This is a genomic window from Helicobacter pylori SA37A, assembly GCF_000476015.1.
In the GTDB taxonomy this organism is placed as follows: domain Bacteria; phylum Campylobacterota; class Campylobacteria; order Campylobacterales; family Helicobacteraceae; genus Helicobacter; species Helicobacter pylori_DB.
In genome coordinates this window covers 1-57,671 of record NZ_CBOO010000005.1, presented here as the reverse complement: position 1 = coordinate 57,671, position 57,671 = coordinate 1, and the positions used below count along the sequence as shown (strand labels likewise).

Genomic DNA, 57,671 nt, shown 5'->3' with positions numbered 1-57,671 from the left:
GCATTTGCGTTTTTTAGGCTCTCAAAATTGGCCCTTTATTTTAGCGAGCAGCAGCGTGCTAGGGTTTTATTCGGTTTTAATGACTTATTTTGGCGTGAATTACTACCTTTCTGGCCTGCACAGCTATGCCGCAGGCGATCCCTTGCCTATCCCTACTTTCTTATACTTTTTGGTAGCGATACCTTTTATTCTTGTGATCTTGGCTTATTTCAAACGCCATTTGAGTTTGCCTAAATTAGTTTAAAGGATAATCATGTTCCAGCCCCTATTAGACGCTTATGTAGAAAGCGCTTCCATTGAAAAAATGGCCTCTAAATCTCCCCCCCCCCTAAAAATCGCTGTGGCGAATTGGTGGGGAGATGAAGAGGTTGAAGAATTTAAAAAGAATATTCTTTATTTTATCTTAAGCCAGCATTACACAATCACTTTACACCGAAACCCTGATAAACCTGCGGACATCGTCTTTGGTAACCCCCTTGGATCGGCCAGAAAAATCCTATCCTATCAAAACGCTAAAAGGGTGTTTTACACTGGTGAAAACGAAGTCCCTAATTTCAACCTCTTTGATTACGCCATAGGCTTTGATGAATTGGATTTTAATGATCGTTATTTGAGAATGCCTTTATATTATGCCAGTTTGCATTACAAAGCCGAGAGCGTGAATGACACCACCGCGCCCTACAAACTCAAATCTGACAGCCTTTATGCTTTAAAAAAACCCTCCCATCATTTTAAAGAAAACCACCCCCATTTATGCGCAGTAGTGAATGATGAGAGCGATCCTTTGAAAAGAGGGTTTGCGAGCTTTGTCGCAAGCAACCCTAACGCCCCTATAAGGAACGCTTTCTATGACGCTTTAAATTCTATTGAACCAGTTACTGGGGGAGGGAGCGTGAGAAACACTTTAGGCTATAACGTCAAAAACAAGAGCGAGTTTTTAAGCCAATACAAATTCAATCTGTGTTTTGAAAACACTCAAGGCTATGGCTATGTAACCGAAAAAATCATTGACGCTTACTTTAGCCACACCATTCCTATTTATTGGGGGAGTCCTAGCGTGGCGAAAGACTTTAACCCTAAGAGTTTTGTGAACGTTTGTGATTTTAAAAACTTTGATGAAGCGATTGATTACGTGAGATACTTGCACACGCACCCAAACGCCTATTTAGACATGCTCTATGAAAACCCTTTAAACACCCTTGATGGGAAAGCTTACTTTTACCAAGATTTGAGTTTTAAAAAAATCCTAGATTTTTTTAAAACGATTTTAGAAAACGACACGATCTATCACAATAACCCTTTCATTTTCTATCGTGATTTGAATGAGCCGTTAATATCCATTGATGATTTGAGGGTTAATTATGATGATTTGAGGGTTAATTATGATGATTTGAGGGTTAATTATGATGATTTGAGGGTTAATTATGATGATTTGAGGGTTAATTATGATGATTTGAGGGTTAATTATGATGATTTGAGGGTTAATTATGATGATTTGAGGGTTAATTATGATGATTTGAGAGCCGATTACGATCGCCTTTTACAAAACGCTTCGCCTTTATTGGAACTCTCTCAAAACACCACTTTTAAAATCTATCGCAAAGCTTACCAAAAATCCTTACCTTTGTTGCGCGCCATAAGGAGATGGGTTAAAAAATTGGGTTTGTAAAATTGGGGGTAAATCAAACCCCTTGCGCTATCATCGCAGACGCTACTTTTCTAAAACCAGCGATATTAGCCCCTAAAACAAAATTAGTAGGATCTTTAAACTCTTTAGCGGTTTGAGAGACATTTTTATAAATCTCTTTCATAATGTGGTGTAATTTCGCATCCACCACTTCAAAACTCCAAGGGTGCATGCTCGCGTTTTGCGCCATTTCCAAACCGCTCACGCTCACCCCCCCAGCATTAGCCGCCTTGCCTATACCATAAGAAATCTTAGCCTGCAAAAACAATTCAACCGCTTCATTGCTTGAGGGCATGTTCGCCCCTTCAGCCACGCATTTACACCCATTAGAAAGGAGGGTTTTAGCGTCTAAAGCACTCAATTCATTCTCAGTCGCGCTAGGAAAAGCCGCAAAACAAGGCACATGCCACACTGCATTCCCCCCTTTGGGGTAATTTTCTGTGGGGGTGTATTTCGCGCTCTTCTTTTCTAAAGCGTATTCTTTGATCCTCCCACGACGCGCTTCTTTAATCTCTTTCAAAAGCTCTAAATCAATGCCGTCTTTATCATAAATCATGCCATTAGAATCGCTCGCCGTTACCGGTTTGGCTCCTATTTGAAGTAATTTTTCAATGGTATAAATAGCGACATTACCGCTCCCAGAAACGCTGCAAACCTTACCCTCTAAAGAGCTGTTCCTTTCTTGCAACATTTCTTCAGCAAAATACACGCACCCATAGCCGGTAGCTTCTTTTCTGCACAAGCTCCCCCCATAAGTGAGTCCTTTACCGGTCAATACGCCCTCAAAACGATTGACTAATTTTTTGTATTGCCCAAACAGATAGCCAATCTCTCTTTCGCCCACTCCAATATCCCCGGCTGGCACATCAGTCGTGGCTCCAATGTGGCGGTATAATTCATTCATGAACGCCTGGCAAAAACGCATGATCTCATGCTCGCTCTTCCCTTTAGGGTCAAAATCGCTCCCCCCCTTAGCGCCCCCCATAGCCAAAGTGGTGAGCGAATTTTTCAACACTTGCTCAAAGCCTAAAAACTTGATCACGCTTTCATTCACGCTAGGGTGGAATCTCAAGCCCCCCTTATAAGGGCCAATAGCTGAATTGAATTCAACCCTACACCCTCGATTGACTTGGATTTGATGGTTATCATCTAGCCAACACACCCTAAAAAAAATCTCCCTTTCAGGCTCAATCAAACGCTCTAAAACCGCATGCTTTTCATAGCTTTTATCGCTGTCTAAAAGGGGTTTTAACGAAGTGATAGCCTCATAGACGGCTTGATGGAACTCTTTTTGATAGGGGTATTTTTTCTGTAAAGATTGGAGAATTTTTTCAACATACATGAGCGGCATCCTTTATTGTTTTAAGTGTTTTTATTGTAACACTAAAAGGGTAATTAAGTTTTAACCTTATTTTAAAAAACTTTTTAAAACGCCCACAAACCCTCTATCAAAGCCGCTCAAATCTTTGTAAAACTCTGCATCATAGCCGCAAAATTCCAAGCATTCTTTCAAGCTTTTTAACTGGTCATACCCCATTTCACAAACCAAAAAAGGGATTTTTAATCCAGCGGCTAAAAAAACGATTTCTTTTAAGATTTCATCGCCTTTAACCCCCCCAAAAAGGGCTTCGTGCGGTTCTTTGAGGACGGATTTTTCCAAAGGATAACCTTTAGCGATATAGGGCGGGTTAGAGACAAGCATTTCTATCGTTGGCATGCGATCCCAAAGGCGTGTTTGTTTTAAAAAAACACGCTCTTTTAAATTAAAGCGTTCAATATTTTTTAACGCCACTTCTAAAGCTTTGGGTGAAATATCGCTCGCATAAATAGAGAGATTAGGGTTTTCTAAAGCCAAACTAATGGACACGCATCCGCTCCCTATGCCGATTTCGCCTATCTCTTTTAAATGGTATTGAGAAATAACATCAAGGGCTTTTTGGACTAAAATCTCCGTTTCAGGCCGTGGGATTAAAACATGCTCATTCACGAAAAAAGAGCACCCATAAAAATCACAGCTTTCTAATAAATACTCTATGGGGCAGTCATTCAAGCGCTTTTCTACTAATTCAAAAAAACACGCCTCTTCTTCGTGGGTTAATTCCAAATGCTCATGCGTGTGCAAAAAAACCCTTTCTTTTTGCAAGACAAAGCCTAATAAAATTTCAGACTCCAAGCCCCCCCTAAAGCCTTTTTGCGATAATTCTTTTTTGGCTTTATTTAGGGCTTGTGAAAGGGTCATTCAATTTCATAATCCAAAGCTTTCAAGCGTTCTAATAGCGGCGGGTGCGTGAAATGCAAGAAAACATAAAAAGGGTGCGAATAGGGGAACGCTTTATTTTCACTCACAATAGACACTAACGCTTTGGCTAAAGTCTCTTTAGAGCTTAAACTCGCCCCAAACTTGTCCGCATTGTATTCGTTCTTTCGGCTAAAAAACCCGATCAAAGGCATGGCGTAAAAGGAAAACACCGGCAAAAACAAGAGTAAAATCGCAATCAAACTCGCTGGCGTTTGCGAGACATTGAAGCCTTCAAAAACCAATGGTGGCAAATGAGCGATCAGAGCAAAAACAAGAGCGAGCAAGCCTCCCATAATCCCTAAACTTTTCAACAAATCCTTATTTTTAAAATGCCCTAATTCATGCCCTAAAATAGCTAAAAGCCCTTCTGTCCCAACTTTAGAGATCAGAGTGTCAAACAACACCACCCGCTTGTTTTTACCCAAGCCCCCAAAATACGCATTCAAACGCCCATCTCTCTTGCTAGCGTCCATCACAAAAATGCCTTGAGATTTAAAACCCACTTTATCCATCATGCCCTCAATTTGACTCTCTAAATCCCGGTTATTTAAGGGGGTGAATTGGTTGAAAAGCTGAGCGATTTTAGGGTAAAAAAGATTGGCTAATATCATAAAAACAAACACGACAAAAAACGAGCTAATCTCCCAATGCTCCACATGTTCAATGATCATAATAAGAGTGTAAATCAACAACAACCCCACGCTTAAAGTGAGCGATAACCCTTTGAAAAAATCCTTGAAAAACAACGACAAGCTCACCTTAGAAAAGCCAAACTCCTTATCCAAATGCATGGTGGTGTAGTAGCTAATGGGTAAAGCTAAAACGCTTTGAATCGCTAAAAACAACAAGGCAAACACCAAGTAGCCTAGCGTTTCAGGAAGGTTTAAATAATGCGTCAAATCTTCTAAATGCGTCAAACCAAAAAAGACCCACCCAGCAAAGATTATCCCATCTAAAATTTGAGAAATAATGGATAATTGCATTTTCCTAATGGCATAATGACCCGCTTCTTCATAATCCTTTTGTGGGAGTAAAACAGGCTTCTCGCAGAGTTTTTGACGGATAAATTTCAATTGCAAAATATCGCCTACAATGTAAGGAGTCGTAAAAAAGAGCAAATAAAAAATACAGATTATCATATCTATCCATATATCAAGCATATTCTAAACTCCTTTTTTTGAATGAATTTACCAATAAAAGTGTAGGAATTATAACAATTTTTCAAAAATTTACCATAAAATTAAATAAATATGGTAGAAAAAAGGGTTGCGTTTGAGCGTTTTTAATCCAATCATAAAAAGCTGTGTTATCCAACCCGCTACCAACAAAAAGGTTCGTCATGCCCCATTCTTTAAAAAAGCGTTTTTTAATCGTTTATACCCTTTCTACCTTGCTTTTAGTGGGGGTTTTGTTAGCGTTGTTTTTCTTTTATGCGAAAAATAACCTTTTAGAAAACACCCAAATACGCATGCAATACACCGCTGATGCAATCGCTAAAAGCCTTTTAGAACTCAATAATGCCTCTTCTTTAGAGCCTTTAAAAACCTTAGAAGAACGATTCAAAAACACCCCCTTTGTCTTATTAGATGAAGACAACAAAGTCAAGTTTTCTAATATCGGGGCGTTTGTGGCCTCTTTTAAAAATGACGCCTTAATTAAAACCCCTTATTTTGCGCTTAAAAAACAGGGCTTTTACCTCACAGACAGCACCCCAACTAACCGCTTAGGGGTTTCTAAAATCATTATCGCAGAAGAAGAAATTCAAAAAAATTTTATCCCCCTTTATAAAATGATAGGCTATGCGTTTTTGGGCGTGAGTTTGTTTGTCGCGCTAATAGCTAGGTGGCTTTATCAAATCCAATAAAACTATAGATTTATTTTCAAATAAGGATAGTTAAAACGACTACTTCTCTACCAACGCAGGCTTATTTTTAAAGCTTTTAGCCGCATTTTCAAGCTGTTTTAGGGCCTCTTCTTTCGTTTTGTAAGGGCCAATCAAATAATGCGTGAGGGAGTCTTTTTTCTTTATTTGGTAGGGGAAAGTTTTGAGCGTTTGCAAAAAATCCTTACTGGGCATGTTCAAAAAAGCCCCAATTTGCAAGTAATACCCTTTAGGGACACTCGCATCTTTTAAGTTAGGTTTTACTAAGCTTTTTTTATTCTCGTTTTTAGGCGACTCTTTTTTTAAGGGCTGGGATTGATTAATAGCGGTCTCTTGCTTATGGGCTTTTTTGATTTTTCTTTTCACCTTTTTGCTTTCTATATAAAAATCATATAGATCATGGATTCTTTGCTTCACATAAGCTTCATAGCAATTCTTATAAATCGGGCTACTTTCAATAGAAGCTTTGGGGCTTATTAGCATAACCAACGCCACGCATTCTTCATGGGCGACTTTGAGCCATTCTTCTTCGCTTTGCTCTAGGATTTCTTTGATTTTAGGGAACTCATACTGCGTGCCTTTCCCCATATTTTCTAACATTTCTATAAGTTCTTCATGGACTTGATTGAGCCTTAATTGGATAGGGGGTAAATTTTTGGGTGTATTTTGAACGCTTTTAAGATCCGCTTTTTTATCCTCTAAACCAACAGCACTTCTTAAAAAGAGGAAAACCAACAACAGAGTTATTTTGAATATACTTTTTTGCATTTATCATTCCCTGTCAAGCTCTCTATCTTGTTATTTTATGGTAATCAAAAATACCAAATACCGCCATAAGAATTGCTTAAAAATAGGATTTAGCTGCTTGATTTTATGGTAAAAGTCATTACCTTAAGGGGATAGGGGTATTTTGCGATAATCAAATAGCTTTGATATAATAACTTTTAAAAACCATGAAAGGCTTATTATGCAATCTCTAAGTTTGTTAAACCAGTTGGGCGCTAAAATTGATGAGTTGATTGAAAAAATCCAAAAACAAGAAGAAGAATTAAACGCTTTACGCCAAGCAAACACCACGCTAAATGCGCAAAACGAAGAAAAAGACATTCAAATCGCTATTTTATACGATGAATTGAGCGCTAAAGATAAGGGCATTCAAGGTCTTTATGACAAAATCTCTGATTTATTGTCATAAACCATTAAAAACATGTCTTTAGAAAACGATAGCTTAGAAATCACTTATTTAGGCAAACGCTATAAAATCTCTCTCAATAACACCTTTAGCGATGAGATGAAACGCACCCTAAAGGAGCGTTTCCATAACCAAGAATTAAACGCTTTAGAGCTTTTAAAGGATTATTTGCATGAAAGTTGCCAGAACGAGTATTTGTGCAATGAACTCCAAAAGCTTTTAGAAAAAATCTCATCATGTTCTACTACTTAATCGCTCCTTTAAAAAATAAAACCCCCCCTTTAACTTACTTTTCTAAAGAGCGACACCTTAAAGGAGCGTTAGTCAATATCCCTTTAAGGAATAAAACGCTTTTGGGCGTCGTTCTTGAAGAAGTTTCAAAACCCTCTTTTGAATGCCTAGAGCTAGAAAAAACCCCTTATTTTTTACTCCCCTTTCAAATAGAACTCGCTATTTTTATCGCTCAATATTACTCGGCCAATCTTTCTTCAGTCTTAAGCCTTTTCACCCCTTTTAAAGAATGCGATTTAGTGGGGTTAGAAAAAATTGAGCCTGTTCTTAATATATTAAGCCAAACGCAAACCAATGCTTTAAAAGAATTGCAAAAACATCCAGCAAGCTTGCTTTTTGGCGATACGGGTAGCGGGAAAACCGAAATTTATATGCATGCAATCGCTCAAATTTTAGAGCAAAAAAAAAGCGCTCTGTTGTTAGTGCCAGAAATCGCCCTCACCCCTCAAATGCAGCAACGCCTTAAAAGGGTCTTTAAAGAAAATTTAGGCTTGTGGCATAGCAAACTCTCTCAAAATCAAAAAAAACAATTTTTAGAAAAGCTTTATTCGCAAGAAATCAAATTAGTGGTAGGCACACGAAGCGCGTTGTTTTTGCCCCTTAAGGAGTTGGGTTTAATCATTGTAGATGAAGAGCATGACTTTTCTTATAAGTCTCATCAAAGCCCTATGTATAACGCTAGGGATTTATGCTTGTATTTATCCCATAAATTCCCTATTCAAGTGGTTTTAGGCTCTGCTACGCCAAGTTTGAATAGTTATAAACGCTTTAAAGATAAGGCTTTAGTGCGCTTAAAGGGGCGCTACACCCCCACGCAAAAAAACATTATTTTTGAAAAAACCGAGCGTTTTATCACGCCCAAACTCCTAGAAGCGCTGCAACAAGTGATAGACAAAAACGAGCAAGCCATTATTTTTGTGCCTACAAGGGCTAATTTCAAAACCTTGCTGTGCCAAAATTGCTATAAAAGCGTTCAATGCCCCTTTTGCAGCGTGAATATGAGTTTGCATTTAAAAACCAACAAACTCATGTGCCATTATTGCCATTTTTCAAGCCCTATCCCTAAAATTTGCAGTGCATGCCAAAGCGAAGTTTTAGTGGGTAAAAGGATAGGCACCATGCAAGTGTTGAACGAATTAGAAGGCCTTTTGAAAGGCGCTAAAATAGCGATTTTGGATAAAGATCACACCAGCACGCAAAAAAAACTCCACAATATTTTAAACGATTTCAACGCTCAAAAAACCAATATCTTAATCGGCACTCAAATGATAAGCAAAGGGCATGATTACGCTAAAGTGAGTTTAGCGGTTGTTTTAGGCATAGACAATATCATTAAATCTAATAGTTACAGGGCTTTAGAAGAAGGCGTGTCACTGCTTTATCAAATCGCTGGGAGGAGCGCTAGGCAAATTTCTGGCCAAGTGTTCATTCAAAGCACCGAAACGGATCTATTAAAAAATTTCTTAGAAGATTATGAAGATTTTTTACAATACGAATTGCAAGAAAGGTGCGAGCTTTATCCGCCTTTTTCAAGGCTGTGTTTGTTGGAGTTTAAGCATAAAAACGAAGAAAAAGCCCAACAATTGAGCCTAAAAGCCTCCCAAACCCTTTCTTTGTGTTTAGAAAAGGGCGTAACGCTCTCCAATTTCAAAGCCCCCATTGAAAAAATCGCCTCTTCTTACCGCTACCTTATTTTGTTGCGTTCCAAAAACCCTTTAAGCCTAATCAAAAGCGTGCATGCGTTTTTAAAAACCGCCCCTAGTATCCCTTGCAGCGTGAATATGGATCCTGTGGATATTTTTTAAAAACTCATGTTTTTATATATTATTTCAAAAAACTCATGTTTTTCTGGCAACTAACAGCGTGAAATTCACCCATTTAAACAGCGCTTCCACATGCTTAAACCCCACGCTTTCTAAAAGAGCGACATTTTCTTTTAAACTATAAGGCACAAGCACATTTTCTAACGCTTCCCTTTTGAAAGCGATTTCATTGTGGCTATAGCCCTGATTTTGTTTATAAAGGTAGTATAGCTCTATCATTTGCTTGTCTAATATCCGATCTTCGCTCATGATCTTTTCGCCCACCAATAAAACCCCATTCAACGCAAGGCTGTTATAAATCTTTTTGAGCAACACCTCTCTTTGCATGGGGCGGACAAATTGCAACACAAAAAGCAATGAAAACGCGCTCGCTTCTTTAAACTCAACCTCTAAAAAATCCATGCATTCAAAACGGACATTGTTAAAATCTTTTAATTTTTCTTGCGCTTTTTTGAGCATGGGCATGGAATTGTCAATCCCTACAAGCTCAATATCCTGTTGGATTTGTTGGTTAAGCGCAATAAAAAAGTTTCCGGTAGAACAGCCCAAATCATAAATCAAGGGCTTAGATAAGGGCTTAGGATAGATATTTTCTTTTAAATTTTGAGCGATAAAATACGCCCCTAGATTCAACATTTCATGATAATAGGGGATGGAACGCTCCAGCATGTCATCAAAAACATGGGCGACTTTCTCATCAAAACAAAAGCGTTTGTTTAGAGATTCATTAAACAGAGTGTCTTTCATTCAAAAAAGAAGCGTGGTTTAAAAATCTTTAAACCACAATAGCCGTAACGCTTAAGCTTTTTTATGCACCAACTCATTGATGTAGTAATCCACTGAGCCTAAGCCTTCTTTTTTCGCCCACTCATAGCATTGAGAAACAAAATGCCAATTAATATGCCCATAGAATTTTTCCAAATACACAGGGCGCGCGTTTTTATGATCAATGTAATAAGCATGCTCCCACACATCCACCACTAAAAGCGGCACTTTTTTATCCGTAACTGGGGTTTGAGCGTTGCTCGTTTGAATGATTTCAATTTTTTGAGTGTCTAAATTATACGCTGCCCAATTCCAACCAGAGCCAAACAAAGTGGTCGCGCTCTTAATGAAGTCTTCTTTAAATTTTTCCAACGATCCGAAATCTTTTTCTAAAGCCCCTTTTAACTCATCGCTTAAAGCGGTCGCTTTGGGGCTTAGGCAATCCCAATAAAAATCGTGGTTATAAATTTGAGCGGCGTTATTAAACACGCCTCCGCTAGACTTCGTCAAAATATCAAACAAAGAACTTTTCTCAAAATCCGTGCCTTTGATAAGGTTGTTCAAATTATTCACATAAGTTTGATGGTGTTTCCCATGGTGGAAATCAAACGCCACAGGGCTTAAAAAATCTCCCATGCTGTCTTTAGCAAAAGGCAACTCTCGTAATGTAAACATGTTTTCTCCTTGTGATCAGATAGCCGTATTGTAATCATTTTTTAATACTTTTTGGTAAATCTTTTCTTAAAAATGGATCGTTATGCAAATTTTGTAGATTTTAAGGGGTTTTTTAAAATGAAAACAACTTTTTAAACAAATTCTCTTTAAACTTGTTAAAAGTTAATCTTAATGGGCTACTATTCTAACGCAATATAGCAATTCAATTAGAAAGGATTTAACCATGCAAAAAGTTACTTTTAAAGAAGAAACATACCAATTAGAAGGGAAAGCCTTGAAAGTGGGCGATAAAGCCCCTGATGTGAAATTGGTCAATGGCGATTTGCAAGAAGTCAATTTGTTGAAGCAAGGCGTGCGTTTTCAGGTCGTTAGCGCGCTTCCTAGTTTAACCGGATCGGTTTGCTTGCTCCAAGCCAAACACTTTAATGAGCAAGCCGGTAAACTGCCCTCTGTGAGTTTTAGCGTTATTTCTATGGACTTACCTTTTTCTCAAGGACAAATTTGCGGCGCTGAAGGCATTAAGGACTTAAGAATCTTAAGCGATTTTAGGTATAAGGCTTTTGGGGAAAATTACGGCGTGCTGTTGGGCAAAGGCTCTTTTCAAGGCTTACTCGCTCGATCGGTGTTTGTTCTTGATGATAAGGGAGTGGTTATCTATAAAGAAATCGTTCAAAACATTTTAGAAGAGCCCAATTATGAAGCGCTTTTAAAAGTGTTGAAATAGGAAATCCTTAAAAGGAGGGGGCTACAATTTAGTGAATCTCAACGCAAAAAGCCCCACTTGTTAAAAAGCGTTGGTGATAAAGACTAAAAAATGAGAGGTTCTTTTTAAATCCGTTTAAAAAATTTTCACGCTATTTTTAAAAGAAAAGATTAAAAAAACTCTGTTTTGAATCAAACATTACCGCTTGATTAAAATCAAGCTTTTTAATGGGGTAGGTCTTTCTCAAAGCCCATAGGGGCTATGGATAAACTAAAATTTTTAAAAGTCTTTCTTTAAGATTTCTTCCACTCTTAAAATGGTTACGAGTCTGTCGTTTTGTTTCCCAATGCCATAGGTTAAATTGTTGTTATCGCTCAAAGTTTCTGGCACCGGGTCAATATCCGTTTGCTTGATGCGAATGGCTTCAGTTAAGCGATCAATGAAAAATCCAGCGATCTGATCGTTATGGCGCACCACCAAATAACGAGTGTCTTTGTTTTGTTTTTCAGCCTTCAAGCCAAATTTTAAACGCAAACTGATCAAAGGGAAGACATTACCCCTTAAATTGAACACGCCAAGCACATAGTTTGGGGTTTCAGGGACTCGCGTGTAACCAATGGGTTTGACGATTTCTAAAATATTCAAAATGGGAATGGCGTATTCTTCATCGCCAATAATAAAGCCAATGAATTGCAAAATTTCTTCATTGTCTTCTGGTTTAGAACCTGCATTAGCTTCTTTTTGTCTTTCAAATAAATCTTTTAATTGGTTGCTCACGATTGGTCTCCTTCTAATTTAATGCTGCGCTTCACTACGGTGGTTAAATACTCACCGCTATAAGGTTTGGTGATGTATTCAGTCATGCCGGATTCAACGCCGCGCATCCTATCGGTTTTGGTTACCCGACTGGTTACTGCGATCAAAGGCAGATTTTTGAATTTATTGTATTTACGCACTTCAGAAGCGAAAGTGTAGCCGTCCATCTTGGGCATTTCAATATCCACTAAAATAGCGTCCGGAATCTTATCGCCATTTTTAAGCATTTCTAAGCCTTCTAACCCGTTAGTGGCCTCTAAAAGCGTGATGCCTAATGGTTTTAAACATTTGCGGATAATCGCTCTGTCCGTGCTGCTGTCATCAATCGCTAAGACAATATAATCGCTAGGGGAATTTTTGCTCTTCGTGTTTTCGGATTCATTCATCAAGGTAGTGATATTGACCTTGATGCTTTTTGCCATATCCATCATCGCTCCCACATCTACAATGAGAGTGATTTTCCCATCGCCTCTCACCGTAGCGCCAGCAATGCCTCTAGTGTTTTTAAGATAGTAACCTAAAGATTTGATGACCACTTCTTCTTGACCGATTAAATAATCCACAATCACGCCAATTTTTTGATCAGCCAAGCCAATGATGACCACATACACATCTGAGTTGGATTCCAAAATAGCATCCACTTTAAAAATATCAGAAAGGCGCACCAAAGAAAGCACCTCATCCCTCAAACGCAACACGCTCTTGCCATCAACGGTGTAGATTTCATCTTGGCTGATGCGCACGGTTTCTAAAACTGAAGAAAGCGGTATAGCGTAATATTCTTCTTGAACGCCCACGAGTAAAGCTTGAATGATAGCCAGAGTGAGAGGGATTTTAAGCTTTTGAGTCGTGCCTACCCCCACTTCTGAATCAATTTCAATGATCCCATTGAGCTTTTCAATATTGGTTTTCACCACATCCATGCCCACGCCTCTGCCTGAAACATTGGAAACGACTTTTGCGGTAGAAAAGCCTGGTTTGAAAATGAGGTTAAACGCTTCCCTATCGCTCATGCCTTCAGCGTCTCTTTCGCTAATCACCCCTTTTTCAATCGCTTTTTCTTTAAGCATCACAGGGTCTAACCCTTTGCCATCATCAGAGATTTTAATCACAATGTGGTTACCCTCATTATACGCGCTCAATTGCACTTTACCGGTTTCAGGCTTGTTAAGCCTTCTTCTTTCTTCTAAAGGCTCAATCCCATGATCGCATGAGTTGCGGATAATATGGATGAGCGGATCGCCAATCTCTTCTACAATGGATTTATCAAGCTCGGTTTCTTCGCCCTCAATGATTAATTCAATGCTTTTGCCTAATTCCCGGCTCAAATCCCTTACCATGCGAGGGAATTTATTGAACACTTTGCCCACTGGTTGCATCCGGGTTTTCATCACCGCAAGTTGCAAGTCTGTCGTTACCGCCGAAATAGAAGAGACCACCTGGTTTAATTCCTCTAAAAACTTTTCCCCATCATAGCGTTCTTCCACATCGCCATAAATCCTGATCAAGCGATTCTTTCCTAACACAAGCTCACCGATTAAATTCATCAAGTGATCCAAGCGGCGCACATCCACCCTAACGGTTTGCTCCACGCCAATAGAGGGGGCTTTATTTTCTTCAGTATCGGCTTTAGCCTTAGCTTTAGTTTCTGTTTTAGGGGCTTTAGGAGTTTCTGTTTTAGGAGTTTCTGTTTTAGGAGTTTCTGTTTTGGGGGGTTCTTTTGTTGGGGTAACTTCTTGTTTGGCTTCTTGTTTTTTTTGGGCTCTTCGTTCTTTATCGGCCTCTTGGCGTTTGTTAAGCAGGCGTTCAATTTCCGCTTCCACTTCTTCAGCGCTCATGTTAGCGTAATCCAAATCCGGCTCATCGGCTAGCGGGTTATCGCTTGCGGGGTTTTCTGCAGTAGGGGTTTTATTTGCTTTAACTTCTTCTTTCGCTTTTTCTTTAATTTCTTCTTTTACTTCTTTTTCTGGGGCTTCTTTAGCCCCTGAAGTTTCTTTAGCACCCTCTAAATTTTGGCTCGTAATGGCTTGAAGCTGTTTGACTACTTCTTCAATCTCGTTTTCCTTGCCGTTATTGGTATCTGATCCGGTATCTCTAATCGTTACGAGCAAGGTTTTCATCAAATCAATGGAGCGCAACACGACATCCATAATATCAGGCGTAATCTTGATTTCGCCCTTTCTGGCGCGATTTAAGACATCTTCCATGTTGTGCGTGAGGTGCGTGAGGATATTAAGATTCAAAAATGAGCTAGAGCCTTTAATGGTGTGGGCCACTCTAAAAATGCGATTGAGCAAGTCCAAATCCTCAGGGTTATGCTCCAATTCCACTAAATCCTGATCCAATTGCTCGTTCATTTCAAAGGCTTCAATCAAGAAGTCTTCCATTATTTCTTGCAAATCATCCATTTAAAACCCTTTTTAGCGTTTGAGATAAGAGTATTTTACAATTTTATAAAAAGAATTATGCATTCTTGTCTAAAATCTTAGAAATTTCTTCGGTGAATTTTTCTGCGTCAAACTTGACTAAATACGCTACAGCCCCCATTTCTTTAGCCCTTTCAGCGCTGTAATTGTCGCAAATAGAAGAATTAAAAATCACAGGAATATAAGCAAACCTAGGGTCTTTTTGGAGCTTGAATAAGAAATGATAGCCATCCATTTTAGGCATTTCAACATCTGAAATAATGAATTTCAAATGTTTCCTCAAATCGTCCCCGTATTTTTTGAATAACATTTCTAATTTGTTCAACCCGTCTTCCCCATCCACAGCTTCCGTGATGCTAAAACCCAATTTGCTCAAATGGTTTTTTAAGGTTTTCCTCGCCGTTCTGCTATCGTCTAAAAACAACACTTCGCCTTCAAAACGCTCTTTAGGGGTATCTTTAGTGTTTTTAGCGTCTTCATTAAGTTTTAAATCGTCTAAAATGCTTTCTAAATCCAAAATAAGCAGGGTTTTGTCGTTTTCAATGCGGGTCGTGCCGGTGATATTTTCTTTATTGATGCTATTAGAGGCGCTAAAGGATGCAGGCTCCACATCTTTCCAGCTAATGCGCCTGATACGCCTAGCCGAATGGACTAAAAAGCCCAATTTAATGTTGTTAAATTCAGTGATAATGACGATTTTTTCGTTTTCCTTGCTTTTATCCGGGACAATCCCTATCCATTTAGCCAAATCAATAAGCGGAATGATCGTGGAGCGCAAATCAAACACGCCGATGATGTAATCCAAATTCGTGGGGTATTCAAAAAGGGTGGGCATGGGGATGATTTCTTGGACTTTAGCCACATTAATGCCATAAATCCCCTCATAAGGGACGCCCTCTTGCATGCCATAAATACGAAAATCCACGAGTTCTATCTCACTTAGTTTTAAATCGTTAGCTGTTTTTTCTGCCATGATTTAGGCGTCCTTATTTTGAGATGGTTCTAAAACGCTTGATGATACCTTAAAAAGGCTTTGTTCGTAATAAAAGGAGGGCAGTGGGCAATAAATCGGCGCATTCAAGGGGATTTTTGCGCCGCTTTTGAGGTGAAAATGCCCCTCTATAATGCCGTCAATGCTACCAATGTTAAGATTTTTAATGTAGTTTTGATAGGCTTTTAGGCGCTTTTCAATAAAGGCTTTTAATTCTTTTGGATCTAATTCCCAAAGGCGGATGGGTTTTTGATAGATGCGTTTTTTCAAAAAAGGGTATAAGGTTTTAAAACTTAATAAATTTAAAAAAGTTAAAAAAAATCTAGCCCAAGTGGAAGTGAGCTGCGTGATGTAAAATTCATACGCTTTAGTAATGAATAAATCCCCATGGGCTAGTAAAAAGCGTTTGTTATCGTATTGGAATAATACGGGCTGGTTTTGGCGCTCAAAAACCATCACTTTGGAATTGAATACAAAACGCATGGAAAAATCATGGTTACCTTCAAAATAAAAGACCTGTGAAATTTCGCTTAACGCATGGATTAAATCAATGATTTTTTGCTGATCTTTATCTAGGGGTAAATAGCCCACAAGAACATGGAAAATATCGCCCATGAAAAAGACTTGTGGGGGTTTGGCGCTTAAAAGTTCTTTAAGCGTATGGATTAAATGAGGGCTTTTGGGCAAAAAATGCGCATCAGAGATAAAAACAGCCCCATTTTTAAGCACATAAGTTTCTAGCATCTTACTCTTTGAACAAAAAAGAGCCAATCCTTAAAAGATTCGCCCCGCAAGCAATCGCTAATTCAAAATCACCACTCATGCCCATTGAAAGAACGCTCGCATTCTTTATTTGGTCAAAAAGCTTTTTGGTGGTGATAAAGGATTTTTCAATTTTCTTTTCATCATCAGTGTGCGCCCCTATACACATCAGCCCCTTAAGCTTGAGATGCTTGCAAGTTTCACTGATTTGAGAATAAGTTTCTAGTGCTTCTTCAGGCACCACCCCGCTTTTACTTTCCTCATACGCGCTATTAACCTGTAAAAGAGCGTTTAAATTGACGCCCAATATTTCGCAACGCTTTTCTATTTTTAGGGCGAGTTTTAAAGAGTCTAAAGAATGCAAAAGAGCGGGTTTTAAACTCAAAAGCGCATTGATTTTATTTTCTTGTAAAGAGCCTATCATGTGCCATTCAAGGGGCAAATGCTCTAAAGAATGCATTTTAGTTTTTAAATCTTGAACTTTATTTTCTCCAAAAGCCCTTTGAGAGCAGTTGTAGTAATGTTGGATAGCTTCTGGGGGAGCGTTTTTTGAAACAGCCACGATTTTGACAATATGGTGTCTTGAATAGGCGGTGCGGGCCTTTTCTATTTTGGTGATGAGGGTATCAATCCTTTGGCTATAATCTGTCATAACTCTTCTTTATAACATAACTCTTCTTTACAGCTCTTGTTGATGCGTGCTAAAAGAATGCGTGAGGTGGAATTTTTGGTTCAAAGTTTCAAAATCTTTTAAAAGCCCTTTCTTTTTCAAATTTTCTATGACTTCCATGGAGCAATTGGTTTCGGTGGGCCATTCTCTAAAATGTTTGTCCATAACGCCCTTATTGGTAGCGTCTATAAAAAAGCAATGTTTAGAGGTGAGGATATCGCGCTTGGCGTCAATATTATTAACGATGCGCCATAACAGCATGTAAGGGTTGTTTAAATCGTTGCTGGTATGCTCTACAAAGATGACGATGCGTAAATGCTCTTCAAAACCGAGCAAGTTTTTAGCCAATTCAATGACGCTTTTATCTTTCTTTTCCACGCTAATCACGCAAATGGGGTTACGAGTGTGCGGGTAATATTGCTTCAAAAGAACGATATTTTGCATTTTATCTTGTAAAAGTGCTAATAAGGCGCTATCGTTTAAAAGCGTGGGGTAGGGGGTATTGCTTTTAGAGGTCGCATCAATACCGAGTTTCCCCCCCATAGCGTATTCAGGGCTTGCATGATCTAGTGCGTCGCATACGCCTTGAGAGATGAGCGCATTTTCTTTAGAAAAATTTTCTAATATGTATTCAATGATAGCGTTGGTGTCCCTTAGATTAGGAGCGTCTTCATTGACAAAAATCGCATGCTTGACAAAGCTCATCTGCCCCACGCCCCAAAAAGCATGCATGACTTGCTTGGCATGAGCGTTATAGCGCGTGTGTATTTTGGCTAAAATCAAATTATGAAATACCCCATTTTCTGGCATGTAATAATCTATGAGATTGGGGGCGTTCATTTGAAGCAAGGGCAAGAACAAGCGTTCAGTCAAATACCCCATGTATTTGTCTTCTAAAGGGGGCTTACCCACCACAGTGGCTAAGTAAATGGAATCTTTTTTATAGCTAATGGTTTTGACTTCTAAAACAGGATAAGGCTCAATGGGGGTGTAATAGCCAGTGTGATCCCCAAAAGGCCCTTCAAGCTCTAATTTCTCGCAATCCACAAACCCTTCTATCACAATATCGCAATCGCTTGGCACGCTCAAAGGATTGCTCAAGCATGGCATCACTTGCGCTTTTTTTCCTCTCATAAACCCATAGAGCATGAGTTCATAAATCCCATAAGGTAAGGGGGCTGTCGCGCACCATGTATAGAGCAAATCCCCACCAATAGCGATACTGACAGGCATTTTGACTTTAGCCTTAGCGTATTCGTGGAAAAAGAGTTGGGAGTCTTTATGGATTTGCCAATGCAAGCCTAAATGGTTTTTATCATAAACTTGCAAGCGGTACATGCCTAAATTCTTTTTTTTATGATCCAAGCTTTGGGTATAGACTTGCCCCATAGTGATAAAAGCCCCGCCATCTTTTTCCCAAGTTTTTAAAACGGGTAGATCCCACAAATTGACTTCTTTGTCTTGCTTGATGATGAGATCTTTAGGGCGAGTGGTTTTTTTAGGGAAAATGTGTCTTAAATCCCATAAATCTTTTAAGACTTTCAAACCCTCAGTGAAATTTTTAGGAGCGTTAAAGTGCAAGAAAGCTTGCATGCGTTGTTGCAGACTTTCTATGGGGGTTTTTAACAAAAGATCCAAGCGTTTGAAAGAGCCAAAAGCGTTCATCAAAACAGGCATGCCAAAGGTTTTGATCTGGTCATGCTCTTTTCTTATGGGTTGCGTGAATAAAAGGGCTTTGCCTCCATTAGGCTTTTTCGCTTCTATATAGGCCAGATGAGCGATTTCTAAATCCACTTCAAGGGGGGTGTCAATGATTTCTAATTCATTATGTTTTTTTAAAAGCTTTAAAAAATCTCGCATCCAACTACCTTAAATAACCACATAATGAACGCTTAAGCATGCAGGAATGTTTTTAAGCTCTTCTAAAACTTCCAAAGAAACTTCTTCATCTACAATAATGAGCGCTAGGGCTTCTTTTTGCGTGTTACGCCCCAAACGAAAATCAGCGATATTAATGCCATGCCTAGCGAACGCATTCCCCACGCTCCCAATAACGCCTGGAATATCCGTATTCCTAAATAAAAGCATTTTACCCTTTGGCTCTATATCAATATGGAATCCATCAATCTCAGTGAGTTTTAAAATATCTTCTTCAAACACCGTGCCGCTCACGCTGATTGCGCCATTAGCCGCATTTAGAGTTAAAGAGAGCATGTTTTTATAGGGCGAAGCGCTTTCTTTAAGGCTAACCTTAATCTCAATGCCTCTTTCTTTAGCCACAAAGGGGGCGTTAATGTAATTGATTTTATCCCCTACAACGGGTTTTAACACCCCTACTAGTGTAAAAGCGACAATGGCGTCTTTAAATTGGTTGATCTCCCCACAAAGACTAAGCTCAATTTTTTGGCACACGCCCTTATGGATTTGACTGGAAAAATAACCCAGTTTTTGCGCTAAATTCAAGTAGGCTTTTGCGTTTGCATCAAAAGCTTGCATGGGTAAATTCAAAGCATGCGGATGGCTTGAACCCCTTAAAGATTCCATAACCCCTTGAGCGGCTTGTTTGGAAATTTCTTCTTGGGACTCTAAAGTGTTCGCGCCAATATGGGGGGTCGCATACACATTAGGTAAGTCTAAAAGCTTGTTATGAATGCCAGGCTCTTTAGAAAAGACATCAATGCCAAGCCAACGCACTTTTTTGGTTTCTAAAGCTTCATAAAGAGCGTCTTCATTATAAAGCCCGCCCCTAGCGCAATTGATCAAAATAACCCCTTTTTTCATGCGTTCAATCTCTTTAGCGCCTATCATGTTAATGGTTTCTTTATTTTTAGGGGTGTGGATAGTGATCATATCGCATTGCAAAATATCTTCAAAATTTTTTGTGTAAATGACCCCTAAATCAGTGGCTTTTGAAGAAGGGATATAAGGATCATAGGCTAGGACTTCCATTTCAAAAGCTTTTGCTCTAATGCCCACCCTAGAGCCAATGTTTCCAAAACCAATGATGCCTAGTTTTTTATTTTTCAATTCCGTGCCATACCAATCTTCTCTTTTCCATAGCCGTTGGTGTTTGATTTGATCGTTCGCGCAAGGGAACGAGCGCACTGCATTGATCAAATGCGCCATGGTCAATTCCACAGCGGCAATCGTGTTAGCGGTAGGGATATTCATCACTACAATCCCTTTTTGAGAGCAACTTTCTAAATCAATATTATCCACTCCCACGCCCGCTCTCACGATGGATTTTAAGTGGGTTAGGGGCTTTAAAAAATCGCTTGTGATAGGGGTCATGCTGCGAGTGATGAGTGCATCCATGGGAGTGAGTTTTTCTAAAAGCTCCTTTTTAGGGCATTTGGAATAATCATGCAAGACAATGTCTTTTTGAGCTTCTAAAATTTGAATGCCTTTAGCATGGATGGGGTCGCAAATGGCTACTTGATACATTTTTATCCTTTGAATTTAAAAAACAGCATGATAGCGTATTTTATAATAGTCTAAATCAGCTAAAAAGCGTTCTTTTTTGTTTTTGTCTAAATAGATGATGAGATTGGATTGGTTTTTGGTGTTATCGTAAGCGTAATCAATTTGTTCTTTTTTAAGGATTTCTTTTAAACACCACCATTGATAGTCCTTTAAATCCTTAATGATAAGCTTTGAATATTCCCTTTTTTTTTCTTCAAAAGGGATTTCAAAATGATGCTCTATAACAGGGTAATTGATAGATTCTTGAGCATCAAGATTTTGAGAAAGGGCGTTATTACGATCTTCTTCGTTATGGGAGGCTTTTTCATCGTTAGGGGTATTAGGATTATTGGGGCTTTCTTCTAGGTTGATTTCATGGCTTTTTGCATCTGTTTGAGAGAGGCTTTTATCTGCATGAGAAGTAGCGGGCATTTCTTTTTTAATACTTAAAAACAAATAAGCTAAAACGCCAAGAGCGACAGCTAAGAAAATAAAAGCAACAACACCCTTAAATCTCATGCCATTCTCATGCTTTTAAAATCACTCTTTAGAGTTTTTCTTTAAGAATATCCCCTAAAGTCATTTTATCATCGCTCGTGTTAAAAGCTTGCAATTCTTCTTTTTCTTTTTTGCGCTCTAACCTGTGCACAGAAGCACGCACCTTGTTGTTAGACTTTTCAATCGCAACCACCACGCATGTGATTTCTTGCCCTATTTTGATTTCATCTTTTTTCAAGGGGTTCAAATCTTCATTTTTGATCAGCACATCAATGCCATCAGCATTAATGAAAACGCCAAAATCCTTAATACTCACCACTTTGCCTTGAATCACGCTGTCTGTTTTATGCTTTTGAGCGAATTCTTCTGTAGGGGAAGTCACCAAGTGCTTCGCGCTCAAAGAAATCTTTTTGTCTTTTTTGTTGATTTTAAGGATTTTCACTTTGATCACATCGCCAATTTTATAGTGGTCTTTGCATTTTTTATCTTTATCCCAAAAAGCGTCGTGATTGTGGAGCAAGCCATCCACCCCACCCAGATTCAAAAACGCCCCAAAATCCGTTAAAGTCGCCACTTTGCCCTCTACAATATCCCCCACTTGGTGTTTGGATTCAAAAACATCAAAAGGCCTGTTAGTGAGTTGTTTTAAAGAAACCCTTAAGCGGCGGTTTTTAGGATCAATGTCAATGATCTTCACATCAATCTCTTGCCCCACGCTCAAGTAATGGCTAGGGTGGCTGACATTTTTATCCCAAGAGATTTCAGAAACATGCAAAAAGCCTTCAATATCATTACCAATATCCACAAACACCCCGTAATGTTCAATGTTGCTCACCACCACCTTAATGGCGTATCCGGGTTTTAGCTTGTCTTGGATCTCTTCCCATGGGTCTTCTATAGTCGCTTTTATGGAGAGCGAAAGGCGTCTTTTTTCTGCATCATAAGCGATGGCTTTGACATAGACTTCATCGCCCTCTTTGTAGTATTTTTCAGGGTTTACTGGTCCTTTATGGCTGATTTCAGAATAATGAACCAAGCCCTCAATCCCCTTAGCTTCTACAAAAATGCCAAAAGGGGTGATCTGGCGCACAACCCCTAACACCGGCTCTGTAGCTTCTAACAATTCTTTAGAAACCTCAAGCTGCCGTTTGTCATTGACTTCAAAGAATCGTTTGCGAGAAATATTGATAGAATGGTTTTCCTTATCCACACGAATGATGCACGCTTTAATGCGTTTGCCGATGTGGTTTGCGTCATTCTTTAAAGAAGAGTGCGAGCGGGAGAGGAAATACTCCACGCCTTGAGACTCCACGATATAGCCCCCTTTATTCTTGCCTACAATCTTGCCCTCAATAATGGCGTTTTCATAGTTTTCGCCCAATTCTTCAATTTTAGCTTGAATCTTTTGTTGGGAGATGGCCTTTTTGTAAGAAACGCTAGGGTGCTCGCCTTTTTCGGACACATGCACGACAATGGGGTCATTTTTTTGATACAGCAACTGCCCCTTTTCATCGGTGATCTCGCTTAAAGCCAAACGGCCTTCTGTCTTACCGCCCACGCTCACCATGGCATACCCATCATTCTCATTGATGGAAACGATTAACCCTTCTTTGATAGTGCCTTTTTCTAGGGTTTCTTCTTTTTCTAATTCTTTTTTAAAGAGTTTTGCGAAGTTTTCCTCCTCGTCATTAAAGTTCTGATCATCTGCTATCTTGCTCATTGACTGCCTTACTATAAAATAAATATAAAATCCTTAAGGGCATTGTATCCTTTTTTAGCTTACAAAATCGTTTAAAAATTAACAATAAGCGGTTTTTTTAAAGAAAATTTTCAAAATGTGTTAAATCGTGCTAATTTTTTGCTTGACATTTTCTATAATCCAATCCGGCGTGGAAGCCCCAGCGGTAATCCCGCACAATTTTTTATCCTTAAACCACGCTAACTCTAATTCGTTTTCATCTTCTACCAAGTAGCTGTCTTTGCAATGCTGTTTGGCGATGCTTAGGAGCTGTTTGGTGTTTGAAGAAGTTTTACCACCCACGACTATCATAATATCCACTTCCTTACTCAAATCCAAAGCGGCTTTTTGGTTGTAGGAAGTGGCGTTACAAATCGTGTTGAAAATACGCACTTCAGTGCATCTTTCCACTAAATAGGAAGCGATTTGCAAGAGTTTTGGGGTCTGTTTGGTGGTTTGAGAAACTAAAGCCACTTTCCGTTGGAGCTTTTTTTCTTGCAATTCTTCTAACGAATTGACGACTAAAGCCTGGTTAGTGGCATAGCTTATCACGCCCTTGACTTCAGGGTGGTTAATATCCCCAAAAAGCACGATTTGATACCCTTCTTTGCTCATGGATTCCACAATTTGCTGAGGTTTGATCACATACGGGCAAGTCGCATCAGTGATTTTGACCCCCTTATTTTTCAAGTATTCTAAATCCTGCTTAGGAATGCCATGGGTTCTTATGATCACGCTCTTATTTTTAGGGATTTTTTTAGGGTCTTCTTCAATTTTCACATTGAAGTTTTTTTCCAAACGATTGATTTCTTTAGCGTTATGAATGAGCGAGCCAAAAATCAAGCTGTTTTGATTTTTTTCAGCGATTTGTATCGCTCTTTTGACGCCAAAGCAAAAACCATAATCCTTAGCCATTTTAATTTCCATTAAAACTCCCTTTTTTGAATAGATTGAGTAAGCGTTTGAATTGCGGGAAAGAAATGTTTGCGCATTCTAAATTATCAATTTCTAAAGGCAACGCTAAAGTTAAAACAGCAAAACTCATCGCAATCCTGTGGTCATTAAAGCTTTTAATAAGGGGGGGTTTTTTTTGAAAAAAGCGCTGTTTTAATGGGCTTATATCTTCTAATCCCTCTATGTAAAACCCGTCTTCAAACTCTTCGCACTCAATCCCTAAAGCTTTGAAATTAGAAATAACCGCTTTAATCCTGTCGCTTTCTTTGGCTCGTAAATCTTTAGCGTTTTTAACCATGCTTTTGCCTTTTGCAAAAAGCATAGCGATACTTAAAGCAGGGATTTCATCAATAAGACTAGCGATATTTTGATTAATAGCGATCGCTTTTAAAGGGGCATGCTCTATATAAATATCGCCAATCATTTCTAAATCTTTGGATTGAATCGCATACTCTATGGAAGCGCCCATTTTTTTCAATACTTCAAAAGCTTCTATGCGAGTGGGGTTGAGCAAGACATTTTTTAAAAGAAGGCGGCTTTTTGGCGTAATCGCGCAAGCGAGAGCGAAAAAAAACGCGCTAGACGGATCATTGGCTATCTTAAAATCAAAAGCTTCTAGGGGTTTTTCTAGGGGTGAAATTTTTAAAACGCCGTCTTGATTTTGAATGTTAGCCCCCAAACTTTTAAGCATGATTTCTGTGTGGTTACGGCTAAGCTCGCTTTCTTTATAAGTGCTTGCGCCTTGAGCTTGTAAGGCGCTTAAAATAAAAGCACTTTTGACTTGAGCTGAAGCGATAGGGCTTTCATAATGGCAAGCTTTTAAAGGGCTCCCTACAATCACTAAGGGGGCGAAATGGTTATCCTCTCTCCCTAAAATCTTTGCCCCAAAAGCCTTCAAAGGCTCAATGATTCTTTTCATGGGGCGTGCGTTTAAGGAATTGTCCCCGCTTAAAACAAAAAGGCCTTTTTGAGCGCTTAAAAGCCCGCTGTATAAACGCATGCTGGTGCCAGAATTGTTGCAATTTAAAATCTTGTTAGGCTCTTTTATAGCCGTTGGGGGCGTGATTTTAAAAGAATTTTTAGCGGTATTTTCCACTTTAGCCCCTAAATTTTGAGCGATTTCTAAAGAGCTTAAACAATCTTCTCCCATTAAAAAATTCCGCACGAAACAAGGCTTTTGAGCGAGCAGGCTAAAAATAACGGCTCTGTGCGAGAGCGATTTATCGCTAGCGTTAATGTCAAGCTCTATCACATATTATCCTTTATATTATCCCTTAAGGCGGGCGTTAAATTCTTTTTCTAAAATTTCAAGCGCTTTTTGCACGGCTGAATTGACCTCTTCATCATTTAGGGTTTTTTCTAAAGAATGGATCACGCAACGCACGCTTAAGGCTATGGTGTTATCGCTTTCTTTAAAAATATCAAGAGGTAGAATCTCGCTTAAATTAGGGATTTGAGCGTCCTTTAGGGCTTTTTTAATCCCACTAAAAGCGGTATTTTCATCAATGATGAGAGTCAAATCCCTCACACTACTAGGGTAAATGCTAAAGGGTTTTAACAGCATGGCAGGGCGTTTGAGTTTAGAAGCGTCTATCTCAGCGTAATAGCTTTCAAACAAATCCAATTCCTGGATCACTTTAGGGTGGATTTTAGCGATCACGCCTATGATTTCATTGTTTTGAATGATTTTAGCGCTCTGGTAGGGGTGGTTAATGGGGGTTTGAGTGGTTAGTTTTTCTAGGCTGAAATCCCCTATAACTTTTGAAACGCATTCAGCGAAAGAGTAAAAATCCCACGCCTTGCCCTTAGCGTCAGGATAGCTTTCTTTTTTTTGTAAGCCGCTCGCTAAAAAGCCTAGTTTTTGGATTTCTTCTCTTTTAGAGTTATACACGCTCCCCTTTTCATAAAGGGCGATGCTTTTAAACCCTAAATTTTTATTCCTTAAACTAGCGTCTAAAAGCCCGCAAACAAGGCTCGTTCTTAGGGTGTTGAGATCCGTTGTGATAGGGTTTTGCAATTCTAGAGAATCTTCTAAAACTTCAAAGCCTAGTTTTTGCTGTTTTTCTTTAGAGTAAAACACATAATGAATAACTTCTTTAAAACCGCAAGCGAGGGCCTTGTGTTTAAGGTTTTCAAAAAAGCGGTGCGTGTCATAATGGGGGTTTGAATTTTTGCTACTGACACAATGAAGAGGCTTTGAAATCAAATGATCAATCCCTACAAAGCGCAAGATTTCTTCAGCAATATCTTGGATCGTTTTAATGTCATGCCTGAAATTTGGCGCAATAACCTCTAAAATTGGGGGGTTTGAGTTTGGCTCTTTTGTGCTGACTTTAAAGCCTAAATTTTTTAAAATGCTTTGAATTTTTTCTTTCTCTACAGCAAGCCCCAAAATTTCAGTAATGTCTTCAAGCTGGAATGTAAGGGTGCGATCTTTTAAAGAATGCTCAGTTTGTTTGCTTTCTAAAATCGTGGCTTTCAAATGAGTGCTTAAAAAATTCAAGCCGTCTGATAAATTAGGGTTACTCCCCCTAGCGCTTCTATAAATAAGGGCGTTGTCTTTTTGAAGCGTTTTATCTTTTAGGGCGTGTAATTTTAAAGACAGGCTTATCGGATCAGTATAACTCGCTTCTAAAAGCAAACACTCGCTCAAATCTTTTTGAACTTGATGCTTGATAGCGATAATGGAGCGTTTTTGATGGTTGATATAAACGCTTTCAAGGTTGTTTTTATCGTTTTTCACGCTCAAATCCATAGGGGTTTTATTCAGGCTATGAGCGTTCAATATTACCCCACTAAAATGCGTGCTAAATTCTATGAAATTGTTCAGATCGTTCTCACTCAAGGCGTTATTATGAGCGAGCGAAAGCTTGATATTTAAAGGGGTTTTTAAAGAATGATTGCAAACCAAATAATAAGCCAGATGCGATTCAATATTTTCACCCGCACTAAGCGTGATCAAACCGCTTTTTGGCGTAAAATTTAAAGCCTTGATAGGTTTTAGGGGCGTGTGATAAAAGGCGCTAATTTCTCTGGCAATACCTAAAACACTCAAGCAATCCCCACGATTGGGAGTCAATGAAATTTCTAAAACATGCGTGTTGAAAGGGGCGTATTCATTTAGTTCTTTCCCTAAAACCAACTCCCCAACGCTCTCATCTAACTCCAAGATGCCATCATTGATTTTAGGGAAGCCTAATTCGCTACTAGAGCAAATCATACCACAGCTTTCAACCCCCCTAAGCTCCGTTTTAGCGATGGTTGTTGATCCGATTAGTGCCCCGTTTAAAGCGACTGGCACGAATTGGTTTGGCGCGACATTTTTAGCCCCACACACGATTTGCAACACTTCCTTGCCCACATCCACTTGACACACGCTGAGTTTTTCAGCGTTTTTATGGGGGGCTTTTTCTAAAACCTTACCCACAACCACATTTTTAGGAGCGATACAAGGGATACAGCTTTCCACTTCTAAACCTAAGCGACTCAAATTTTCACAGAGTTTGGCTATATCTTTAGGCGTATTGACAAAAACATTCAAATCATTGACGCTCAGTTTCATTAAAAGCTCTCCAACACTCTCAAATCAGTTTCAAAGAAACTGCGCAAATCATTGATTTGACAAGTCAGCATGGCTAATCTTTCAATCCCCATGCCAAAAGCAAACCCGCTCATATTCTCATACCCTATGGCTTCAAACACCGCATTATTGACCATGCCACAGCCCAACACTTCTAGCCAGCCTGTGTGCGAGCAAACCCTACAGCCTTCCTGCTTGCAAAACACGCAACTAATATCCACTTCAGCGCTTGGCTCTGTGAAAGGGAAAAAGCTAGAGCGCCACCTTAATTTCACGCCGCCAAAGAAATAATGCAAAAAGTCTTCGATCACACCCTTTAAGTGCGTGAAACGGATATTCCCTTTTTGATCCACGACAAGCCCTTCAATTTGATGGAACATGGGCGTGTGGGTCAAGTCATAATCGCGCCTAAAGGTTTCGCCTAAACAAATCATCTTAATGGGTGGGGTTTGTTCTTGCATGGTGTGGATTTGCACGGGCGAAGTGTGGGTCCTTAAAAGCTTGTGATCTTTAAAATAGAAAGTGTCTTGCATGTCTCTTGCAGGATGGTAAGGGGGCAAGTTTAAAGCGCTGAAATTATGGAAATCATCTTCCACTAAAGAGCCGACTTCAAGCTTGTATCCTAATGGGGTAAAAAATTCAATGATTTTATTTTTAGTATAATTCAAAGGGTGAGAAGAACTTGTTTTGATAGCGTTAAACAAACTCACATCAATTTTTTCTTTTTTCAAGCGTTCTTCTAATTCAAGCTCTATAATAGCCTTTTTTTTCCATTCAAAGGCTTTTTCAAACGCTTGCTTATAATGGTGGATTTCTTTAGCAAAGGCGTTTTTTTCTTCGCCGTTTAGATTTTTGAGCTGGTTGAATTTATCCGCAAAAACCCCCTTTTTACCCAAAGCATTCAAGCGCGCTTCTTCTAATTCTTTGCTGTTAGTAACCTTTTCTAAGCGTTCTATTAAGGTGTGCAATAACGATCCTTATATTTTATTTTTAAAAAGCTATAATACAACTTTAATAAAAGAAAAACCTTAAAAGGGAGCAAAAAAGCATGAATGTGTTTGAAAAAATAATCCAAGGCGAAATCCCTTGTTCTAAGATTTTAGAAAACGATCGTTTTTTATCCTTTTATGACATTAACCCTAAAGCTAAAGTGCATGCGTTAGTGATCCCCAAACAAAGCATTCAGGATTTTAATGGCATCACCCCAGAGCTTATGGCACAAATGACAAGTTTTATTTTTGAAGTGGTGGAAAAATTAGGCATCAAAGAGAAGGGTTACAAGCTTTTAACCAATGTGGGTAAAAACGCCGGGCAAGAGGTGATGCATTTGCATTTTCATATTTTAAGCGGAGATAAACATTAAAAGCGTTGGTGGTATTTCGTGCAAGCGTTTTTAAATAGGAGTTTTGCCCCCTTACTCAACCCTAACGAGAGCCCTTTAGAGCAGGTTAAATCCAGCATTATTTTAAAAAAAGGGGTGTCTTATTTTGACTGGGGGGCTTCAGGTTTAGCGAGCGTTTTAGTGGAAAAGCGCGTGAAATCCTTACTGCCTTATTACGCGAACGCTCATTCTGTCGCTTCTAAACATGCGATTTTAATGGGCATGCTTTTAAAAGAGTGCCAAGAAAAGTTGAAGCGTTCTTTAAATTTGAGCGCTAATCATTGCGTCTTGAGCACAGGGTATGGGGCGAGTTCAGCGATTAAGAAATTTCAAGAAATTTTAGGGGTGTGTATCCCTTCAAAAACGAAGAAAAATTTAGAGCCGTATTTGAAAGATATGGCTTTAAAGCGTGTGATTGTAGGGCCTTATGAGCATCATTCTAATGAGATTAGCTGGCGTGAAGGCTTGTGTGAAGTGGTGCGTATCCCTTTAAATGAACATGGTTTATTGGATTTAGAAATTTTAGAGCAAACTTTAAAAAAATCCCCTAACAGCCTGGTTTCTATGAGTGCGGCTTCTAATGTAACCGGACTGCTTACGCCCTTAAAAGAAGTTTCATCATTGTGCAAGAAATATAAGGCCGCTTTGGCTTTGGATTTAGCGAATTTTAGCGCGCATGCTAACCCTAAGGATTGCGAATACCAAACCGGTTTTTATGCGCCTCATAAGCTTTTAGGGGGTATTGGAGGGTGCGGTCTTCTAGGCATTTCTAAAGATCTGATTGACACGCAAATCCCTCCGAGTTTTAGCGCAGGGGGTGTGATTAAATACGCTAACCGCACACGGCATGAATTTATTGATGAATTGCCTTTAAGAGAAGAGTTTGGCACGCCAGGATTGTTGCAATTTTACAGGAGCGCTCTAGCGTATCAATTGAGAGATGAATGCGGTTTGGATTTTATCCATAAGAAAGAAAACAACCTTTTAAGAGTGCTTATGCATGGCTTAAAAGACTTGCCCGCTATTAATATTTATGGGAATTTAACAGCGCATCGGGTGGGGGTAGTGGCTTTTAATATTGGCGGGATTTCGCCCTATGATTTAGCGAGAGTTTTAAGCTATGAATACGCTATTGAGACCCGGGCAGGTTGCTCTTGCGCGGGGCCTTATGGGCATGATTTATTGAATCTTAACGCTCAAAAGTCAAGCGATTTTAACGCTAAACCCGGATGGCTTAGAGTGAGCTTGCACTTCACGCATTCCATAAACGATATTGATTATTTGCTAGACAGCTTGAAAAAAGCGGTTAAAAAATTGCGTTAAGCTAAAACTATTTTTAAGGAAAAATTTGGATATTTTAGATTTGAATAAAGCGCAAGCGACACAACAAAATGAGCAAGAAGTAGAGGATAAAGAAAAAGAGTCTAAAGAGCCGGTGGTTTTAGAAGATTTGAGCGCTTTAGCATGGCTTGAATTAGAAGAGTTTAGCCGCCTTTCAGGGCTTCCTAAAGAAAGGATTTTAGAATTAGTGAATCTTGGTAAAATCAAGAGCAAAATAAGCCACAACAAGCTTTTAATTGATGCGAGCAGCGGGACAAACGCTTTAATTAAAAAGGTAGAAAATAATTTGATTTCTATGGATATGAACGGGTGTTCTTTAGAGCCTGTGTTTGTGGAAAAGACCATTAACACGATTTTAAATTTGCATGATAAAGTCATTAGCGCTAAAGATGAAACGATTTCAGCCTTTAAAAATGAAAACATGTTTTTAAAAGACGCTTTAATCTCTATGCAAGAAGTCTATGAAGAAGATAAAAAAACCATTGATCTTTTGCGCGATGAACTCAATCAAGCGAGAGAAGAAATTGAATTTATGAAGAGGAAATACCGCTTGATGTGGGGGAAAGTCGCTGACATGAGCAACATGAATAAAAAGTAGTTTAAATTAACGCCTATGATGAGGGCTTATTAGCGGTAATTTTAGGTGAATATGTGTTAGAATTTGGGGTGTTTTAACAGAATGCAAGCTTGAAGGAGAACCATGTCCATTTCACGCAGAAGTATCCTAACAAAAATCCCAATTGCGCTCGCTAGTGCTAATTGTTTGAAAGCTGTTGGTGTTTTTGAAAAAGTAGAATCCATTCCGCATGCAACGCATTTTGGCCCCTTTATCGCAAAGGTTCAAAATGGAGTGATTAAAGATATTGTCCCCCAAAAGAGCGATTATAACCCTACCATGATGTTAAAAGCGATGGCAGATAGGGTGTATTCAGATAGTAGGGTGAAGTATCCTTGCGTGCGTAAGAGTTTCTTAGAAAACAAAAAAAACCACAAAGAATTGCGCGGGAGAGAAGAGTTTGTGCGCGTGAGTTGGGATGTGGCGTTGGATTTAGCGGCTAAAAAGCTTAAAGAAATCCCTAAAGAAAACATTTATAACGCCAGTTATGGTGGCTGGGGGCATGCGGGCAGCTTGCATCGTTGTCATCATTTAACATGGCGTTTTTTTAATACGACTTTAGGGGGGGCTATTGGCACTGATGGGGAATATAGTAATGGCGCGGCCGCAAGAATAAACCCTATGATTGTAGGGGATATGGAAGTTTATTCGCAACAAACCACGCATGAAGAGATGATTAAAAATTGTAAGGTGTATGTCATGTGGGGGGCGGATTTACTCAAGTGCAACCGCATTGATTATTTTGTGCCAAACCATGTCAATGACAGCTACTACCCTAAGTATAAAAGAGCCGGTATTAAATTCATTAGTATTGATCCCATTTATACCGAAACCGCTCAAGCCTTTAATGCTGAATGGATACCCATTCGCCCTAACACTGATGTAGCGTTAATGTTAGGCATGATGCATTATCTTTATACGAGCAATCAATATGATAAAGCGTTTATCGCTAAATACACTGATGGTTTTGATAAATTTTTACCCTATTTGCTAGGAGAGAGCGATAATGCACCTAAGAATTTACAATGGGCGTCTCAAATCACTGGAGTGAGCGCAGAAAAAATCAAAGAATTAGCGGATTTATTTGTCTCTAAGCGCACTTTTTTAGCGGGTAATTGGGCCATGCAAAGAGCTCAGCATGGCGAGCAACCTGATTGGGCGTTAATTGTTCTAGCCAGCATGATTGGTCAAGTGGGCTTATCGGGTGGGGGCTTTGGCTTTTCTATGCATTATGGAGGAAACGCTCAAGCAAGCTCTGGGGCAAGAATTGTTCCTATGATTTCGCAAGGGCATAATTCTGTAAAAAGCGTTATTCCAGCATCTAGAATTTCTGAAGCGATTTTAAATCCGGATAAAGAAATTGATTTTATGGGTAAAAAACTCCAATTGCCTAAAATCAAAATGATCTACAATTGCGGGACGGATTTGTTGGGGCATGAAGCTGATACAAACGAGCTGATTCGCGCTTTAAGGACCTTAGATTGCGTGATCGTGCATGAGCCTTGGTGGACGCCTACAGCGAAATTTGCTGATATTGTCTTTGCTTCCACTAGCACTATGGAAAGAGATGATATTACTTTTGGAGGGAGTTATTCTAAGAATGTGGTTTATGCCATGCGTAAAGTGGTAGAGCCTGTTTATGAATCCAAAGACGATTATGAGATTTTCAGGCAGCTTGCTTTGCGCATTGGGGGCAATGAAACAGAGCAGAAATTCACTGAATCTAAGAGTTACATGGAATGGATTAAGGGCCTTTATGAAAAAAGCGATGGCCCTACTTTGAAATCGTTTGATCAGTTTTGGAGGGATGGCTTTGTGGAGTTTGAAATCCCTGAAAATGCGAGAAAGTTTGTGCGTCATGCGAAATTCAGGCAAGACCCTATTAACAATAAACTGGATACAGAGAGCGGGAAAATTCAAATTTTTTCTCAAAAATGCGCGGATTTTAAACTGGCCGATTTTAAAGGGCATCCTGCTTGGTTTGAGCCAGCTGAGTGGCTAGGCTCTAAAATGGCTGAGATTTATCCGTTCCATTTAATCTCTCCGCACCCAAAATACCGTGTCAATTCACAGCTTGATAACACTTGGGTTAGGAATGTGTATAAAATTCAAGGCAGAGAACCTGTAATGATCAACGAACTAGACGCTAATAAATTAGGCATTAGGCATGGTGAAATTGTAGAAGTGTTTAACGCTAGGGGGAGGTTGTTAGCAGGGGCGTTTGTAACTAAGAATATCCGTCAAGGGGTTTTGAGTATCCAAAAAGGGGCGTGGTATGACCCAGAAGATGTGAGGGTTAGAAACCCACGATGCAATGCGGGGCATGTGAATACGCTCACTTCTTTGCGCCCCACAAGCAGCATGACACAAGCCATTTCAGCCAATACCGCCTTAGTCAATATCAGAAGACTTAGAAGGTATGAATTAGTCAAACCCTATCATTCCATTTCAACACCAAGCATCATTGGGGCTTAAACGGAGTGAAAATACTAGCATGAGAGTGTTTTTACCCAATAAAGGCTTAATAACTAAAGACTTGACTACTAGCCAAGCCAAAGCGTGGGGTGATTCTCAATTTTTATATTATAATACTTTGTGCCATGCAGCCTGTAGTTATGCAACCGATGATAAGTCAAGGATTATAAAAGATGAGCGTTTTTCAAATGAGTTTGAAATGTTGCGTGGGGTTGGTTTTGTTTATGGGGGTCTTATTAGGGGATTTTAAAGCTTTTAAGATTAGGGTGGATAAAAGTTTAGCTCTGCCCTTTTTAAATGTGCTTTCATTAGCTTTTAAACAAGACATGAAAACAGATCTCATTTTTGTGGTTACCAAAAGCAACAAATTGAGTAAAAAAGTCCTTTGTGGTTTTGACGCTTTTTTATTGCCTGAGGCCCTAATGAGCGGCATGCCTAAAAAAGCGCTATTCCATAAGGAGTTTTTATTCCAGTCTAAAGAAAATAAAACGCTCTATGCGTTTTCGCTGATTGATTCTCAATATTGCTCAAAAGGTGGAAATTACAGATACGAACTAGAAAAATTAGAACGCTGGTTTGTGCAAAAAGCGCCTGAGTTAGCTGAGAGCCACAGAGTGGATTATAAGAGCCAGTATGATAAAACACAAACAAAAAAACAAAAATAAAGAATGAGCGATGATTTTAGTATTAGATTTTGGGAGCCAATACACACAGCTGATTGCTAGAAGATTGAGAGAGAGCGGGATTTATACAGAAATAGTCCCTTTTTTTGAAAGCATAGAAAACATTCAAAAAAAAGCCCCTAAAGGTTTGATTTTGAGCGGGGGGCCAGCGAGCGTGTATGCTAAAGACGCTTATAAGCCCAATGAAAAAATCTTTGATTTGAATGTGCCGATTTTAGGGATTTGCTACGGCATGCAATATTTGGTGGATTTTTTTGGGGGGGTGGTGGCTTGTGCGAATGAGCAAGAATTTGGTAAGGCTGTTTTAGAAATCGCTCAAAATTCCGTGATTTTTGAAGGCGTGAAGATTAAAAGCCTTGTGTGGATGAGTCATATGGATAAAGTCATAGAATTGCCTAAAGGTTTTACTACCCTTGCAAAAAGCTCTAATTCGCCCTATTGCGCGATTGAAAACGGCAAGATTTTTGGCTTGCAATTCCACCCAGAAGTCGTTCAAAGCGAAGAAGGGGGTAAGATTTTAGAAAATTTTGCCCTTTTAGTTTGCGGTTGTGAAAAAACTTGGGGGATGCAGCATTTCGCTCAAAGAGAAATTGCGAGGCTGAAAGAACAAATTGCTGACGCTAAGGTGTTGTGCGCGGTGAGTGGGGGCGTGGATTCTACGGTGGTCGCTACGCTATTGCACAGAGCCATTAAGGATAATTTGATCGCTGTTTTTGTGGATCATGGCTTGTTGCGTAAAAATGAAAAAGAAAAAGTCCAAGCGATGTTTAAAGACTTGCAAATCCCTTTAAACACGATAGACGCTAAAGAAGTCTTTTTGTCTAAATTAAAGGGCGTGAGCGAGCCTGAGTTGAAGCGAAAAATCATCGGCGAGACCTTTATTGAAGTGTTTAAAAAAGAAGCCAAAAAGCACCATTTAAAAGGCAAAATTGAGTTTTTAGCTCAAGGCACTTTATACCCTGATGTGATTGAATCCGTGAGCGTTAAAGGGCCTTCAAAAGTGATCAAAACGCACCATAATGTGGGCGGACTGCCTGAATGGATGGACTTTAAACTCATAGAGCCTTTAAGGGAATTGTTTAAAGATGAGGTGCGCTTGTTGGGTAAGGAATTGGGCGTTAGCCAGGATTTTTTAATGCGCCACCCCTTTCCAGGGCCTGGGCTTGCAATAAGGATTTTAGGCGAAATCAGTGAGAGTAAGATCAAACGCTTGCAAGAAGCGGATGCTATTTTTATAGAGGAGCTTAAGAAAGCCCGTTTATACGATAAGGTTTGGCAAGCTTTTTGCGTGCTGTTGAATGTCAATTCTGTGGGGGTTATGGGGGATAATCGCACTTATGAAAACGCTATTTGTTTAAGAGCAGTAAACGCGAGCGATGGCATGACAGCGAGCTTTTCATTTTTAGAGCATTCTTTTTTAGAAAAGGTTTCTAACCGCATCACTAATGAAGTGAATGGCATTAATAGGGTGGTGTATGATATTACCTCTAAACCACCAGGAACGATTGAATGGGAATGATTATCTTAAAAATAGCGCTAAAAGTGGGATTTTTTGGGTAAGATTAGGAATTGATTTTAAATAAAAAGAAAGAAAGGAATTTAATGAAAAAAGGTAGTTTAGCAATCGTTTTAGGATCGTTACTAGCAAGTGGGGCGTTTTATACGGCTCTAGCTGATGGGATGCCTATGAAGCAGCAACACAATAATATGGGTGAGTCAGTGGAGTTGCATTTCCACTATCCTATTAAAGGCAAACAAGAGCCTAAAAATAACCATTTAGTTGTCTTAATCGATCCTAAAATAGAGGCTAATAAAGTTATCCCTGAAAATTATCAAAAAGAATTTGAGAAGTCTTTGTTCCTCCAATTGAGTAATTTTTTAGAGAGAAAGGGCTATAGCGTTTCGCAATTTAAAGATGCTAGTGAGATCCCTCAAGACATCAAAGAAAAAGCGTTGCTCGTTTTACGCATGGATGGGAATGTGGCTATTTTGGAAGATATTGTAGAAGAGAGCGATGCGCTTAATGAAGAAAAAGTGATAGACATGTCTTCAGGGTATTTGAACTTGAATTTTGTTGAGCCAAAAAGTGAGGATATCATCCATAGTTTTGGTATTGATGTTTCAAAGATTAAGGCTGTGATTGAAAGAGTGGAATTGCGGCGCACCAATTCTGGAGGTTTTGTCCCCAAAACTTTTGTGTATAAGATTAAAGAAACCGATCATGATCAAGCCATTAGAAAGATCATGAATCAAGCCTATCACAAAGTGATGGTGCATATCACTAAAGAGTTGAGCAAAAAACACATGGAACATTATGAAAAAGTTTCTAGCGAAATGAAAAAACGAAAGTAGTTTTTAAGAAACAAAAAGCTTAAAAATCCTTTAGAGCTGTTTTTAAAAAGTAGCTTTTTAAAAGGGTGGGGGAGTTGGAATTAATACAATTTTTGAGTGTCGCTTTTGATTTTAGCGGCATTTTTGAAAAATTACGCTCAAAAATCAAAAAATTCAGCTATAATAACGCTTCATGTGAAAATTTCGGGGCGTAGCGCAGTCTGGTTAGCGCACTTGGTTTGGGACCAAGGGGTCGAAGGTTCGAATCCTTTCGCCCCGACCACTTTTTTGCATAATTTATTGTTCTGTTTAAGATTCTTTGGTAGAATATCGCTTCCTTTCATTGAATGGTGGGAGTAGCTCAGTCGGTTAGAGCATCAGATTGTGGTCCTGAGGGTCGTGGGTTCAATTCCCATCTTCCACCCCATCTCGTTAAATAAGCGTTTTACCAAGTTTATGTTAGTCATTCCTTTATTTGAATTGTAAGCGTTCGTAGCTCAATTGGATAGAGCACCAGACTTCGGATCTGGGGGTTAGGGGTTCGACTCCCTTCGGGCGTACCACCTAACATTAATACCATTCAATGCGCTTGTAGCTCAGCTGGATAGAGCAACAGCCTTCTAAGCCGTAGGTCGCAGGTTCGAGTCCTGCCAAGCGCACCACTTTTGACATTCTTTAAAGAGGAGTTATGGATTCTTTAGAGTGGGGATTACTCATTTTCTTAATTCTTGTTTTTCTTATAGGCATAGGATACTACATTTTTATGGTTCTTTCTTCTAAAGATTGATCATTAAAAATAGCTCAATCACAAGAAGTAGGGTTGGAAACTCCTAAAACACAAATCTTGCATGAAAACATTCAATAAAAGCGGTTATAAAAACCTAAAAAGTGAAACATGTAAGAATAAAAGATATGCACATTATCCGTGACTTTATCGCACCGAACAGGGAAAGCTTTTTGACTACGACCTGTGCGAAATCCTGCTATAAAAATATTAAATCAAAGCAAGATTTGTTAAAAATTAAGGCTGTATTTTAATTGTAAAATGTAAAAATACTCAAAGCCATCAAGCAATATAGCGATCTAAAAAGAGGCTCACAATTGAGCTAAAGCCCGCTTTTTAGGGATAAATAAAAAGCGTTTTCAAATTGCATGAGTAACTTTATGGGGTGGAGCGTTTCTAATTTTTGGTATAATCGCTAGAAATTATGAGAAAGATTTTATCTTGTTTTAGTGGGGTTTCGCATGCGTTTATTATTGTGGTGGGTATTGGTATTATCGCTCTTTTTAAATCCTTTGAGAGCGGTTGAAGAGCATGAAACAGATGCGGTGGATTTGTTTTTGATTTTCAATCAAATCAACCAGCTCAATCAAGTCATTGAAACTTATAAGAAAAACCCTGAAAGAAGCGCTGAAATCTCTCTGTATAACACCCAAAAGAACGATTTGATTAAAAGTTTGACTTCTAAAGTGTTGAATGAAAGGGATAAAATTGGCATTGATATAAACCAAAATTTAAAAGAGCAGGAAAAAATCAAAAAGCGTTTGTCTAAAAGCATTAAGGGCGATGATTTCTATACTTTCATGAAAGACAGATTGTCTTTAGATATTTTATTGATAGATGAAATTTTGTATCGTTTTATAGATAAAATCAGGAGCAGTATTGATATTTTTAGCGAACAAAAAGATGTGGAAAGTATCAGCGATGCTTTCCTTTTGCGTTTAGGGCAATTCAAACTCTACACTTTCCCTAAAAATTTAGACAATGTCAAAATGCATGAATTAGAGCAGATGTTTAGCGATTATGAATTGCGTTTGAACACTTACACCGAAGTCTTGCGTTACATCAAAAACCACCCTAAAGAAGTGCTTCCTAAAAACTTGATCATGGAAGTGAATATGGATTTTGTGTTAAACAAGATCAGCAAGGTTTTGCCTTTCACAACCCATAGCTTGCAAGTGAGTAAAATCGTGTTGGCTTTGACGATTTTAGCCTTATTGTTGGGTTTAAGGAAGTTGATCACTTGGCTTTTAGCTTTATTACTGGATCGTATTTTTGAAATCATGCAGCGCAATAAAAAAATGCATGTCAATGTGCAAAAAAGCATTGTTTCGCCGGTTTCTGTCTTTTTAGCGTTATTTAGTTGCGATGTGGCTTTAGACATTTTCTACTACCCTAATGCATCGCCTCCTAAAGTTTCTATGTGGGTGGGTGCGGTGTATATCATGCTTTTAGCATGGTTAGTGATAGCACTCTTTAAAGGCTATGGGGAAGCGTTAGTTACGAATATGGCTACCAAAAGCACGCACAATTTTAGAAAAGAAGTGATCAACTTGATCTTAAAAGTCGTGTATTTTTTGATCTTCATTGTCGCGCTTTTAGGGGTTTTGAAACAACTAGGGTTTAACGTTTCAGCCATCATCGCTTCTTTAGGGATTGGGGGGTTAGCGGTGGCTTTGGCGGTTAAAGATGTGTTGGCGAATTTCTTTGCTTCGGTCATTTTATTGTTAGACAATTCGTTTTCTCAAGGGGATTGGATTGTGTGCGGTGAAGTGGAGGGCACGGTGGTGGAAATGGGGTTAAGACGCACCACGATCAGAGCCTTTGATAACGCTCTTTTGTCCGTGCCTAATTCAGAGTTAGCCGGAAAACCCATCAGGAATTGGAGCCGTCGTAAAGTGGGAAGGCGTATTAAAATGGAAATAGGCTTAACCTATAGCTCCAGCCAAAGCGCTTTACAGCTTTGCGTGAAAGACATTAAAGAAATGCTAGAAAACCACCCTAAAATCGCCAATGGAGCCGATAGCGCTTTGCAAAACGCGAGCGATTACCGCTACATGTTTAAAAAAGATATTGTTTCTATTGACGATTTTTTAGGGTATAAAAACAATCTGTTTGTCTTTTTGGATCAGTTTGCGGACAGCTCTATTAATATTTTGGTGTATTGCTTTTCTAAAACAGTGGTTTGGGAAGAGTGGCTAGAAGTTAAAGAAGACGTGATGCTAAAAATCATGGGGATCGTAGAAAAGCACCATTTGAGTTTCGCTTTCCCATCACAGAGCTTGTATGTGGAGAGTTTGCCAGAAGTTAGCCTGAAAGAAGGGGCTAAAATCTGAAATTATTGGTAGATGTATTCTTTGGTTAAGGGGAAAGTGTTATCCACGCTGTTGGTTAAAAGCAATTGGAATAAATCCGCGCTCCCCACCCTGAAAGCGGATGCGCAAGTCCTTAAATACAGATCCCACATGCGGATAAAGCGTTCGTCATAGCCGAGTCTTTTCACTTGATCTAGATTGTGGTTGAAGTTATCTCGCCAAATGTCTAAAGTCTTAGCGTAATGGATGCGTAAGCTTTCAGCCATGAGCAAGTGGAAGTCGCATTCGCTCATCACGCTCATCACTTCTCTTAAAGAGGGCAAATAACCGCCTGGAAAAATATATTTATCCACCCATGCGTTAGTCTTGCCTTCAAAACAGCATAAAATGGAGTGGAGCAAAAACATCCCGCCTCTCTTTAACACTTCTTTAACTTTCTTGAAATAAAAGGGTAAATTATCCTTACCCACATGCTCAAACATGCCCACGCTCACCACCTTATCAAAGCGGTATAAGCGCCCGTCTAAATCCTGGTAATTCAATAACTTGATCGTTACTCTATCTTCTAACCCTAGCTCTTGGACTCGTTTGTTAGCCTGTTTGTATTGCTCGCTAGAAATGGTGATCCCCATCACTTCCGCCCCGTATTCTTGTGCAGCTTTTACAGAGAGATAGCCCCAACCACAGCCTATATCCAGCAGTTTTTCGCCAGGTTTTAGGTGGAGCTTTTTTAAAGTGTGATCTAATTTTTGGAGCTGGGCGGCATGGAGGGTGTCATCGTCTTTTTTGAAATAAGCGCATGAATAGCTTAAGGTTTCATCCAGCCAGATAGAATAAAAGTCATTCCCTAGATCGTAATGTTTAGAAATGTTGGAGCTTTCTTTGATGGGCTTTTGGATAGCTTTAGCGTTATCATGTTTATGCAAATGTTCGTAATTGGTTTGCAAATACAAAGAATGCATCACCTCATCCATAGAGCCTTCAATATCAATCACGCCGTCCATATAAGCCTCAGCGATCGTCAAAGACATGTCTTTTTTAATATCGCTAAATTTTAGGGGGCGATGGATTTTAAGGGTGAATTTAGGCGAATGTTCGCCATTCCTATAAACGCTATTATCCCAAAAAACGACCTGATAATCGCCGTTTTTCCACTGCTTGAACATGCTTTTGAGCAAAAATTTTGAAATCATCTGTCTATTCCTTGAACTCTTTTTCAATTTTTTGAGCGTTAATTATAATGAATTTTAAGCTAAAAACACCCCACAAATAAGCATAAATTCAATCTCTATTCTCTAAATTTTTAAAAGCATGTTAAAATTAAGAGATTTAAACAAATTTAAGGTAACACGATTATAAAGATGCAAAAATCACTGATCACAACCCCCATTTATTATGTGAATGACATCCCTCATATTGGCCATGCTTATACGACTTTGATTGCGGACACTTTAAAGAAGTATTACACGCTTCAAGGCGAAGAAGTCTTTTTTTTAACCGGCACCGATGAGCATGGGCAAAAGATCGAACAAAGCGCAAGACTGAGAAATCAAAGCCCCAAAGCTTACGCCGATAGCATTAGCGCGATTTTTAAAAACCAGTGGGATTTTTTCAATTTAGATTATGATGGTTTTATCCGCACCACAGACAGCGAGCATCAAAAATGCGTGCAAAACGCCTTTGAAATCATGTTTGAAAAAGGGGACATTTATAAAGGCACTTATAGCGGGTATTATTGCGTGAGCTGTGAGAGTTATTGCGCGATCTCTAAAACGGATAATACAGAAGGTAAAGTCTTATGCCCTGATTGCTTGAGAGAGACCACGCTTTTAGAAGAAGAGAGTTATTTTTTTAGATTGAGCGCGTATGAAAAACCTTTATTAGAGTTTTATACCAAAAACCCTGAAGCGATCTTGCCCATTTATCGTAAAAATGAGGTTACTTCTTTCATTGAACAAGGCTTATTGGATCTATCCATCACGCGCACGAGCTTTGAATGGGGCATTCCTTTACCTAAAAAAATGAATGATCCTAAACATGTGGTGTATGTTTGGCTAGACGCTTTATTGAATTATGCGAGCGCGTTAGGGTATTTGAATGGTTTGGAAAATAAAATGGCGCATTTTGAGTGCGCTAGGCATATTGTGGGTAAGGATATTTTGCGCTTCCATGCCATTTATTGGCCAGCCTTTTTGATGAGCTTGAATCTGCCCTTATTCAAACAGCTTTGCGTGCATGGGTGGTGGACGATAGAGGGCGTGAAAATGAGTAAGAGCTTGGGTAATGTTTTGGACGCTCAAAAGCTCGCTATGGAGTATGGGATTGAAGAATTGCGCTATTTTTTGTTGCGTGAAGTGCCTTTTGGGCAAGATGGGGATTTTTCTAAAAAAGCGTTAGTAGAAAGGATCAACGCCAATTTGAACAACGATTTAGGGAATTTATTGAATCGTTTGTTGGGCATGGCTAAAAAATATTTTAACCATTCTTTAAAAAGCGCAAAAATCACTGCGTATTACCCTAAAGAGCTAGAAAAAGTGCATCACATTTTAGATAACGCCAACTCTTTTGTGCCTAAAATGCAGTTGCATAAAGCGTTAGAAGAATTGTTTGGTGTTTATGATTTTTTAAACAAACTCATCGCTAAAGAAGAGCCATGGGTTTTGCATAAAAATAATGAATTAGAAAAATTAGAAGCCTTATTGAGTTTGATTGCAAATGCGCTTTTGCAATCAAGCTTTTTGCTTTATGCGTTCATGCCAAAGAGCGCTATGAAATTAGCGAGCGCTTTTAATATAGAAATCACGCCTAATCATTACGAACGCTTTTTCAAGTCTAAAAATTTACAAGACATGATCTTGCAAGACACCGAGCCTTTATTCTCTAAAATGGAAAAAGTGGAGGAAACAACCCCAGCCAAAAAAGAAGAAAAAAAGCCAGAAGAAAAAATCTCGCAAAAACAAGAAAATTATATCAGTATTGAGGATTTCAAAAAGATAGAAATTAAAGTAGGGCTTATCAAAGAAGCCCAAAGGGTTGAAAAATCCAACAAATTACTGCGCTTAAAAGTGGATTTAGGCGAAAATCGTTTGAGGCAGATTATTTCAGGGATCGCTTTGGATTATGAGCCTGAAAATTTAATTGGTCAAATGGTGTGCGTGGTGGCTAATTTAAAACCTGCAAAGCTCATGGGCGAAATGAGTGAGGGCATGATTTTAGCGGTGCGAGATAGCGATAATCTGGCTTTAATTAGCCCCACCAAAGAAAAAATCGCAGGAAGTCTCATCAGCTAAATGCGATTAGGGGTGAATGAAGCGGTAGAGTTGAGTTTGGGCGAATTGCAAAACACGCCCTCAATCAGCTATTTTAATTCTATTGTTTTGTCTTTAAATAAGGTGCAAAAAGGCTCTTTGTTTGTGGCCAAAGATCATGCATTCATTCCTAAAGCTTTAGAGTTAGGGGCTTATGGGATTTTATACACAGGAGAGTATCCTTTAAGCGATAAAGATGTGGCATGGATCAAGCTTAAAGATATAGAGCATTCTTTGAACCATTTGTTTAAATTTTGTTTGTTGAATGAGCGCGTGGTCGGGGCGCTATTAAGCCCCATAGAATTAGAGATCGCTTCTAAAATCATAGTGAGCGACTTTGTGTGGTGTTTGAAAGAGAGTCTTGAAGATTTATTCATTTTAGAGGGGTGTAAAATAGCGTTTTTTGATAAATTGGAGTGGTTCCATTTGTTTTATAAGCAGGAGCGTTTAGAAGAAAACTTGAAAGAAAACTTAGAAGAAAGCGATTTAGTTGTTTTCAACCAATCCTTTTTTTGCAGCGCTCTAGTTTATGAAAAACAAGAATATGAATTAAAAATGCCATGCATTTTTTTAGAGCCTTTAAAAAGGGTGATCCGATTGTGCGAGAAATTAAAAATTGAATTTGACTTGAATCTTTTAGCTAAAAAAGAATATTCTTTAGATCATTGCAAACCCTTTTTTGTGAATAAAAATTTAGAAATCGCTCCTTATGGGACAACAGCAAGGGTGGTTGTCGCTGAGGGTTCAAAAGAATTGTTTGAAAGGCTGCTTCAAAAGGCCCTTGAAACTTTATCGTGGGGGAAAATTGTCGTGTTTTATCGTAAAAATAGCGTGGTTTTTTTTGAAAAAGCCAACAATTATTTTTACACCACTCAAAACAATTTGAAAGAGCAATTAAAAAATTTAGCGTTTAATTTCGCTTTTATTTATGGGATTAGCTCCCATCATTTAGAATCCCTTTTAAACCCCCCCTTTTTAAAAAAACCCCCACGCTATGGTAAGTCATGCTCATTTGTAACGATAAATTCAATCCAAAAACCCTTTTAGAAGAAATCATGGCGTTAAGGCCATGGCGTAAAGGCCCTTTTGAAATTTCTCAAATCAAGATTGAGAGCGAATGGGATAGCTCTATTAAATGGGATCTAATCAAAAACGCCACTCCTTTAAAAGACAAAATAGTGGCTGATGTGGGTTGCAATAACGGCTATTACTTGTTTAAGATGCTAGAACATAAGCCTAAAAGTTTGGTGGGGTTTGATCCGGGCGTTTTAGTCAAAAAACAATTTGAATTTTTAGCCCCCTTTTTTGATAAAGAAAAAAAAATCATTTACGAGTCTTTGGGGGTAAAGGATTTGCATGAAAAATACCCTAACGCTTTTGATGTCATTTTTTGCTTAGGGGTGCTATACCACAGGAAAAGCCCGCTAGAGGCTTTAAAAGCCTTGTATCATGCTTTAAAAATAAAAGGGGAGTTGGTGTTGGATACGCTTATTATTGATTCGCCCCTAGACATCGCCCTTTGCCCTAAAAAAACTTACGCTAAAATGAAAAACGTTTATTTTATCCCTAGCGTTAGTGCTTTAAAAGGGTGGTGCGAAAGGGTGGGGTTTGAAAATTTTGAGATTCTTAGCGTTTCAAAGACCACGCCTAAAGAACAGCGTAAAACGGATTTTATTTTGGGGCAGAGTTTAGAAGATTTTTTGGATAAAACGGATCACTCTAAAACTTTAGAGGGGTATGACGCTCCTTTAAGGGGGTATTTTAAGATGCTTAAACCAAGCAAGCGTTAAAATAAAGGATAAGATAGTGCAAGAATCAGTCGTTCATGTGGATTATGACTCTTTAGAGACTTGTAAGAATTTCAAACCAAGCGTTGGCACTGAATTGGTCGTTTTAGAAAAAAACATCGCCCATGTCCGTTTCAAGGGCAATGAAAACATGGTGTATGAAGAAAATTTTGTGCATGCCGGGTTTGTGCTTCTTGCGTGCAATTATGCGGCCTTGTGCGCGTTGAATAAAAAATACAGCGTGGTGGTTTCTAATAACATCAATTTTTATGCCCCACTAGAATTGAATCAAGAAGCGCTCATTAAAGCGCAAGTGATTCAAGATGGCGTGAAAAAAGCTGAAATAAAAATAGAGGCGTTTGTGTTAGACATTCAGGTTTTAGAGGGAATGATAGAAATCGTGGTGTTTGATAAAAAGCCTTTTAAATTCAATTTTAAAGAAGAGTAGTTAAATGGTTATTGTTTTAGTCGTGGATAGCTTTAAAGACACCAGTAATGGCACTTCTATGACAGCGTTTCGTTTTTTTGAAGCACTGAAAAAAAGAGGGCATGTGATGAGAGTGGTCGCCCCTCATGTGAATAATTTAGGGAGTGAAGAAGAAGGGTATTACAACCTTAAAGAGCGCTATATCCCCCTAGTTACAGAAATTTCACACAAACAACACATTCTTTTTGCTAAACCGGATGAAAAAATTCTACGAAAGGCTTTTAAGGGAGCGGATATGATCCATACTTATTTGCCTTTTTTGCTAGAAAAAACAGCCGTAAAAATCGCGCGAGAAATGCAAGTGCCTTACATTGGCTCTTTCCATTTACAGCCAGAGCATATTTCTTATAACATGAAATTGGGGCAATTTTCTTGGTTCAACATGATGCTTTTTTCATGGTTTAAATCTTCGCATTACCGCTATATCCACCATATCCATTGCCCATCAAAATTCATTGTAGAAGAATTGGAAAAATACAACTATGGAGGGAAAAAATACGCTATTTCTAACGGCTTTGATCCCATGTTTAAATTTGAGCACCCGCAAAAAAGCCTTTTTGACACCACACCCTTTAAAATCGCTATGGTAGGGCGCTATTCTAATGAAAAAAATCAAAGCGTTTTAATCAAAGCGGTTGCTTTAAGCCGATACAAACAAGACATTGTATTATTACTCAAAGGCAAAGGGCCTGATGAGAAAAAAATCAAACTTCTAGCCCAAAAACTAGGCGTAAAAACGGAGTTTGGGTTTGTCAATTCTAATGAATTGTTAGAGATTTTAAAAACCTGCACCCTTTATGTGCATACGGCCAATGTGGAGAGCGAAGCGATTGCGTGTTTGGAAGCCATTAGCGTGGGGATTGTGCCTGTTATCGCTAATAGCCCTTTAAGCGCGACCAGGCAATTCGCGCTAGATGAACGATCGTTATTTGAGCCCAATAACGCTAAAGATTTGAGCGCTAAAATAGATTGGTGGTTAGAAAACAAGCTTGAAAGAGAAAGAATGCAAAACGAATACGCTAAAAGCGCTTTAAACTACACTTTAGAAAATTCAGTCATTCAAATTGAAAAAGTTTATGAAGAAGCGATCAGAGATTTTAAAAACAACCCCAACCTCTTTAAAACCTTATCGTGATAAAAGGATAAAAAATGCAAGAAGTCCATGATTATGGGATTAATTTTTGGAGCAATAACGAATTTAAGATAGAAAAAGGCTTGGTTAAAGTTTGTCATGGCAAAAACCCCTCGCTTTTAGAAATCGTTCAAAGCGTGCGCGATAAGGGTTATAGAGGGCCTTTGTTGGTGCGATTCCCCCATTTGGTGCAAAAACAAATCAAAAGCCTGTTTGATGCGTTTTCTTCAGCGATTAAAGAGTATCAATACAGCGGGGCTTTTAAGGCGGTTTTCCCTTTAAAGGTCAATCAAATGCCCTCGTTTGTTTTCCCTTTAGTGCAAGGGGCTAAGGGTTTGGATTATGGTTTAGAAGCCGGGAGCAAGTCTGAACTCATCATTGCGATGAGCTACACGAACCCTAAAGCCCCTATCACCGTGAATGGCTTTAAAGACAAGGAAATGATTGAGCTTGGCTTTATCGCTAAAAGCATGCAGCATGAGATCACTTTAACGATTGAGGGTTTGAATGAGTTGAAAACCATTATCGCCGTGGCTAAACAAAACGATTTTGTAGCATGCCCTAAAATTGGCATCCGCATCCGTTTGCACAGCGCTGGCACTGGCGTTTGGGCAAAGAGTGGGGGGATCAATTCTAAATTTGGTCTTAGCAGCACTGAAGTTTTAGAAGCGATGCGCCTTTTAGAAGAAAACGACTTGTTAGAGCATTTCCACATGATACATTTTCATATAGGCTCTCAAATCAGCGATATTTCGCCCTTAAAAAAGGCTTTAAGAGAAGCGGGAAACTTGTATGCAGAATTGCGTAAAATGGGCGCTAAAAATCTCAATAGCGTGAATATTGGAGGGGGGTTAGCCGTAGAATACACCCAACACAAGCACCACCAAGATAAAAACTACACTTTAGAGGAATTCAGCGCTGATGTGGTGTTTTTATTGAGGGAAATTGTGAAAAATAAGCAGGAAATAGAGCCGGATATTTTCATTGAATCAGGCCGTTACATTTCCGCTAACCATGCCGTTTTAGTGGCCCCGGTGTTAGAATTGTTTTCGCATGAATACAATGAAAAATCCCTAAAAATCAAAGAAAGTAATAACCCCCCTTTGATTGATGAAATGCTAGACTTGCTCGCTAATATCAATGAAAAAAACGCCATTGAATACTTGCATGATAGTTTTGATCACACCGAGTCGTTATTCACGCTTTTTGATTTGGGCTATATTGATTTGATTGACAGGAGCAACACTGAAGTTTTAGCCCATTTGATCGTCAAAAAGGCGGTGCAATTGCTTTATGTCAAGGATCATAACGATATTTTACGCATTCAAGAGCAGGTCCAAGAGCGCTATTTATTGAATTGCTCGTTTTTCCAAAGCTTGCCGGATTATTGGGGCTTGAGACAGAATTTCCCGGTCATGCCCTTGAATAAATTAGATGAAAAGCCCACCAGGAGCGCGAGCTTGTGGGATATTACTTGCGATAGCGATGGGGAAATCGCTTTTGATTCCACGAAGCCCTTGTTTTTGCATGATATAGACATAGATGAAGAAGAATACTTTTTAGCGTTCTTTTTAGTGGGAGCCTATCAAGAAGTTTTAGGCATGAAACACAATTTATTCACGCACCCTACGGAATTTAGCGTGGTTTTTGATGAAAAAGGCGATTATGAAGTGGAAGATATTTGCGAAGCCCAAACGATTTTAGACGTGCTAGACGATTTAGACTATGACACTAAAGAGATCGAGCGCCTTTTAAAACAAAAAATTGAAGACAACAACCAACTAGACATGGAAGAAAAGAAAGAAATCATGGGGCGCTTGTATGTCATGCTGAGCGAAAATGGGTATCTGCGCACGATTTCTTAAAAGAACGCTATAAATGGATTTAAACGCTTTTTTAACTTTAATCAAAAAACATTGACTAATCAATAAAAGAGCGTTAAAACTAAAATAAGCAAGCAAATTGAAAAATAAAGATACAAGAAAAAAAAGAGAGATTAAAAAAAGACCCCCAAAGGGGGGGTTAGTTTTCTAAATTTTCACCCTCCGCCTCGTTTTCATTAGCGAGATACTCATCAATTTCATTAGTGGTCGCTAAACCGAAATTAGGTTCAATGTCTTTTAACAAGTTTTCAGTAAGACCCGCACAACTTAACCCATATTTATTAATACCGCCATCGCATAAGAGTTGCGCTACAAATAACGCCTCGTTTTTATTTTTAGGTAAATACTTCGCCCAAAAACCATCAGGGGAAAAGTCGTTAAAATCGTTTTGAAGCTCCTCTCTACCCTCCGCATAGTATTTAATTACATTACAATACAAGGTAATCGCGACCCTATCTAAGTTATCAAAACTATCCACATCGCATAATTCCTCGTTACGAGCTTCAATCATTTTAACCCACTCCGCATCGGTATGCTTATTAAAACCTTTCGCATTCGCAAGAGCGGTAATAATAACCGCCGAAATTTGACTACCATTCCCACTAAAGAGCATCGGAGATAATAAAACACCAAGCCTACTTTTTCTCTCTGTTAAAGTATAGTCCCTAATCATAATCTCTGACACACTCACGCCCTCCTCGTTAGCCTCTCTAAATCCAAAAGCGAGTTTAAACCTATCCTCTTTTTCTTTAGGAGTGGTAGTCCTTTCCTTAACACTCGGACCGCTCGTAACGATTTTAACCCCTTTTAACAAGTCATCAGCGCTTTTTTCAGCGTGAAGTTTCATATGCTCGGTCAATGGAACTTTATTGAACCATTTTAAGAATTTTTCGCTATTGAAAGCGTAAGAACCTTGTTGTCCTTTTTGGCTCCTTAAGGTTACACGATTAAACCCAATATTAATGACTTTAGCCTCCACCACTTTGTCATTGATTGTGGCTTTGACTGACGCGCCTACTTTTAATTTATTTTCATTTTGAAAACCCATAAAATACTCCTTGGTAAAAATTTGTTTTAAATTCCGCTATAATCGGTCGTTCAATGTTTTTTAATGTTTTTTATCTTTTTGGCATGGCTTGTTCCTCCTTGTTGTGGGGTGAATTTTATTTAAAATTTCCATGTCTATCGCCCTTTCTTAAGATCGTTTTGAAGACGGTAAGCGCCATTAAAAATACAGCCAGTCAATATTTCTTCAATTTGCGATAATTGCGCATTTTTTAGCACTTCTTTGGGCACTTCAATGATCAGTTTAGCTTGTGTTAATCGCACCCACTCTAACGCTTGCTCTCTAGATTCAAAACTCCCCAATTCCCCAATATGGTTGAGGAACTGCTCGCTCATGGGTCTATCCATGTCAATCACAAGATCAAAGGTAACATAAAGCGACTGAACGCTCAAAGAATCCCCAATAATAAAGGTAAAATCAAGCGTGTCATCAAGCGTGTTGTGTTGGATATTGTCTATTAGCGCGTAGTTAAGCTCTAATTTTTCTACTTGCTTTATCGCTATTACGATGTCTTTAGAAAGAGAAGCGCTGATTTTTTCTAATTGCTTTAACAAATCTTTAGGCGGGATAGAACCACGCTCTATATCAGTGTCTATCACGCTTAAAATCGTTCTTTTATCCACTACCTTATCACGCTTTAAATCGTTAGCGATTTTGTTGATTTGAAGGTTTTGTTTGTAGCTTTGTTTTGACGCTCTCTCTTTTTCTCGCCATTCAATGACTTCCCTCTCTTCTTGTTCTATGTCTGCAACATCAAAGATTCTAGGAAAACCATAACGATTTTTTTTCGCTCTGATAAAACTTTTAATACTCTCTTCAAGATGCTCGCGAAAATCATCAAGATCATCGTTAGATTGCGGCATATAAAGCGCTTCTATTTGAGTTTTAGCTATTTCATTAAACTCCATGCCGTTATGTTTATCAGGGTGTTTTGAAAAGAATGTGCTTAGCTTGTTTTTAAGAGCGTTGAGGGATTGTTCTAATTGATTGGGCGTTGAGAATTTGATGTCTGAAAAGCTGTCTTGTGTCTTGTTAAAGTCCTTACCCGGTGAAGCGTTGATTAATCCTATAGGGCATTTGCTCTCACAATAACAGATCGCTTGTTGGTTGAAGATTTGCGCTAACACCAATAAATAATCCCTTAAATTAAATACGATAGTAGGTTCATTAGCGAACACCAAAAAGCTTATTTCTTCATTGGGTAAAAAAGGATCTTGCGGGTTGTCTTTTAAAGAGTTAAGCGTTTGAACAAACCCTATAAAATCACGCTTATTCTCTAAATACGATTGCAGCTTTTTCGCTCTTTCTGTATTTTGCTTGGGGGTGTATCGGTATTTAGCGACAAACTCCTTACTAGACATAAAGTCTTTCACGCTCGCCTTAGCGTTATTCTTTAAAAATCTGTCCATAAAATGCTTCCCCAATAAAAAACAAAGCCTCCTATAAAGGTAATTATTGCCTTTAAAGAAGTCCTTAATCAAAATGGGTTTATCCCAATCCACTTTAACGGATTTGTCCTGCCAGTAGATTAAGCGCGTTTTTAACTGAGCTAGTTTATCAGCGCTAGATTGAATGCAACCGCTTTTAGTTGCCCCTATCAGTAATTTTTGCTCATTATGATTGAAATCTCTGTAAAAAGCGTCTTTAAAGGGTTTAAAGGCTGAGATGATCCCAAAAGGTAGTGCGCTTTTGATTTTCTCACACGCCTTTTTAAGATCATAACTTCCAATCGTTTCGCTCCCAATAGCAGAAGCTTTCGTGTTAGAAATTTCAATGGCTCTGTTTTTAGTTTTAGAGGCTTTCTCGCTCCCAATGATCTCCTTAACGAATCGCTTCGCTCCATTTTGAGCCACTTTACTAGCCACAAAATCCTTTTCAAAATCTTGTAACAAATAGTAGTATCTGGTTGGATTCCCGCTCTCATCATTCAATAACAATAAAAAATCATAATCCAATAACATGTCAAGTCCTCTTTTTTAAATTCAGCCTTAGCGTTATTTGACTTTATAAGGCTTGTAAGCTTTTGATTACTTTTTTAAAATCCTCTTTTGCAAAGCTCAACCCAAAAGCTTCCTCATGCCCGCCAGCTTGTATTAAAGGAATGGTTTTAATCTGGCTTAAAAAATTCCTATCACCTCTAGCGCTACCGCTATACCCGTCTTTATTGTCTCTATAGATACAAAGAGAGCGATTGAGGGGGTATTTTTTTAAAAAGTTATTAGCCACTAAACCGCTAACACCTACTTTAATAGAACAGCTTTCATCTAAAAGAGCCACTAATATTTTGTTACAAGGAAAAATTTGAGCGTTTTCTTCGCTTTCTTTCACCATTTTCTTTTTAATGTCGTTGTATCTTTTGAATTCCTTAACATTAAAGGCGCTTAAGCGCGGATCGTTTATGGGATTGAAATGCTTTAAAACCAAATAGTGCAAATAGCTATCATAACAACCCTTAAACTCTCTAGCCCCACTCAAACGGCTTAAAGCGTTGATGTAATTGATGCAATTAAAACCGTATAAGTTAGAAATCTCATCTAAATCGTCTTGGGCTAAAGAAAGATCTTTGTCTTTGAAAAAGCATTTAATGCGGTCATGTTTAGGTTGCACTAAATTCAAAACCATATCCAAATTATCCCCATGATCCAAATCAATGCGATCGCTTAAAAGCGTGATAGCGATCAATTCTTCTTCTAAAGGAGTGGTTTGCGTTTGAAAGATTTGACTAAACACTAAAGCACTTGTGAAAGCCCCGCTATAATAGTTAGCGTCTTTTTCATCATTCAGGTTAATGTAGGCGATTTTGTTTTCATCAATCCAATCAACTTCAAAACTCTTATGGTGGTCTGTGATGATGCATTGTTCAAAATGTTCTAATAAGATTTCTTGCAATTGTGTATCAGCGGCCAAATCCGCCCCCAAATCAGCGCTAAACAATAAGGGGTCTTTTTGAAATTGGTTTTTAATGCAATCTAGGCGGACTAATTGGTTGGTTTTAGGGTTAAAGATACAAGGTTGAGACAATAAATCGTTTAGGGCTAAATCAGTGAAACCATAACCATGTGCATTCCTTAAGGGGCTAAAGAAAAAGAAATCTTTAATACCCAGTCTGTAACACATAGACATTAAAACGCTGCCAGCCAACATGCCATCACAATCGTTATCTGTATAGAAAACAATGGGGCGGTGTTGTTTGGCTTCTTCTAAGAAGTTTTTAAAAATCCTTTTCTTTGCTATCTTTAATGGTTCTTTTTTAGGCATTAATTATCCCCTTTGTTGTTTTTATGCTTGATAATCTTTAATCATTCTAGATCAAAATCATCTTCATATTCCTCTTCTTGCCCTTCTATGTGTAAAATAGGCGTGATAATTTCATACAAAAAGTCGTGTCGCTTTTGGAGAGACTTCTCATCCCACTTCCTATAATTGCTATACAATTCTTTAGTGATGTCATAACAGCTAATCACTTTGCTTGGGTCTTTGCCGCCATAAATTTTTCTTTTTTCATCAAAATCCCCATTTAAGGCTTTTGCGTTCTTTTTACGCTTTAAAAGGGTTAGATTTGCGATATTATTTACCCATTCTTCTCTTTTTTCTTTGTTAAAATCCGCGTTCCATTGACTGCCTCTTTTGGGCGTTTGGGGCAAAATATGCTCCACTTGGGTTTCGGCATCCATAGCGATAAAATGGGGTTTCTCTTCATCTGCCATGAAATAGTTAGCGAGGGCTAAGACAGGACGCACCCATTTGCTAGGATAAACCGAAGAGCTCTCCCACAAATTATAGAGGTATTGGTCAAAGGTGTTATAAGATTCTATGTTATCCAGTATAAGCTCTTGGATGGTTTCAATGTCTTTATTGCTTTTAACATTTTTGATAATGTTGATGCTCGTTTGCTTGATGCGCGTGATCGTGCCTCCTGCAATCCAAGTTTGATAATAATAAGACACCAAAAGCTTTTTCAAAGCGTCAAAATCAGGGTATTTGACATAAAGGGCTGTCGTTAAAATACTGGCCCAAAATCTAGAAGGAAGGTATCTTAATAAGTAAATATATCGGTCTTGCTTTTTTAGCAAATCGGTATAAGACTTCATAAACTCGCTGACTTCATAGATAAACTCGCAAGCGTTTTTCTTGCTGTCTTTGAACACCTTTTTTAATCCCTTATCGGCTCTCTTTTTAGACGAACTAGGATCAGCGTATTCTAAATACATGTTAAAAAAGTCTTCTAAATCAATATCTATGCCTTCAACGCTCTTGCAAGCATCAACTATCTTATCCCAAGTGGCTATAAAGTCCTTACGCCTTTCATCATTTTGCTTGATTTCTTGCATCAAACTGGATTTTAAAATATCAATAGGGCTTAAGGGTTGGCCTCTGTCGTTTAACACTTGAAAGATTTGCATCGCACTGTCTTGCTCAAAGCAAATGATCCTAGTCAAAGCAATGTGTTCATAAAACCACTTGACAAAATCATCCATATCGCTTATTGAACCATTTTCCATGCTCTCATTCAATAGCTCTCTAAAATAATAAGCGTTACGCAAATAAGTGTTTCCATCAAACTTCTTATTCCACTCGCTCTTTTTAATGTTGTCTTCAAACTCTAAATTGTTTAACACCGTGTTTTCAAAAATGCTGTTGTAATTTTGAGCGGTTAAAAACTTCAGACGCTCTTTTTCTTTATCGTATCTGTCATAAATGCTCTCTTCAATATAAGCCTTAGATTTTTGCCCAAGACTATCTTTATAAAGCCTTAAAATCGTGCAAGCCAAGATAATAAAACTTGTTAGTCTTTGTTGGCCATCCACAACATCCCATCTTTTATCTTTTGGATTTTCAGCAATCACAATAGAGCCACAAAAATATTGATCTTCTCTGTTGTTGGTATAGCTGCCCACTAAATCATCAATCAAAGCCCCTAAATGATCCTTATCCCACACATAAGGGCGTTGGTAATCAGGAACCTGATAAAAATATTTACTATCCACTAAAATTTCATGGAGTTCTTTTAACTCCACTTCTACTTTTGCCATCATCTTCTCCTTGTATTGAATTTAACTCTGTAAGCCCCACTGATTTAAAAATGGGGCTTATGGAATCAAATTTTTTAAAAATGTGGTGCGGGTTAATGAAAAGGTTAATAATAGAGGGAATAATAAAAAGTAAAAGATTTTTAAGCGGATTTTTGTAAAAGGGATAAAAGTTATGGTAGCGTTGCTTGATCGCTTGATCGCTTGATCGCTTGATCGCTTGATTGGATGATTGGATGATTGGATGATTGGATGATTGAATGATTGAATGATTGAATGATTGAATGATTGAATGATTGAATGATTGAATGATTGAATGATTGAATGAATGCCATTTCTACCCCTTTTTTGAAAAAAAAATGACTTGCGGTATTGTATCTAGCGGTATTTAATCAATGGTTAATGATGCGTTTTATTTTAATGATGCACTTTATTTGATGAAATGTTTGATTTAATGATGTGTTTTATCTTAAAGCTTTATTCTCTACCCCCTTAATTCCAATCGCTCCCCCATCATTTCCAATAATTTTTATCTATCCATTCCTTTCAAACTCTAAATTTTCTTTCAAACTCTAAATTTTCTTTCAAATTCTCAAAACTTTAAGCAAACTTTAAGCATCATATGTCTATAATTACATTTCGTTTTTAAAGACAAGCTTTAAAAAGTTCTTTAATTTGACAACCAAACAAGCTATATAGCAAGCTAATATAAAATATATAAAAGCTAAAGCTAGTAACTTGATAAGCAAAGAGATTAAAGGTTAAACATTTTTAGTCTTCTTAAAAGGGTTTAAAATTTAAACTTATTATAGCGGGTTTTTGAATAAAACGGAGTTATTTGATTTAATATTGTTAATAGCCTATGTAAAAGTAAAGTAAAACTACAATAACTCTGTCTTATATTCACTAAGGCAGTGGTAGCGCTAAAGAATATTGGTGCAATTGTCGTTATTCATTATAAAAGGGCGGGTTTTAAAGGATATTTTAAAATTTAAAACAAGCTTTTAAGAGCAGATGGCGGATGCCTTGCCAAAGAGAGGCGATGAAGGACGTACTAGACTGCGATAAGCTATGCGGAGCTGTCAAGGAGCTTTGATGCGTAGATGTCCGAATGGGGCAACCCAACTAATAGAGATATTAGTTACTCTTTAATAGAGAGCGAACCTAGTGAAGTGAAACATCTCAGTAACTAGAGGAAAAGAAATCAACGAGATTCCCTAAGTAGTGGCGAGCGAACGGGGAAAAGGGCAAACCGAGTGCTTGCATTCGGGGTTGAGGACTGCAATATCCAAGAGAACGCTTTAGCAGAGTTACCTGGAAAGGTAAGCCATAGAAAGTGATAGCCTTGTATGCGACAAGGCGTTCTTAGGTAGCAGTATCCAGAGTAGGCCAGGACACGAGAAATCCAGGTTGAAGCCGGGGAGACCACTCTCCAACCCTAAATACTACTCTTTGAGCGATAGCGAACAAGTACCGTGAGGGAAAGGTGAAAAGAACCGCAGTGAGCGGAGTGAAATAGAACCTGAAACCATCTGCTTACAATCATTCAGAGCCCTATGATTTATCAGGGTGATGGACTGCCTTTTGCATAATGATCCTGCGAGTTGTGGTATCTGGCAAGGTTAAGCGAATGCGAAGCCGTAGCGAAAGCGAGTCTTAATAGGGCGCTTGAGTCAGATGCTGCAGACCCGAAGCTAAGTGATCTATCCATGGCCAAGTTGAAACGCGTGTAATAGCGCGTGGAGGACTGAACTCGTACCCATTGAAACGGGTTGGGATGAGCTGTGGATAGGGGTGAAAGGCCAAACAAACTTAGTGATAGCTGGTTCTCTTCGAAATATATTTAGGTATAGCCTCAAGTGATAATAAAAGGGGGTAGAGCACTGATTGGGCTAGGGCTGCTCGCCGCGGTACCAAACCCTATCAAACTTCGAATACCTTTTATCGTATCTTGGGAGTCAGGCGGTGGGTGATAAAATCAATCGTCAAAAGGGGAACAACCCAGACTACCAAATAAGGTCCCTAAGTTCTATTCTGAGTGGAAAAAGATGTGTGGCTACTCAAACAACCAGGAGGTTGGCTTAGAAGCAGCCATCCTTTAAAGAAAGCGTAACAGCTCACTGGTCTAGTGGTCATGCGCTGAAAATATAACGGGGCTAAGATAGACACCGAATTTGTAGATTGTGTTTGACACAGTGGTAGAAGAGCGTTCATACCAGCGTTGAAGGTATACCGGTAAGGAGTGCTGGAGCGGTATGAAGTGAGCATGCAGGAATGAGTAACGATAAGATATATGAGAATTGTATCCGCCGTAAATCTAAGGTTTCCTACGCGATGGTCGTCATCGTAGGGTTAGTCGGGTCCTAAGCCGAGTCCGAAAGGGGTAGGTGATGGCAAATTGGTTAATATTCCAATACCGACTTATGGAGCGTGATGGGGGGACGCATAGGGTTAAGCGAGCTAGCTGATGGAAGCGCTAGTCTAAGGGCGTAGATTGGAGGGAAGGCAAATCCACCTCTGTATTTGAAACCCAAACAGGCTCTTTGAGTCCTTTTAGGACAAAGGGAGAATCGCTGATACCGTCGTGCCAAGAAAAGCCTCTAAGCATATCCATAGTCGTCCGTACCGCAAACCGACACAGGTAGATGAGATGAGTATTCTAAGGCGCGTGAAAGAACTCTGGTTAAGGAACTCTGCAAACTAGCACCGTAAGTTCGCGATAAGGTGTGCCACAGCGATGTGGTCTCAGCAAAGAGTCCCTCCCGACTGTTTACCAAAAACACAGCACTTTGCCAACTCGTAAGAGGAAGTATAAGGTGTGACGCCTGCCCGGTGCTCGAAGGTTAAGAGGATGCGTCAGTCGCAAGATGAAGCGTTGAATTGAAGCCCGAGTAAACGGCGGCCGTAACTATAACGGTCCTAAGGTAGCGAAATTCCTTGTCGGTTAAATACCGACCTGCATGAATGGCGTAACGAGATGGGAGCTGTCTCAACCAGAGATTCAGTGAAATTGTAGTGGAGGTGAAAATTCCTCCTACCCGCGGCAAGACGGAAAGACCCCGTGGACCTTTACTACAGCTTAGCACTGCTAATGGGAATATCATGCGCAGGATAGGTGGGAGGCTTTGAAGTAAGGGCTTTGGCTCTTATGGAGCCATCCTTGAGATACCACCCTTGATGTTTCTGTTAGCTAACTGGCCTGTGTTATCCACAGGCAGGACAATGCTTGGTGGGTAGTTTGACTGGGGCGGTCGCCTCCTAAAAAGTAACGGAGGCTTGCAAAGGTTGGCTCATTGCGGTTGGAAATCGCAAGTTGAGTGTAATGGCACAAGCCAGCCTGACTGTAAGACATACAAGTCAAGCAGAGACGAAAGTCGGTCATAGTGATCCGGTGGTTCTGTGTGGAAGGGCCATCGCTCAAAGGATAAAAGGTACCCCGGGGATAACAGGCTGATCTCCCCCAAGAGCTCACATCGACGGGGAGGTTTGGCACCTCGATGTCGGCTCATCGCATCCTGGGGCTGGAGCAGGTCCCAAGGGTATGGCTGTTCGCCATTTAAAGCGGTACGCGAGCTGGGTTCAGAACGTCGTGAGACAGTTCGGTCCCTATCTGCCGTGGGCGTAGGAAAGTTGAGGAGAGCTGTCCCTAGTACGAGAGGACCGGGATGGACGTGTCACTGGTGCACCAGTTGTTCTGCCAAGAGCATCGCTGGGTAGCTACACACGGATGTGATAACTGCTGAAAGCATCTAAGCAGGAAGCCAACTCCAAGATGAACTTTCCCTGAAGCTCGCACAAAGACTATGTGCTTGATAGGGTAGATGTGTAAGTGCAGTAATGC

Annotated in this window: 47 protein-coding genes, 4 tRNA genes and 1 rRNA gene (1 of these 52 running past the window's edge); 27 read left to right on the top strand and 25 right to left on the bottom strand. The window is 39.1% G+C overall.

The annotated features are described in order from the left end of the window. Together ccsA and QT76_RS03715 are read left to right on the top strand one after the other, a co-directional pair. Positions 1–244 carry the final stretch of a cytochrome c biogenesis protein CcsA gene (gene ccsA, locus QT76_RS03720; RefSeq protein WP_033616648.1) on the top strand. Its footprint begins 2,567 nt before the window's first position, so only the last 244 of its 2,811 coding nucleotides appear in the window; its start codon lies off the left edge, out of view; its stop codon occupies positions 242–244. A 9-nt stretch (positions 245–253) separates the two neighbouring features. Further along, the gene (locus tag QT76_RS03715) at positions 254–1,669 is read left to right on the top strand and encodes a glycosyltransferase family 10 domain-containing protein (RefSeq protein ID WP_033616646.1); all 1,416 of its coding nucleotides are present in this window, start codon (positions 254–256) and stop codon (positions 1,667–1,669) included. A 13-nt stretch (positions 1,670–1,682) separates the two neighbouring features. Here the strand turns inward: QT76_RS03715 and gdhA are convergent, their stop codons facing one another. The 3 genes from gdhA to QT76_RS03700 all read right to left on the bottom strand — a co-directional run bounded on the left by gdhA (position 1,683) and on the right by QT76_RS03700 (position 5,146). Then, positions 1,683–3,029, bottom strand: coding sequence for an NADP-specific glutamate dehydrogenase (gdhA, locus tag QT76_RS03710; RefSeq protein WP_033616645.1), 1,347 nt, complete (start codon positions 3,027–3,029; stop codon positions 1,683–1,685). A gap of 66 nt (positions 3,030–3,095) precedes the next feature. Next, on the bottom strand, positions 3,096–3,926 hold the full coding sequence (prmC, locus tag QT76_RS03705) for a peptide chain release factor N(5)-glutamine methyltransferase (RefSeq protein ID WP_033616644.1): 831 nt from the start codon (positions 3,924–3,926) through the stop codon (positions 3,096–3,098). Beyond that, on the bottom strand, positions 3,923–5,146 hold the full coding sequence (locus QT76_RS03700) for a M48 family metallopeptidase (RefSeq protein WP_033616643.1): 1,224 nt from the start codon (positions 5,144–5,146) through the stop codon (positions 3,923–3,925). Before QT76_RS03700 ends, prmC begins: the two co-directional genes overlap by 4 nt. A 179-nt stretch (positions 5,147–5,325) precedes the next feature. Between QT76_RS03700 and QT76_RS03695 the strand changes: the two genes are divergently transcribed. Beyond that, positions 5,326–5,850, top strand: coding sequence for a hypothetical protein (locus tag QT76_RS03695; RefSeq protein WP_033616642.1), 525 nt, complete (start codon positions 5,326–5,328; stop codon positions 5,848–5,850). Positions 5,851–5,889: 39 nt separating this feature from the next. On the opposite strand, the gene QT76_RS03690 is transcribed toward QT76_RS03695, so the two are convergent. Continuing rightward, on the bottom strand, positions 5,890–6,636 hold the full coding sequence (locus QT76_RS03690; RefSeq protein WP_033616641.1) for an SPOR domain-containing protein: 747 nt from the start codon (positions 6,634–6,636) through the stop codon (positions 5,890–5,892). Positions 6,637–6,835: 199 nt separating this feature from the next. Here QT76_RS03690 and QT76_RS03685 point away from each other — a divergent pair, with 199 nt between their 5' ends. From QT76_RS03685 to QT76_RS03675, 3 genes are read left to right on the top strand one after another with little or no spacing between them, the layout of a single operon-like run. Next, entirely contained in the window at positions 6,836–7,063 is a 228-nt protein-coding gene (locus tag QT76_RS03685) for a hypothetical protein (protein ID WP_001191194.1), read from the top strand. A 12-nt stretch (positions 7,064–7,075) separates the two neighbouring features. Beyond that, positions 7,076–7,312, top strand: a complete 237-nt coding sequence (locus QT76_RS03680) for a hypothetical protein (RefSeq protein WP_000051170.1) — start codon at positions 7,076–7,078, stop codon at positions 7,310–7,312. Beyond that, the gene (locus tag QT76_RS03675) at positions 7,297–9,156 is read left to right on the top strand and encodes a primosomal protein N' (RefSeq protein ID WP_033616640.1); all 1,860 of its coding nucleotides are present in this window, start codon (positions 7,297–7,299) and stop codon (positions 9,154–9,156) included. The genes QT76_RS03680 and QT76_RS03675 overlap by 16 nt, the downstream gene beginning before the upstream one ends. 33 nt (positions 9,157–9,189) lie before the next feature. On the opposite strand, the gene cmoA is transcribed toward QT76_RS03675, so the two are convergent. Continuing rightward, positions 9,190–9,921, bottom strand: coding sequence for a carboxy-S-adenosyl-L-methionine synthase CmoA (gene cmoA, locus QT76_RS03670; protein ID WP_033616639.1), 732 nt, complete (start codon positions 9,919–9,921; stop codon positions 9,190–9,192). 51 nt (positions 9,922–9,972) lie between these two features. After that, the gene (gene sodB, locus QT76_RS03665) at positions 9,973–10,614 is read right to left on the bottom strand and encodes a superoxide dismutase [Fe] (protein WP_000494629.1); all 642 of its coding nucleotides are present in this window, start codon (positions 10,612–10,614) and stop codon (positions 9,973–9,975) included. 223 nt (positions 10,615–10,837) lie between these two features. Here sodB and tpx point away from each other — a divergent pair, with 223 nt between their 5' ends. Beyond that, entirely contained in the window at positions 10,838–11,338 is a 501-nt protein-coding gene (tpx, locus tag QT76_RS03660) for a thiol peroxidase (protein ID WP_001174636.1), read from the top strand. A gap of 258 nt (positions 11,339–11,596) precedes the next feature. On the opposite strand, the gene cheW is transcribed toward tpx, so the two are convergent. The 13 genes from cheW to pheS form a co-directional block, all read right to left on the bottom strand. Beyond that, positions 11,597–12,094 carry a chemotaxis protein CheW gene (cheW, locus tag QT76_RS03655; protein ID WP_000070757.1) on the bottom strand — a complete coding sequence of 166 codons (498 nt, stop codon included), beginning with the start codon at positions 12,092–12,094 and terminating at the stop codon, positions 11,597–11,599. Further along, a complete protein-coding gene (gene cheAY2 / locus QT76_RS03650) occupies positions 12,091–14,541 on the bottom strand; it encodes a chemotaxis histidine kinase/response regulator CheAY2 (protein ID WP_033616638.1) in 2,451 nt (816 codons plus the stop codon). Before cheAY2 ends, cheW begins: the two co-directional genes overlap by 4 nt. 55 nt (positions 14,542–14,596) lie before the next feature. Beyond that, a complete protein-coding gene (gene cheV3 / locus QT76_RS03645) occupies positions 14,597–15,532 on the bottom strand; it encodes a chemotaxis protein CheV3 (RefSeq protein ID WP_033616637.1) in 936 nt (311 codons plus the stop codon). Between the two features lie 3 nt (positions 15,533–15,535). Further along, positions 15,536–16,294, bottom strand: a complete 759-nt coding sequence (locus QT76_RS03640) for a UDP-2,3-diacylglucosamine diphosphatase (RefSeq protein WP_033616636.1) — start codon at positions 16,292–16,294, stop codon at positions 15,536–15,538. 1 nt (position 16,295) lies between these two features. After that, entirely contained in the window at positions 16,296–16,964 is a 669-nt protein-coding gene (locus QT76_RS03635; protein WP_033616635.1) for a YggS family pyridoxal phosphate-dependent enzyme, read from the bottom strand. A gap of 27 nt (positions 16,965–16,991) precedes the next feature. Continuing rightward, positions 16,992–18,842 (bottom strand): menaquinone biosynthesis decarboxylase, encoded by a 1,851-nt coding sequence (locus tag QT76_RS03630; RefSeq protein ID WP_033616634.1) that lies wholly within the window; start codon positions 18,840–18,842, stop codon positions 16,992–16,994. A 9-nt stretch (positions 18,843–18,851) separates the two neighbouring features. Then, the gene (gene serA, locus QT76_RS03625) at positions 18,852–20,426 is read right to left on the bottom strand and encodes a phosphoglycerate dehydrogenase (protein ID WP_033616633.1); all 1,575 of its coding nucleotides are present in this window, start codon (positions 20,424–20,426) and stop codon (positions 18,852–18,854) included. A 15-nt stretch (positions 20,427–20,441) separates the two neighbouring features. Continuing rightward, positions 20,442–20,963 carry a hypothetical protein gene (locus QT76_RS03620; RefSeq protein WP_033616632.1) on the bottom strand — a complete coding sequence of 174 codons (522 nt, stop codon included), beginning with the start codon at positions 20,961–20,963 and terminating at the stop codon, positions 20,442–20,444. Positions 20,964–20,991: 28 nt separating this feature from the next. Further along, complete coding sequence (locus QT76_RS03615; RefSeq protein ID WP_000033988.1) at positions 20,992–22,662, bottom strand: 30S ribosomal protein S1; 1,671 nt, start codon at positions 22,660–22,662, stop codon at positions 20,992–20,994. 120 nt (positions 22,663–22,782) lie between these two features. Next, positions 22,783–23,607, bottom strand: a complete 825-nt coding sequence (locus QT76_RS03610; RefSeq protein ID WP_000403575.1) for a 4-hydroxy-3-methylbut-2-enyl diphosphate reductase — start codon at positions 23,605–23,607, stop codon at positions 22,783–22,785. Continuing rightward, the gene (gene aroA / locus QT76_RS03605) at positions 23,597–24,886 is read right to left on the bottom strand and encodes a 3-phosphoshikimate 1-carboxyvinyltransferase (RefSeq protein ID WP_033616631.1); all 1,290 of its coding nucleotides are present in this window, start codon (positions 24,884–24,886) and stop codon (positions 23,597–23,599) included. The genes QT76_RS03610 and aroA overlap by 11 nt, the downstream gene beginning before the upstream one ends. A 15-nt stretch (positions 24,887–24,901) precedes the next feature. Further along, positions 24,902–27,196 (bottom strand): phenylalanine--tRNA ligase subunit beta, encoded by a 2,295-nt coding sequence (pheT, locus tag QT76_RS03600; RefSeq protein WP_033616630.1) that lies wholly within the window; start codon positions 27,194–27,196, stop codon positions 24,902–24,904. After that, the gene (pheS, locus tag QT76_RS03595; RefSeq protein ID WP_033616629.1) at positions 27,196–28,182 is read right to left on the bottom strand and encodes a phenylalanine--tRNA ligase subunit alpha; all 987 of its coding nucleotides are present in this window, start codon (positions 28,180–28,182) and stop codon (positions 27,196–27,198) included. Before pheS ends, pheT begins: the two co-directional genes overlap by 1 nt. A gap of 80 nt (positions 28,183–28,262) precedes the next feature. Here pheS and QT76_RS03590 point away from each other — a divergent pair, with 80 nt between their 5' ends. From QT76_RS03590 to QT76_RS03530, 13 genes are all read left to right on the top strand, one after another. Continuing rightward, positions 28,263–28,577 carry a histidine triad nucleotide-binding protein gene (locus QT76_RS03590; RefSeq protein ID WP_001100337.1) on the top strand — a complete coding sequence of 105 codons (315 nt, stop codon included), beginning with the start codon at positions 28,263–28,265 and terminating at the stop codon, positions 28,575–28,577. An 18-nt stretch (positions 28,578–28,595) separates the two neighbouring features. Next, the gene (locus tag QT76_RS03585; RefSeq protein ID WP_033616628.1) at positions 28,596–29,918 is read left to right on the top strand and encodes an aminotransferase class V-fold PLP-dependent enzyme; all 1,323 of its coding nucleotides are present in this window, start codon (positions 28,596–28,598) and stop codon (positions 29,916–29,918) included. Between the two features lie 25 nt (positions 29,919–29,943). Beyond that, positions 29,944–30,534, top strand: coding sequence for a DUF3972 domain-containing protein (locus QT76_RS03580; RefSeq protein WP_033616626.1), 591 nt, complete (start codon positions 29,944–29,946; stop codon positions 30,532–30,534). A 102-nt stretch (positions 30,535–30,636) separates the two neighbouring features. Beyond that, positions 30,637–33,027 carry a molybdopterin guanine dinucleotide-containing S/N-oxide reductase gene (locus QT76_RS03575; protein WP_033616625.1) on the top strand — a complete coding sequence of 797 codons (2,391 nt, stop codon included), beginning with the start codon at positions 30,637–30,639 and terminating at the stop codon, positions 33,025–33,027. 173 nt (positions 33,028–33,200) lie between these two features. Then, the gene (locus tag QT76_RS03570; protein ID WP_033616624.1) at positions 33,201–33,692 is read left to right on the top strand and encodes a hypothetical protein; all 492 of its coding nucleotides are present in this window, start codon (positions 33,201–33,203) and stop codon (positions 33,690–33,692) included. A 10-nt stretch (positions 33,693–33,702) separates the two neighbouring features. Beyond that, a complete protein-coding gene (gene guaA, locus QT76_RS03565; RefSeq protein ID WP_033616623.1) occupies positions 33,703–35,229 on the top strand; it encodes a glutamine-hydrolyzing GMP synthase in 1,527 nt (508 codons plus the stop codon). Next, positions 35,186–35,293, top strand: coding sequence for a neuraminyllactose-binding hemagglutinin-like domain protein (locus QT76_RS08645; protein WP_077367497.1), 108 nt, complete (start codon positions 35,186–35,188; stop codon positions 35,291–35,293). Before guaA ends, QT76_RS08645 begins: the two co-directional genes overlap by 44 nt. Before the next feature lie 19 nt (positions 35,294–35,312). Continuing rightward, positions 35,313–36,062, top strand: a complete 750-nt coding sequence (hpaA2, locus tag QT76_RS03560) for an HpaA2 protein (RefSeq protein ID WP_033616622.1) — start codon at positions 35,313–35,315, stop codon at positions 36,060–36,062. 184 nt (positions 36,063–36,246) lie between these two features. Next, positions 36,247–36,324: transfer RNA gene (locus QT76_RS03555), tRNA-Pro, on the top strand. Positions 36,325–36,391: 67 nt separating this feature from the next. Beyond that, a tRNA-His gene (locus QT76_RS03550) sits at positions 36,392–36,468 on the top strand. A gap of 59 nt (positions 36,469–36,527) precedes the next feature. Then, a tRNA-Arg gene (locus QT76_RS03545) sits at positions 36,528–36,604 on the top strand. Between the two features lie 22 nt (positions 36,605–36,626). After that, positions 36,627–36,703 (top strand) — tRNA-Arg (locus QT76_RS03540). Between the two features lie 583 nt (positions 36,704–37,286). Beyond that, positions 37,287–39,158, top strand: a complete 1,872-nt coding sequence (locus QT76_RS03530) for a mechanosensitive ion channel family protein (protein WP_033616621.1) — start codon at positions 37,287–37,289, stop codon at positions 39,156–39,158. Between the two features lie 2 nt (positions 39,159–39,160). Here QT76_RS03530 and cfaS read toward each other — a convergent pair whose 3' ends face one another. Then, positions 39,161–40,330, bottom strand: coding sequence for a cyclopropane fatty acid synthase (gene cfaS / locus QT76_RS03525; protein ID WP_033616620.1), 1,170 nt, complete (start codon positions 40,328–40,330; stop codon positions 39,161–39,163). A 168-nt stretch (positions 40,331–40,498) separates the two neighbouring features. Here cfaS and metG point away from each other — a divergent pair, with 168 nt between their 5' ends. The 6 genes from metG to speA are packed head-to-tail and all read left to right on the top strand — an operon-like array spanning position 40,499 to position 47,716. Further along, a complete protein-coding gene (metG, locus tag QT76_RS03520; RefSeq protein WP_033616619.1) occupies positions 40,499–42,427 on the top strand; it encodes a methionine--tRNA ligase in 1,929 nt (642 codons plus the stop codon). Beyond that, the gene (locus QT76_RS03515) at positions 42,428–43,492 is read left to right on the top strand and encodes a ferrochelatase (RefSeq protein ID WP_033616618.1); all 1,065 of its coding nucleotides are present in this window, start codon (positions 42,428–42,430) and stop codon (positions 43,490–43,492) included. Continuing rightward, positions 43,450–44,235 carry a tRNA 5-methoxyuridine(34)/uridine 5-oxyacetic acid(34) synthase CmoB gene (cmoB, locus tag QT76_RS03510; RefSeq protein ID WP_033616617.1) on the top strand — a complete coding sequence of 262 codons (786 nt, stop codon included), beginning with the start codon at positions 43,450–43,452 and terminating at the stop codon, positions 44,233–44,235. Before QT76_RS03515 ends, cmoB begins: the two co-directional genes overlap by 43 nt. A gap of 16 nt (positions 44,236–44,251) precedes the next feature. Further along, positions 44,252–44,680, top strand: a complete 429-nt coding sequence (locus QT76_RS03505) for a hotdog domain-containing protein (protein WP_001158301.1) — start codon at positions 44,252–44,254, stop codon at positions 44,678–44,680. 4 nt (positions 44,681–44,684) lie between these two features. Then, entirely contained in the window at positions 44,685–45,854 is a 1,170-nt protein-coding gene (locus QT76_RS03500; RefSeq protein ID WP_033616616.1) for a glycosyltransferase family 4 protein, read from the top strand. Between the two features lie 14 nt (positions 45,855–45,868). After that, positions 45,869–47,716 carry an arginine decarboxylase gene (gene speA, locus QT76_RS03495; protein WP_001158589.1) on the top strand — a complete coding sequence of 616 codons (1,848 nt, stop codon included), beginning with the start codon at positions 45,869–45,871 and terminating at the stop codon, positions 47,714–47,716. A gap of 157 nt (positions 47,717–47,873) precedes the next feature. Here the strand turns inward: speA and QT76_RS03490 are convergent, their stop codons facing one another. The 5 genes from QT76_RS03490 to QT76_RS08275 form a co-directional block, all read right to left on the bottom strand. Continuing rightward, positions 47,874–48,782 (bottom strand): hypothetical protein, encoded by a 909-nt coding sequence (locus QT76_RS03490; protein WP_033616615.1) that lies wholly within the window; start codon positions 48,780–48,782, stop codon positions 47,874–47,876. 134 nt (positions 48,783–48,916) lie between these two features. Continuing rightward, positions 48,917–50,761 (bottom strand): hypothetical protein, encoded by a 1,845-nt coding sequence (locus tag QT76_RS03485; protein ID WP_080242480.1) that lies wholly within the window; start codon positions 50,759–50,761, stop codon positions 48,917–48,919. A 43-nt stretch (positions 50,762–50,804) separates the two neighbouring features. Beyond that, positions 50,805–52,058 (bottom strand): single-stranded-DNA-specific exonuclease RecJ, encoded by a 1,254-nt coding sequence (locus QT76_RS03480; protein ID WP_033616614.1) that lies wholly within the window; start codon positions 52,056–52,058, stop codon positions 50,805–50,807. Positions 52,059–52,099: 41 nt separating this feature from the next. Then, a complete protein-coding gene (locus QT76_RS03475) occupies positions 52,100–53,833 on the bottom strand; it encodes a DUF262 domain-containing protein (RefSeq protein WP_033616613.1) in 1,734 nt (577 codons plus the stop codon). Positions 53,834–54,003: 170 nt separating this feature from the next. Beyond that, positions 54,004–54,165: a hypothetical protein gene (locus QT76_RS08275; protein WP_154213089.1), complete on the bottom strand. Its 162-nt coding sequence runs from the start codon at positions 54,163–54,165 to the stop codon at positions 54,004–54,006. Between the two features lie 659 nt (positions 54,166–54,824). Between QT76_RS08275 and QT76_RS03470 the strand changes: the two genes are divergently transcribed. Further along, positions 54,825–57,671: ribosomal RNA gene (locus tag QT76_RS03470) — 23S ribosomal RNA — on the top strand; the annotation flags it as partial.

What these genes read in the sequence shown, in the direction of transcription:
- metG (WP_033616619.1), top strand. Translation starts at nt 40,499, where the DNA reads ATGCAAAAATCACTGATCACAACCCCCATTTATTATGTGAATGACATC.
- hpaA2 (WP_033616622.1), top strand. Translation starts at nt 35,313, where the DNA reads ATGAAAAAAGGTAGTTTAGCAATCGTTTTAGGATCGTTACTAGCAAGT.
- QT76_RS03700 (WP_033616643.1), bottom strand. Translation starts at nt 5,146, where the DNA reads ATGCTTGATATATGGATAGATATGATAATCTGTATTTTTTATTTGCTC.
- QT76_RS03500 (WP_033616616.1), top strand. Translation starts at nt 44,685, where the DNA reads ATGGTTATTGTTTTAGTCGTGGATAGCTTTAAAGACACCAGTAATGGC.
- cmoA (WP_033616639.1), bottom strand. Translation starts at nt 9,921, where the DNA reads ATGAAAGACACTCTGTTTAATGAATCTCTAAACAAACGCTTTTGTTTT.
- QT76_RS03530 (WP_033616621.1), top strand. Translation starts at nt 37,287, where the DNA reads ATGCGTTTATTATTGTGGTGGGTATTGGTATTATCGCTCTTTTTAAAT.
- QT76_RS03485 (WP_080242480.1), bottom strand. Translation starts at nt 50,761, where the DNA reads ATGTTATTGGATTATGATTTTTTATTGTTATTGAATGATGAGAGCGGG.
- QT76_RS03685 (WP_001191194.1), top strand. Translation starts at nt 6,836, where the DNA reads ATGCAATCTCTAAGTTTGTTAAACCAGTTGGGCGCTAAAATTGATGAG.
- QT76_RS03570 (WP_033616624.1), top strand. Translation starts at nt 33,201, where the DNA reads ATGAGCGTTTTTCAAATGAGTTTGAAATGTTGCGTGGGGTTGGTTTTG.
- cfaS (WP_033616620.1), bottom strand. Translation starts at nt 40,330, where the DNA reads ATGATTTCAAAATTTTTGCTCAAAAGCATGTTCAAGCAGTGGAAAAAC.
- QT76_RS03615 (WP_000033988.1), bottom strand. Translation starts at nt 22,662, where the DNA reads ATGAGCAAGATAGCAGATGATCAGAACTTTAATGACGAGGAGGAAAAC.
- QT76_RS08645 (WP_077367497.1), top strand. Translation starts at nt 35,186, where the DNA reads ATGATATTACCTCTAAACCACCAGGAACGATTGAATGGGAATGATTAT.
- QT76_RS08275 (WP_154213089.1), bottom strand. Translation starts at nt 54,165, where the DNA reads ATGGCATTCATTCAATCATTCAATCATTCAATCATTCAATCATTCAAT.
- QT76_RS03610 (WP_000403575.1), bottom strand. Translation starts at nt 23,607, where the DNA reads ATGGAAATTAAAATGGCTAAGGATTATGGTTTTTGCTTTGGCGTCAAA.
- QT76_RS03620 (WP_033616632.1), bottom strand. Translation starts at nt 20,963, where the DNA reads ATGAGATTTAAGGGTGTTGTTGCTTTTATTTTCTTAGCTGTCGCTCTT.
- QT76_RS03575 (WP_033616625.1), top strand. Translation starts at nt 30,637, where the DNA reads ATGTCCATTTCACGCAGAAGTATCCTAACAAAAATCCCAATTGCGCTC.
- QT76_RS03680 (WP_000051170.1), top strand. Translation starts at nt 7,076, where the DNA reads ATGTCTTTAGAAAACGATAGCTTAGAAATCACTTATTTAGGCAAACGC.
- serA (WP_033616633.1), bottom strand. Translation starts at nt 20,426, where the DNA reads ATGTATCAAGTAGCCATTTGCGACCCCATCCATGCTAAAGGCATTCAA.
- QT76_RS03715 (WP_033616646.1), top strand. Translation starts at nt 254, where the DNA reads ATGTTCCAGCCCCTATTAGACGCTTATGTAGAAAGCGCTTCCATTGAA.
- QT76_RS03630 (WP_033616634.1), bottom strand. Translation starts at nt 18,842, where the DNA reads ATGCGAGATTTTTTAAAGCTTTTAAAAAAACATAATGAATTAGAAATC.
- QT76_RS03475 (WP_033616613.1), bottom strand. Translation starts at nt 53,833, where the DNA reads ATGGCAAAAGTAGAAGTGGAGTTAAAAGAACTCCATGAAATTTTAGTG.
- cmoB (WP_033616617.1), top strand. Translation starts at nt 43,450, where the DNA reads ATGCTCATTTGTAACGATAAATTCAATCCAAAAACCCTTTTAGAAGAA.
- gdhA (WP_033616645.1), bottom strand. Translation starts at nt 3,029, where the DNA reads ATGTATGTTGAAAAAATTCTCCAATCTTTACAGAAAAAATACCCCTAT.
- sodB (WP_000494629.1), bottom strand. Translation starts at nt 10,614, where the DNA reads ATGTTTACATTACGAGAGTTGCCTTTTGCTAAAGACAGCATGGGAGAT.
- QT76_RS03640 (WP_033616636.1), bottom strand. Translation starts at nt 16,294, where the DNA reads ATGCTAGAAACTTATGTGCTTAAAAATGGGGCTGTTTTTATCTCTGAT.
- guaA (WP_033616623.1), top strand. Translation starts at nt 33,703, where the DNA reads ATGATTTTAGTATTAGATTTTGGGAGCCAATACACACAGCTGATTGCT.
- QT76_RS03690 (WP_033616641.1), bottom strand. Translation starts at nt 6,636, where the DNA reads ATGCAAAAAAGTATATTCAAAATAACTCTGTTGTTGGTTTTCCTCTTT.
- QT76_RS03590 (WP_001100337.1), top strand. Translation starts at nt 28,263, where the DNA reads ATGAATGTGTTTGAAAAAATAATCCAAGGCGAAATCCCTTGTTCTAAG.
- tpx (WP_001174636.1), top strand. Translation starts at nt 10,838, where the DNA reads ATGCAAAAAGTTACTTTTAAAGAAGAAACATACCAATTAGAAGGGAAA.
- QT76_RS03675 (WP_033616640.1), top strand. Translation starts at nt 7,297, where the DNA reads ATGTTCTACTACTTAATCGCTCCTTTAAAAAATAAAACCCCCCCTTTA.
- QT76_RS03480 (WP_033616614.1), bottom strand. Translation starts at nt 52,058, where the DNA reads ATGCCTAAAAAAGAACCATTAAAGATAGCAAAGAAAAGGATTTTTAAA.
- QT76_RS03695 (WP_033616642.1), top strand. Translation starts at nt 5,326, where the DNA reads ATGCCCCATTCTTTAAAAAAGCGTTTTTTAATCGTTTATACCCTTTCT.
- speA (WP_001158589.1), top strand. Translation starts at nt 45,869, where the DNA reads ATGCAAGAAGTCCATGATTATGGGATTAATTTTTGGAGCAATAACGAA.
- QT76_RS03515 (WP_033616618.1), top strand. Translation starts at nt 42,428, where the DNA reads ATGCGATTAGGGGTGAATGAAGCGGTAGAGTTGAGTTTGGGCGAATTG.
- QT76_RS03635 (WP_033616635.1), bottom strand. Translation starts at nt 16,964, where the DNA reads ATGACAGATTATAGCCAAAGGATTGATACCCTCATCACCAAAATAGAA.
- prmC (WP_033616644.1), bottom strand. Translation starts at nt 3,926, where the DNA reads ATGACCCTTTCACAAGCCCTAAATAAAGCCAAAAAAGAATTATCGCAA.
- QT76_RS03490 (WP_033616615.1), bottom strand. Translation starts at nt 48,782, where the DNA reads ATGGGTTTTCAAAATGAAAATAAATTAAAAGTAGGCGCGTCAGTCAAA.
- pheT (WP_033616630.1), bottom strand. Translation starts at nt 27,196, where the DNA reads ATGAAACTGAGCGTCAATGATTTGAATGTTTTTGTCAATACGCCTAAA.
- cheV3 (WP_033616637.1), bottom strand. Translation starts at nt 15,532, where the DNA reads ATGGCAGAAAAAACAGCTAACGATTTAAAACTAAGTGAGATAGAACTC.
- cheAY2 (WP_033616638.1), bottom strand. Translation starts at nt 14,541, where the DNA reads ATGGATGATTTGCAAGAAATAATGGAAGACTTCTTGATTGAAGCCTTT.